49 protein-coding genes and 1 tRNA gene are annotated in these 51,498 nt (G+C 56.0%); 33 read left to right on the forward strand and 17 right to left on the reverse strand.

Going from position 1 to position 51,498, the window contains the following annotated elements:
• The 14 genes from gspD to prfA all read left to right on the forward strand — a co-directional run.
• Window positions 1-1,567: type II secretion system secretin GspD (gspD, locus tag ACEW72_RS02160; protein WP_373474738.1), on the forward strand; the 1,567-nt coding region annotated here is incomplete at its 5' end.
• A complete protein-coding gene (gene gspE, locus ACEW72_RS02165; protein ID WP_373474739.1) occupies window positions 1,564-3,120 on the forward strand; it encodes a type II secretion system ATPase GspE in 1,557 nt (518 codons plus the stop codon). The genes gspD and gspE, both read left to right, overlap by 4 nt.
• Window positions 3,113-4,330, forward strand: a complete 1,218-nt coding sequence (gene gspF, locus ACEW72_RS02170; RefSeq protein WP_373474740.1) for a type II secretion system inner membrane protein GspF — start codon at window positions 3,113-3,115, stop codon at window positions 4,328-4,330. The genes gspE and gspF overlap by 8 nt, the downstream gene beginning before the upstream one ends.
• A gap of 3 nt (window positions 4,331-4,333) precedes the next feature.
• Window positions 4,334-4,780: a type II secretion system major pseudopilin GspG gene (gene gspG / locus ACEW72_RS02175; RefSeq protein ID WP_373474741.1), complete on the forward strand. Its 447-nt coding sequence runs from the start codon at window positions 4,334-4,336 to the stop codon at window positions 4,778-4,780.
• The gene (locus ACEW72_RS02180) at window positions 4,752-5,246 is read left to right on the forward strand and encodes a GspH/FimT family pseudopilin (RefSeq protein WP_373474742.1); all 495 of its coding nucleotides are present in this window, start codon (window positions 4,752-4,754) and stop codon (window positions 5,244-5,246) included. Before gspG ends, ACEW72_RS02180 begins: the two co-directional genes overlap by 29 nt.
• The gene (gspI, locus tag ACEW72_RS02185) at window positions 5,233-5,619 is read left to right on the forward strand and encodes a type II secretion system minor pseudopilin GspI (protein WP_373474743.1); all 387 of its coding nucleotides are present in this window, start codon (window positions 5,233-5,235) and stop codon (window positions 5,617-5,619) included. Before ACEW72_RS02180 ends, gspI begins: the two co-directional genes overlap by 14 nt.
• Window positions 5,616-6,260: a type II secretion system minor pseudopilin GspJ gene (gspJ, locus tag ACEW72_RS02190; protein WP_373474744.1), complete on the forward strand. Its 645-nt coding sequence runs from the start codon at window positions 5,616-5,618 to the stop codon at window positions 6,258-6,260. The genes gspI and gspJ overlap by 4 nt, the downstream gene beginning before the upstream one ends.
• Window positions 6,257-7,243, forward strand: coding sequence for a type II secretion system minor pseudopilin GspK (gspK, locus tag ACEW72_RS02195; RefSeq protein WP_373474745.1), 987 nt, complete (start codon window positions 6,257-6,259; stop codon window positions 7,241-7,243). Before gspJ ends, gspK begins: the two co-directional genes overlap by 4 nt.
• The gene (locus tag ACEW72_RS02200) at window positions 7,240-8,322 is read left to right on the forward strand and encodes a GspL/Epsl periplasmic domain-containing protein (protein WP_373474746.1); all 1,083 of its coding nucleotides are present in this window, start codon (window positions 7,240-7,242) and stop codon (window positions 8,320-8,322) included. The genes gspK and ACEW72_RS02200 overlap by 4 nt, the downstream gene beginning before the upstream one ends.
• A complete protein-coding gene (gene gspM / locus ACEW72_RS02205) occupies window positions 8,319-8,798 on the forward strand; it encodes a type II secretion system protein GspM (protein ID WP_373474747.1) in 480 nt (159 codons plus the stop codon). Before ACEW72_RS02200 ends, gspM begins: the two co-directional genes overlap by 4 nt.
• The gene (locus tag ACEW72_RS02210; RefSeq protein WP_373474748.1) at window positions 8,795-9,493 is read left to right on the forward strand and encodes a type II secretion system protein N; all 699 of its coding nucleotides are present in this window, start codon (window positions 8,795-8,797) and stop codon (window positions 9,491-9,493) included. The genes gspM and ACEW72_RS02210 overlap by 4 nt, the downstream gene beginning before the upstream one ends.
• Window positions 9,494-9,522: 29 nt before the next feature.
• Window positions 9,523-10,266 carry an A24 family peptidase gene (locus ACEW72_RS02215; protein ID WP_373474749.1) on the forward strand — a complete coding sequence of 248 codons (744 nt, stop codon included), beginning with the start codon at window positions 9,523-9,525 and terminating at the stop codon, window positions 10,264-10,266.
• A 141-nt stretch (window positions 10,267-10,407) separates the two neighbouring features.
• Window positions 10,408-11,640 (forward strand): histidine--tRNA ligase, encoded by a 1,233-nt coding sequence (gene hisS / locus ACEW72_RS02220; protein WP_373474783.1) that lies wholly within the window; start codon window positions 10,408-10,410, stop codon window positions 11,638-11,640.
• A gap of 151 nt (window positions 11,641-11,791) precedes the next feature.
• On the forward strand, window positions 11,792-12,868 hold the full coding sequence (prfA, locus tag ACEW72_RS02225) for a peptide chain release factor 1 (RefSeq protein ID WP_373474750.1): 1,077 nt from the start codon (window positions 11,792-11,794) through the stop codon (window positions 12,866-12,868).
• A gap of 34 nt (window positions 12,869-12,902) precedes the next feature.
• On the opposite strand, the gene ACEW72_RS02230 is transcribed toward prfA, so the two are convergent.
• Genes ACEW72_RS02230 through ACEW72_RS02245 form a run of 4 tightly spaced genes read right to left on the reverse strand, consistent with a single transcriptional unit; the run spans window position 12,903 to window position 17,900 of the window.
• A complete protein-coding gene (locus ACEW72_RS02230) occupies window positions 12,903-13,967 on the reverse strand; it encodes an LLM class flavin-dependent oxidoreductase (protein ID WP_373474751.1) in 1,065 nt (354 codons plus the stop codon).
• Window positions 13,964-14,866 carry an aldo/keto reductase family oxidoreductase gene (locus tag ACEW72_RS02235; RefSeq protein WP_373474752.1) on the reverse strand — a complete coding sequence of 301 codons (903 nt, stop codon included), beginning with the start codon at window positions 14,864-14,866 and terminating at the stop codon, window positions 13,964-13,966. Before ACEW72_RS02235 ends, ACEW72_RS02230 begins: the two co-directional genes overlap by 4 nt.
• A complete protein-coding gene (locus ACEW72_RS02240) occupies window positions 14,863-15,891 on the reverse strand; it encodes a LacI family DNA-binding transcriptional regulator (protein WP_373474753.1) in 1,029 nt (342 codons plus the stop codon). The genes ACEW72_RS02235 and ACEW72_RS02240 overlap by 4 nt, the downstream gene beginning before the upstream one ends.
• Complete coding sequence (locus tag ACEW72_RS02245; RefSeq protein ID WP_373474754.1) at window positions 15,888-17,900, reverse strand: alpha-glucosidase; 2,013 nt, start codon at window positions 17,898-17,900, stop codon at window positions 15,888-15,890. Before ACEW72_RS02245 ends, ACEW72_RS02240 begins: the two co-directional genes overlap by 4 nt.
• Before the next feature lie 245 nt (window positions 17,901-18,145).
• Between ACEW72_RS02245 and ACEW72_RS02250 the strand changes: the two genes are divergently transcribed.
• The 8 genes from ACEW72_RS02250 (at window position 18,146) to ACEW72_RS02285 (ending at window position 27,555) form a co-directional block, all read left to right on the forward strand.
• Complete coding sequence (locus ACEW72_RS02250; RefSeq protein ID WP_373474755.1) at window positions 18,146-20,602, forward strand: TonB-dependent receptor; 2,457 nt, start codon at window positions 18,146-18,148, stop codon at window positions 20,600-20,602.
• A 327-nt stretch (window positions 20,603-20,929) separates the two neighbouring features.
• Entirely contained in the window at window positions 20,930-21,301 is a 372-nt protein-coding gene (locus ACEW72_RS02255; RefSeq protein ID WP_373474756.1) for a BlaI/MecI/CopY family transcriptional regulator, read from the forward strand.
• Entirely contained in the window at window positions 21,298-22,926 is a 1,629-nt protein-coding gene (locus ACEW72_RS02260) for a M56 family metallopeptidase (RefSeq protein WP_373474757.1), read from the forward strand. Before ACEW72_RS02255 ends, ACEW72_RS02260 begins: the two co-directional genes overlap by 4 nt.
• 122 nt (window positions 22,927-23,048) lie before the next feature.
• Window positions 23,049-23,972 (forward strand): MBL fold metallo-hydrolase, encoded by a 924-nt coding sequence (locus ACEW72_RS02265; RefSeq protein ID WP_373474784.1) that lies wholly within the window; start codon window positions 23,049-23,051, stop codon window positions 23,970-23,972.
• A gap of 59 nt (window positions 23,973-24,031) precedes the next feature.
• On the forward strand, window positions 24,032-24,805 hold the full coding sequence (locus ACEW72_RS02270) for a hypothetical protein (protein WP_373474758.1): 774 nt from the start codon (window positions 24,032-24,034) through the stop codon (window positions 24,803-24,805).
• A gap of 97 nt (window positions 24,806-24,902) precedes the next feature.
• A complete protein-coding gene (gene nadA / locus ACEW72_RS02275) occupies window positions 24,903-25,892 on the forward strand; it encodes a quinolinate synthase NadA (RefSeq protein ID WP_373474759.1) in 990 nt (329 codons plus the stop codon).
• An 84-nt stretch (window positions 25,893-25,976) separates the two neighbouring features.
• Window positions 25,977-26,825: a carboxylating nicotinate-nucleotide diphosphorylase gene (gene nadC, locus ACEW72_RS02280; RefSeq protein WP_373474760.1), complete on the forward strand. Its 849-nt coding sequence runs from the start codon at window positions 25,977-25,979 to the stop codon at window positions 26,823-26,825.
• A gap of 4 nt (window positions 26,826-26,829) precedes the next feature.
• Complete coding sequence (locus ACEW72_RS02285) at window positions 26,830-27,555, forward strand: ribonuclease T2 (protein WP_373474761.1); 726 nt, start codon at window positions 26,830-26,832, stop codon at window positions 27,553-27,555.
• Here the strand turns inward: ACEW72_RS02285 and ACEW72_RS02290 are convergent.
• From ACEW72_RS02290 to ACEW72_RS02310, 5 genes are all read right to left on the reverse strand, one after another.
• Window positions 27,552-27,974 carry a DUF4112 domain-containing protein gene (locus ACEW72_RS02290; protein ID WP_373474762.1) on the reverse strand — a complete coding sequence of 141 codons (423 nt, stop codon included), beginning with the start codon at window positions 27,972-27,974 and terminating at the stop codon, window positions 27,552-27,554. The two genes, ACEW72_RS02285 and ACEW72_RS02290, sit on opposite strands and share 4 nt — an antisense overlap.
• A 19-nt stretch (window positions 27,975-27,993) precedes the next feature.
• Complete coding sequence (locus ACEW72_RS02295) at window positions 27,994-29,481, reverse strand: ABC transporter substrate-binding protein (RefSeq protein ID WP_373474763.1); 1,488 nt, start codon at window positions 29,479-29,481, stop codon at window positions 27,994-27,996.
• A gap of 3 nt (window positions 29,482-29,484) precedes the next feature.
• Window positions 29,485-30,984: a S1C family serine protease gene (locus tag ACEW72_RS02300; protein WP_373474764.1), complete on the reverse strand. Its 1,500-nt coding sequence runs from the start codon at window positions 30,982-30,984 to the stop codon at window positions 29,485-29,487.
• An 80-nt stretch (window positions 30,985-31,064) separates the two neighbouring features.
• Window positions 31,065-33,158 carry a transglycosylase domain-containing protein gene (locus tag ACEW72_RS02305; protein ID WP_373474765.1) on the reverse strand — a complete coding sequence of 698 codons (2,094 nt, stop codon included), beginning with the start codon at window positions 33,156-33,158 and terminating at the stop codon, window positions 31,065-31,067.
• A 53-nt stretch (window positions 33,159-33,211) separates the two neighbouring features.
• Complete coding sequence (locus ACEW72_RS02310; RefSeq protein ID WP_373474766.1) at window positions 33,212-35,389, reverse strand: primosomal protein N'; 2,178 nt, start codon at window positions 35,387-35,389, stop codon at window positions 33,212-33,214.
• A gap of 158 nt (window positions 35,390-35,547) precedes the next feature.
• On the opposite strand from ACEW72_RS02310, the gene ACEW72_RS02315 reads away from it, so the two are divergent.
• From ACEW72_RS02315 to ACEW72_RS02330, 4 genes are all read left to right on the forward strand, one after another.
• Entirely contained in the window at window positions 35,548-36,222 is a 675-nt protein-coding gene (locus ACEW72_RS02315; RefSeq protein WP_373474767.1) for a DUF4197 domain-containing protein, read from the forward strand.
• 352 nt (window positions 36,223-36,574) lie between these two features.
• Window positions 36,575-37,228, forward strand: coding sequence for a fructose-6-phosphate aldolase (gene fsa, locus ACEW72_RS02320; RefSeq protein WP_373474768.1), 654 nt, complete (start codon window positions 36,575-36,577; stop codon window positions 37,226-37,228).
• Window positions 37,229-37,495: 267 nt separating this feature from the next.
• Complete coding sequence (gene folE / locus ACEW72_RS02325; protein WP_373474785.1) at window positions 37,496-38,116, forward strand: GTP cyclohydrolase I FolE; 621 nt, start codon at window positions 37,496-37,498, stop codon at window positions 38,114-38,116.
• 85 nt (window positions 38,117-38,201) lie between these two features.
• Complete coding sequence (locus ACEW72_RS02330; RefSeq protein ID WP_373474769.1) at window positions 38,202-40,157, forward strand: alkyl/aryl-sulfatase; 1,956 nt, start codon at window positions 38,202-38,204, stop codon at window positions 40,155-40,157.
• 61 nt (window positions 40,158-40,218) lie between these two features.
• Here the strand turns inward: ACEW72_RS02330 and mltG are convergent, their stop codons facing one another.
• The 7 genes from mltG to ACEW72_RS02365 all read right to left on the reverse strand — a co-directional run bounded on the left by mltG (window position 40,219) and on the right by ACEW72_RS02365 (window position 46,246).
• The gene (gene mltG, locus ACEW72_RS02335) at window positions 40,219-41,190 is read right to left on the reverse strand and encodes an endolytic transglycosylase MltG (RefSeq protein ID WP_373474770.1); all 972 of its coding nucleotides are present in this window, start codon (window positions 41,188-41,190) and stop codon (window positions 40,219-40,221) included.
• Window positions 41,191-41,193: 3 nt separating this feature from the next.
• Window positions 41,194-42,450, reverse strand: a complete 1,257-nt coding sequence (gene fabF, locus ACEW72_RS02340; RefSeq protein ID WP_373474771.1) for a beta-ketoacyl-ACP synthase II — start codon at window positions 42,448-42,450, stop codon at window positions 41,194-41,196.
• Window positions 42,451-42,583: 133 nt separating this feature from the next.
• The gene (locus tag ACEW72_RS02345; protein ID WP_373474772.1) at window positions 42,584-42,817 is read right to left on the reverse strand and encodes an acyl carrier protein; all 234 of its coding nucleotides are present in this window, start codon (window positions 42,815-42,817) and stop codon (window positions 42,584-42,586) included.
• 82 nt (window positions 42,818-42,899) lie between these two features.
• Window positions 42,900-43,637, reverse strand: coding sequence for a 3-oxoacyl-[acyl-carrier-protein] reductase (fabG, locus tag ACEW72_RS02350; RefSeq protein ID WP_373474773.1), 738 nt, complete (start codon window positions 43,635-43,637; stop codon window positions 42,900-42,902).
• Between the two features lies 1 nt (window position 43,638).
• A complete protein-coding gene (locus ACEW72_RS02355; RefSeq protein WP_373474774.1) occupies window positions 43,639-44,433 on the reverse strand; it encodes a crotonase/enoyl-CoA hydratase family protein in 795 nt (264 codons plus the stop codon).
• 4 nt (window positions 44,434-44,437) lie between these two features.
• Entirely contained in the window at window positions 44,438-45,376 is a 939-nt protein-coding gene (fabD, locus tag ACEW72_RS02360; protein WP_373474775.1) for an ACP S-malonyltransferase, read from the reverse strand.
• A gap of 33 nt (window positions 45,377-45,409) precedes the next feature.
• Window positions 45,410-46,246: an LD-carboxypeptidase gene (locus tag ACEW72_RS02365; protein WP_373474776.1), complete on the reverse strand. Its 837-nt coding sequence runs from the start codon at window positions 46,244-46,246 to the stop codon at window positions 45,410-45,412.
• Between the two features lie 89 nt (window positions 46,247-46,335).
• On the opposite strand from ACEW72_RS02365, the gene ACEW72_RS02370 reads away from it, so the two are divergent.
• The 7 genes from ACEW72_RS02370 to ACEW72_RS02400 all read left to right on the forward strand — a co-directional run bounded on the left by ACEW72_RS02370 (window position 46,336) and on the right by ACEW72_RS02400 (window position 51,166).
• A complete protein-coding gene (locus ACEW72_RS02370; RefSeq protein WP_373474777.1) occupies window positions 46,336-47,727 on the forward strand; it encodes a glutamate ligase domain-containing protein in 1,392 nt (463 codons plus the stop codon).
• Window positions 47,728-47,781: 54 nt separating this feature from the next.
• Complete coding sequence (locus ACEW72_RS02375) at window positions 47,782-48,909, forward strand: diguanylate cyclase domain-containing protein (RefSeq protein ID WP_373474778.1); 1,128 nt, start codon at window positions 47,782-47,784, stop codon at window positions 48,907-48,909.
• Window positions 48,910-49,049: 140 nt separating this feature from the next.
• Complete coding sequence (rpsF, locus tag ACEW72_RS02380) at window positions 49,050-49,511, forward strand: 30S ribosomal protein S6 (protein ID WP_373474779.1); 462 nt, start codon at window positions 49,050-49,052, stop codon at window positions 49,509-49,511.
• A 3-nt stretch (window positions 49,512-49,514) separates the two neighbouring features.
• A complete protein-coding gene (rpsR, locus tag ACEW72_RS02385) occupies window positions 49,515-49,739 on the forward strand; it encodes a 30S ribosomal protein S18 (protein ID WP_143774744.1) in 225 nt (74 codons plus the stop codon).
• 10 nt (window positions 49,740-49,749) lie between these two features.
• A complete protein-coding gene (gene rplI, locus ACEW72_RS02390) occupies window positions 49,750-50,427 on the forward strand; it encodes a 50S ribosomal protein L9 (RefSeq protein WP_373474780.1) in 678 nt (225 codons plus the stop codon).
• A gap of 78 nt (window positions 50,428-50,505) precedes the next feature.
• Window positions 50,506-51,012 carry a 2'-5' RNA ligase family protein gene (locus ACEW72_RS02395; protein WP_373474781.1) on the forward strand — a complete coding sequence of 169 codons (507 nt, stop codon included), beginning with the start codon at window positions 50,506-50,508 and terminating at the stop codon, window positions 51,010-51,012.
• A gap of 77 nt (window positions 51,013-51,089) precedes the next feature.
• Window positions 51,090-51,166, forward strand: a tRNA-Met gene (locus ACEW72_RS02400).
• A 148-nt stretch (window positions 51,167-51,314) separates the two neighbouring features.
• Here ACEW72_RS02400 and ACEW72_RS02405 read toward each other — a convergent pair.
• Window positions 51,315-51,498: DUF6118 family protein (locus ACEW72_RS02405; protein ID WP_373474782.1), on the reverse strand; the 184-nt coding region annotated here is incomplete at its 5' end.

Consider the following 51,498-nt stretch of genomic DNA (forward strand, 5'->3'; position numbering starts at 1 on the left):
CGAAGGCGGCCGGCCGCCTGTTTCCGTCGCCGCGATCGACAGCAGCAACGCCATTGCCTTGCGCGGTGATCCGACATCGGTCGCCCGGTTCGCTGCGATGGCAAAGCAACTGGATGCGCGCGCGCAATCGGGCGCTGAAATCCGTGTCTACCGGCTTGAACACGCGAATGCAGCGACGCTTTTGGAAACGATACAATCCTTGATTGGTGGGCAAAATAATGCCGCGCCCAATGGTGATTTGCCCCCCGTCGCGAACCCCGCAGTCAATATCGGTGCATCGCCCGCGGCTGTATCTTCTCCAGTGGTGGCGGTATCTTCTGCAACCGGCATGAACGGTATTGGTGGTCGGGGACCGGTCGTTGTGACCCGCTATGAAGGTGCCAATGCATTGATTATCGCGGCCAATCCTGAAATGCAGCGCACTTTGGGCGAACTGATCCGGCAATTGGATAGCCGCCCGGAACAAGTGCTTGTCGAGGCAATCATTGTCGAAATCGGCAATGAAGCTGCAAAACGGCTGGGCGTTCAATTTCTGGTGGGCGGTGAAAATATCCCGTTTGCGGCAACAAATTATTCCAACGCGACCCCCAGCATATTGACGATTGCAGGCGCAATTGGTGCTGAAGAATTATCGCGCTCCACAACGACCGTAAATGGCAACACGACCACCACCGAAACCAGCAGTGCCCTTGGCGATAGTTTGCAGGAAGCTGCGGCTGCTTCGATACTCGACGCAACGGGCGGCTTTGGTGGCTTTGCGCTTGATATTGGCAAGAACGCGATTTTCGGCACGATCATCAATGCAATCGCGGCGGATACGGAATCGAATTTGCTGGCGACACCGCATATCGTCACATTGAACAATCAAAAGGCGAAGTTTCTGGTCGGGCAAGAGGTTCCGGTCAGCACCGGTGAGCAGCTATCGGCCAATTTTGAAAATGCATTTCGCACCGTGCAGCGTCAGGAAGTGGGTATAAAGCTTGAGGTGACGCCCCAAGTCAACGCGCAAGGGGATGTGAAGCTCTTTCTGAAGCAGGAAGTGTCCAGCGTGGCCGGGCCCGTCTCTGCGCGGTCCAGTGATTTGATCCTGAACAAACGCGAATTTGAAACGACGCTTACTGTCGGCGACGGCCAATTGCTCGCAATCGGCGGGCTTTTGAATGACGATGAACGGCGGACCATCGAACGCATTCCATTGCTAAGCGATATTCCGTTGATTGGTGAATTGTTCAAATCGCGCAGCCGCAGTCGCAGCAAGACCAATTTGATGGTTTTCATTCGTCCCACCATATTGCGAAACCGGGCGGATGGCGATGCCCTCACGGCACGGCGATATGGATTTGTCCGCGATATGCAACTGGCGCGCGATCCGGATCGCGAGCCAAGCATAGATGAACTGTTGAGAGATTATATGGGTGCCGTCGCGCCTGTGGTGCCGCGAGTAGGACCCGATGATGTGGTCTTGGGCGCGACCGACACGTTGGAGCGGCCATCGTCGGGCGGGCCATTGCAACCGTCAGAGCCGCCGCCGAGTGATGTTTCCAATAACAACGGGGGCGGGCTATGATTATCCGGCGCGGCGAAACCGTTGTCACCGATTCAGCGTCGGCAGATGAAATCGAAGCCGTCACATCGACACCGAACCCGCCGCTGCTCGATCTGCCATATGCGTTTGCAAAAGCACATGGTCTTGTTTTGCGGCACGAACATGAAAATCGCATGATCGTCGCCATGCGTAAAGGCGCCGATCCGTTGATGTTGCTGGAGGTGCGCCGCTATCTTGCAATGCCATTCGATGTAGAAATGGCCGACAATACCACTTTTGACCGGTATCTTTCCGAACATTATGCAATGGACGGTTCGGCCGCCGCTATGGCCGGATCAATCGGGGCGGGCGATAGCGACTTGTTGTCGGATATGTTGCCCAGCGCTGAAGATTTGCTTGATAGCGCGGATGACGCGCCGGTCATACGGCTGATAAACGGCATCATTGCCGAAGCGGTTCGGCAATCTGTTTCGGATATCCATATCGAACCTTATGAAACCGGCCTGGTCGTGCGGATGCGAACCGATGGTGTGTTACAGGAACGGCTGCGCTTGCCCGCAAATGTTGCGCCTGTTGTGGTCAGCCGTATCAAGGTAATGGCCCGCCTCGATATTGCCGAGCGACGTATTCCGCAGGATGGCCGCATAGGTCTTACGCTGGGCGGCAGATTGGTCGATGTGCGCGTTTCGACATTGCCCAGCCGCGCCGGCGAACGCGTTGTGATGCGAATTCTCGATAAGGAAAATGCTGGTATTTCCCTTGAACTGCTTGGCATGTCGGACGAAACGCTGAAAATATTGAGCGATGCCCTTGCTGAACCCAATGGCATTATTCTGGTCACAGGACCAACCGGGTCGGGAAAGACAACGACGCTTTATGCCGGGCTGAAAAGCCTGAATGACGGTACCCGCAATATCCTGACGGTTGAAGATCCAGTCGAATATGCGGTCGACGGTATCGGCCAGACACAGGTCAATGCCAAGGTCGGCATGACATTTGCCGCGGGCCTGCGCGCCATTTTGCGGCAAGACCCTGACGTCGTTATGGTCGGCGAAATCCGTGATAGGGAAACAGCCGATATCGCCGTGCAAGCCGCACTTACCGGGCATTTGGTGCTGACCACTGTGCACACAAATGATGCGCTGGGCGCGATTACCAGAATGCGCGACATGAAAGTGGAACCGTTTTTGCTGGCGTCCACTTTGCGGGCGGTTATCGCACAACGGTTGGTCCGGCGCCTATGTCCACACTGCCGCGAAACCGAACAGGCCGCTGGCAATGCGGCATCATTACTGGGATTTGACAAAGGTACAGCGGTTTACAAAGCAGTCGGTTGCCCGGAATGCGGACAGACAGGCTTTCAAGGGCGCATCGGTGTGTTTGAAGCAGTTCGCGTCGACGATACGATCCGCCGCCTGATAAATGACGGCGGGGATGAAGCGATTCTGGCGCGACACGCGTTCGTCAATCAGCCCAATTTAAGTGCCGCCGCACGCAAGCTTGTGCGTTCAGGCCATACGACGCCTGAAGAGGCAATCCGCATTTCGCGGCGTGAAGATGTTCAGGATGCCTGATTTTGCATATCATGCTATCGATCCTGAAGGCCGCGAAAAACGCGGTCGGATTGCGGCTGCAAATGATGACATCGCCCGCGAACGGCTGAGCCAGAAGAAGCTCTATATTGTAAGTGTTGAACCTGCGGCACCGGGTCAAGCTGTATTGGCCAATCTGCCATTTCGCCGCCGTGCCCGTCTGAATTCCAAACAATTGACCCTTTTCACCCGGCAATTATCGTCGCTCGTCCAAGTCACGCCATTGGAAGAAGCGTTGCGGACCATCAGCCGTCAAAGTGAACAGGCGCATGTCCGCACTATTTTGACAGAAGTTCATTTGGGTGTCGTCGAGGGGCAACGGCTTTCCGATGCCATGCGCCGTGAAAGCACCAGCTTTCCCGCACTTTATCGCGCGATGATAGCAGCGGGGGAAGGCGCTGGGACCTTGCCGATGATTACCGAAAGGCTGGCGAATTTACTCGAACGGCAGGCGGAAATGCGGGGCAAGCTGATCGGTGCGCTTGCTTATCCCGCGGTACTTTGCCTTGTTGCGATATTGGTTGTCATGGGTTTGATGGTGTCCGTTGTGCCACGGGTCGTTGAACAATTTGACAATGTTGACCAACAACTGCCCCTGATTACCCGCATCGTGATCGGCATATCGGCCTTTCTTGCAAATTATTATTGGGCGATTTTTCTGGTGTTGCTCGTTGGCATCGCTGTTTTCTGGCAAGCGCTGAAGCAACCGGCATTCCGGCTATCGGTTGACCGGGCGATTTTGCGCGTTCCCGTGCTTGGAAAGCTGCTCCGCAATCTTCACGCGGCGCGGATGGCAAGGACTTTGGCAACGATGGTCGCCAGCCGTCTGCCGTTGCTCGAAGGTCTGCGTCTTACCGGGGGAACCATCCGGAACAAGGTGTTGTCAGGCGCGAATGAAGAGATTGTCGAAGCCGTCCGCAGCGGCGGCAGTCTTTCCGGCGCGATGCGCGCAAGTGGTGTATTCCCCCCACTGCTGGTTTACCTGACCGCCAGTGGCGAAAGTGCGGGGCAGCTTGATTTAATGCTGGAACGTGCGGCTGAATATCTGGAACGCGAATTCGACAATTTCACCAGCGCTGCCTTATCCTTGTTGGAACCATTGATTATCGTGGCGATGGGCGGGGTTGTGGCAATCATCATTTTGGCGATATTATTGCCGATCCTTCAACTGCAAAATCTTACGGGACTTTGACCAATGCCTTGTACACATAATCACCCACCTGCCGCGCAACCAACGGGGCCGAAGCGCGATGGTTTCACGCTTGTCGAAATGATGGTTACCCTTTTCATTTTGGCGTTGTTGACCACTGTGGTTGCGATCAACGTGCTTCCAAACCAGGACAAGGCGATGGTGCAAAAGGCCAAGGCGGACATTGCTGTTCTGGGTCAGGCGCTGGAAACATACCGGCTGGATAATTTGCGCTATCCCGATGCCGGCATTGGTTTGCAGGCGCTGGTTACGCCGCCATCAACGGGTGGCACCCGCACGCAAGGCTATATTAGAAAACTTCCCAACGACCCGTGGAACCGGCCTTATCAATATAGCAATCCGGGCCGTAACGGTGCATTTGATATATATTCGCTGGGGGCCGATGGCGCGCCCGGCGGCGAGAATGAAAATGCGGATATTTACAGCGAGTAAGCCGCACCTGTTACCGAAATTTCCGGAATCAGAGCGTGGTTTTACGTTGGTGGAACTGATGGTGGTTATCTTCATCATCGGTCTTGCCAGCGCGGCGGTGGTTATGACGGCGCGCACTTCCGACGGTGGTGCGCGGAACGAGGCCGAACAGCTCGCAGCGCGTATTGCGGCGCTGCGTGACAATGCGATCCTGCAATCGCGGACGATGGCGGTCTGGATCAGGCCGTCCGGCTATGGGTTTGAAACCCGCTCAGATGGAAAGTGGACGCCGCTGAATGCGGCTCCGTTCAATGCAGAAGACTGGCGGCGCGGGACGTCTGTGAAGTTTGATGGCAATAAACAGGTCCGGGTCGCATTTGACAGCACGGGCCTGCCGTCCACTGCGGTTGGCATCCATATCGCCCGCGGCGATGCTTTTGTAACCGTCAATCTGGCCGCGACAGGGGACGTGCGTGTTACCCGGTGAAACACCCCCGCTTCGCAACGGATTTACGTTGCTCGAAATCATGGTCGCGTTGGCGATTTTCAGCCTCGCGGCATTGGCGATGGTCCGGTTACAAGCCTATTCGGTGCGTTCCACCGCCAATCTGGGTGAAAGCAACATGGTTTGGCAGGTTGCGCGCAACGTTGCCGTGGAAATATTGTCCAATCCCGCACCGCCCAATTTGGGCGAAACTGGCGGCGAAGAAGTCAATGGTGGCCAGAACTGGCGATGGACAGCGTCGACCAGCAAAACCGACGATGCGCGTCTTGTCCGGGTTGAAATCAATGTGGTCGGCACCGGGATCGCATCATCCCGCAAGGCGCAGCTTACAATCGCGCGGCCGGTATCTCAATGATGTCGGCGCGCAAACGGGAGGCAGGCTTTACGCTGGTCGAGCTGCTGGTGGCGCTGGCAATTTTTGCGTTGATTTCGGTTGCCGGGGTAATGCTGCTGCGATCAGGCAGCGATACCCAGATTGCGGTGAAGGGACGGCTTGAGGAGCTATCGCGCAGCAACCGTCTTTATAACAGCATCGAGGCTGATTTGGCGCAAGCCATCGCCCGGCCTGTGCGCGATGCCTCCGGACTGCCGGTGCCTGCGTTCATTCAAGGCGGGGCGACTGTCCCTGATGCACTATTCGGCTTCGTTCGCACCGGCTGGTCCAATTTTGACGAAGCCCCTCGCGCCGGGCTGCAACGCGTCACTTACGTCTTGCAGGACGGAAAATTAAAACGGTTGAGCTGGCCAATGCTTGATGGTGCGTCGCCTGTTGATGCTGCGGTGATATTGGACGATGTGAAATCGGCGCAGATGCGATTTCGGGACGAGCGCGGCGAATGGCGCAGTGACTGGTCTGCAATCGACCCCGACGCATTGCCGCGTGCCGTTGAGTTACGCCTGACATTGACGGCCAAACCGGAACAGCGGATGCTTTTCCTGGTAGGATCACAGGGGCGACCCAAGCCGCGCGAAGACGATGAAGAGGCGGCTGGATGATGTCGTTGAAACCATCCGAACGCGGCGCGGCTTTGTTATCGGTGCTATTGATGGTCGCCGTGCTTGCGGTTATTGCCGCGACAACGCTTGACCGATTGGCGCTTTCCACGAAATTGGCGGGCAATGGCAATGCTTTATCGCAAGCCCGGATGTTCAGTTACGCCGCAGAGAGTATAGCCAGCGCCCGAATCGAAGATTTAATTGCGCGCGATGCGGCCCAAACGACATTGAAGGGCAATTGGCTGGGCAGGGAACAGGTCTTGCCAATCCCTGTAGGAACCGCAACCGCAACGGTAAAAGACGGCGGCAATTGCTTCAATCTCAACAGCCTTGTCACTGATGCCGAAAGCCGGTTCCTGCCCAGTGCGGCGGGACAGGATCAATTTGTGTCGTTAATGGTGGTTCTGGGCATCAATGAAAATTTGGCGCGCCCGATCGCCGCGGCGGCGGTGGACTGGGCAGACACCGACAGCGGCATTTCAGTCAATGGTGCAGAAGATGACGCATATAAGGGCAATGAAATACCGTATCTCGCGGCAAACCGCCCGTTCGCCCATCCCAGCGAATTGCGGGCGGTCAGGGGGGTAACGCCTGCTGTCTACGCCAAGCTGCGCGGCTGGATATGCGCGCTTCCCGACGCATCATTGTCACCGCTGAACGTGAATACATTGCTGCCTGAACAGGCGCCTTTGCTGGCTATGTTATTTCCACCGGGCAAGCTTAGTCCTGTTGCCGCAAGGACTTATCTCGCCAAGCGACCAGCGAATGGCTATGGCAGCCTCATTCGATTCTGGGATTCACCTGAATTGGCGGCGTTGAAGCCAACACTTCAAGTGCGAGGGCAAGTAAAACTGACGAGCAAATATTTCCTTTTGGACACAAGGGTGTCATCGGGCGAACTGGTACTGGAAGGTGAGGCGTTGATTGTCGGCAGCCCGGCACCGGCGCACGTCATCTGGCGCAGTTGGGGGGAAAAGGAATGAGCACGCTCATTACGCGTTTCCCTGTGTCCGGTTCAGATTTCCCGGAAATCTGGCGCTTAACCGACGGTAAATGGGCGGCCTGTGGTTCGCTTGACCAGTTCCAGCTCGATACCGATGTTGATCTGGTGATGGCGATTGTCGCGCCCGCCGAAGCAAATTGTTCCTGGGTGCCCCTGCCTGATCTGGAACCGCGACAGGCCGAAGGTGTCGCAAAGTTACGCATATCCGAACAGGCATTAGGGCCGGTCCATGTGGTGGCGCGACATGGCGAAGACGCAACCCTTTGCGCCGCCATTTCACCCGCCGCAATGCTATGCGGCATCGATCAATTGACGAAGTACGGGCTTGATCCCGATATTGTCATTCCATTCGGATTGGTGGTTGACGATTTCGCCGATTATGTTGTGCGGGCCGAATATGATGGCTTGGCGATATTGCGCGGATCGGGCTTTGCTGTTCCGGACGAAGCGATATTTCGCGATCTGATCGTCGGTGAAAAACCGGTGGTCGAGATCGAAACAGAACAGCTCCGTTCGATGTTGCTGCAGGCAAGCGAAGCACCGGTCCTGAACCTGCGTGCTGGGCCTTTTGCCAAAAAAGCACGCACAATCTGGGCAACGGAAGGGCAACGCACATGGATCATTCGGCTGGTCACCGCGCTGGTCATCGCCACCATCCTGCTGGCAATAGCAACACTGGCCAAATATTGGGCAGCAACATCGGCGGAAAATGAACGCGCAATTGCGTCAGTGCAAAAAATCGATCCTTCGATAATCGACATCAACCAAGCCGAAGCGCAACTTGATCGTGCGTTACAGCAGAAGGGGCAGGCCAAGGGCCGCTTCGGCGCGTTATCCGCCGGATTGTGGCGCGCCGTGCAAGCCACACCGAATGTCACAGCCCGTGAATTGCGTTATGGCAAAGACGGCATATTGATTGCGGTTCTGGCCGCACCTGACGCCAACAGCTTGAACAAGGTGCTGATTGCCATCCAACAGGACGGGATTCGGGTAACAGCGACGCCGCGTCAGGACAGCAGTGGCGCAACCCTTGTCGATCTGACCATGAGGATGCCATGATACAGGCCTTGTACAATTGGTTTGGCGACTTAAGCCTTCGCGAACGCTGGATGGTCGGCGTGGCAGCGGGTCTGACTTTGGTGATATTGCTGGTGTTCGCCATTATCATGCCCGCCATATCCGCCATTGACCGAGCAGAATTGGCGCATGACGAGGCCGTGCAGCGGCGTGGCCGGATTGAAGCGACAGTTGCGGCGGCGCTTACCCAACAGCCACCTGTAGCCCAGGGCAACAGCGCCGACATCGACTTGGTCGTGACCCAAGGCGCGGCGGAAAAAGGGTTCGACCTGATAAAGACCGCTAATGCTTCCCCCGGTCAAATGTCTTTCCGGATAGATCAGGCGCGCGCGCCGGCATTGTTGTCATGGCTGAATGAGCTCGAAATGCAGGGCATCATTGCTCAAAGTCTTACGTTGCGGGGCGACCCGAATGGAAGCGTTACTGTTGAGGCGGAATTGCTTCGGGTGTCCCAATGACCAACCGCAATATTGTCATCGGAGCCGCGTTGCTGTTCGTAACAGCGATGCTGGTTTTCATGCCGTTGCGAATGATCGTCGGCGGTGAAGGTATCTCTGCGCGAAAGGTGGAAGGCATTATTTGGGATGGTTCCATCCGCGATTTGCGTGTCGGCAAATTGCCGATTGGTGATGTCAACGCACGGTTGCATTTCCTGCCGCTGTTGCTCGGTCGCGCCGAAACTTCACTATCGCGCGGCGATGCGCCTTTTGCTCCGGGAATTAGCGGTTCATTTTCGCGGCGTCTCGGTGGATTTTCTATCGATGGCTTGAAGGCGCGTTTGCCGGTGAATGCAATTTTTGCGCCCCTGCCTGTTGAATCGCTTGAGCTACAGGATTTTTCGGTGCGATTTACCTCTGGTCGTTGCACCCACGCCAGCGGGACAGCACGACTGGCGTTGGCCAATATGATACCCGGTCTGGATCTGTCGAATGGTTTGTTAGGCACCCCACGTTGTGAGCGCGGACAATTGCTGCTTCCGCTCAACAGTCAATCTGCGATGGAACATTTCGATATACGACTGGCCGCAGACGGTGGCTATACGGCAACCATCTTTCTTGAAGGTGACAGGCAAGACCAGTCGGCGTCGTTGATTCTGGCCGGGTTTCGATCCGTCACAGGCGGGTACCGGATGGTCAGGAAGGGCCGTCTCTGACCGCGATGCTTGAAACCATAAGCGGCTTTTTGTCTATAGTTCCGCTCTGGATGCTCACGATATGGCTTGCAGTATTGGGCGCGGTTTGGGGCAGTTTTGTATCCGCCCTGTGCAGCCGATGGCCAAAAGGGGAGGGTATCGCCACTGGCCGATCGCGCTGCGACAGTTGTGACCGGCAAATTGCCGCCTATGATTTGATACCTGTCCTATCCTTTCTGTTGTTGAAAGGAAAATGCCGATATTGCGGCCAAGGGATTGGGCGATTGCCGCTTGCAACCGAACTGGCGTCGATTGTGATCGGGGTGTTCCCTTTGGCGCTGTTACCGCAGGATCAGGCCGTCGGCCTCGCCTTGTTTGCATGGCTGTTGTTACCGTTGGTTCTGCTTGATTGGTTCCATTTATGGTTGCCCGACCGTTTAGTGCTTTTGCTGGCGGTGTTTGGATTTATCTTCGGCCCTTTGCTTGACCCTGAAATTGGCCTGATTGACCGCATTATCGGGCTTTCGACCGGTTTTTTAAGCCTGCAAGCCATCCGCTATTTCTATAAAAAATACCGGAACATCGACGGTATGGGGGCGGGTGACCCCAAATTATTCGGTGCCCTAGGCGGTTGGCTGGGATGGCAGGCGCTACCCATGACGTTGTTGATGGCAAGCTGCATCGGGCTGATACTTATCCTGCTTACGCATCGATCGAAAAAGTCCGATGAAAGCGCGTTCCCGTTAGGCAGCTACCTGGGAATTGGTGCATATCTGGTCGCCTTGCTGATGTGATTTCCGGCAACCGGAAAACCGTCACAGCGCGCGAAAGCTTAAAGCAGAATGTTTCCGCCCCATTTGCTTGGCGCAATGTCGACGGGCAAGCTGGATATGTCCTATTCCACTCCGTTCAAATTGCCGCTAGGGCGCAACGCGATGGCAAAGATACAGACCCCGCAGCCCGTCCGTGGCACCCAGGACATGTTCGGTGAAACCGAAGAACGCTTCGCGCATGTTGTCGCGACGTTTGAACGGGTGCGGCGCTTATATGGCTTCAAGGGCCTGCAACTTCCGGTGATCGAACCGACCGCCGTATTTTCGCGCAGCCTTGGCGAGGCCACCGATGTCGTTTCGAAAGAAATGTACACTTTCGATGATCGCGGTGGTGATTCCATCACGATGCGGCCCGAATTTACGGCCGGGATCGCGCGTGCCTATTTGACCAATGGCTGGCAGCAATTTGCACCGATGAAGCTTTCGGTCCATGGTCCTCTTTTCCGCTATGAACGCCCGCAAAAGGGCCGTTATCGTCAGTTCCACCAGATCGATGCCGAAATCATCGGCGCGGCCGAGCCTGCCGCCGATGTCGAGCTGCTCGTCATGGCGGACCAGCTGCTCAAGGAACTGGGCATCGATGATGGCGTAACGTTGCAGCTCAATACGCTGGGAGACACGCCCAGCCGCGATGCCTGGCGCGCCGCTCTGGTGGGCTATTTCAATGATCATCGCGATGTCCTGTCCGAAGACAGCCTTGCCCGGCTGGAGAAAAATCCCTTACGCATTTTGGACAGCAAGGACCCCGATGATCGCGGTGTCGCCCATGCGGCCCCCAAAATCGACGATTATCTGTCCACCGAAGCCAGCGACTTTTTCGCGGCGGTCACCTCGGGACTGGATGCGGCGGGCGTGGCATGGACCCGCGACGCCGCCTTGGTCCGCGGCCTTGATTATTATCGCCATACGGCATTTGAATTTGTCACCGAACGGCTCGGCGCGCAGGGGACCGTACTTGGCGGCGGGCGTTACGACGGGCTGATCGAGAATCTGGGCGGGCCAGCAACGCCAGCGGTCGGCTGGGCCGCAGGTATCGAGCGTCTGGCGATGCTGGTGGATGCGCCATCGGCTGCAAAATTTGACGCGGTTATCGTCGTTGAAAATGATGACCGACTTGGAGATGCATTCCGACTTGCACGCAATTTACGTGAAGCTAATTTTGTCACTGAAGTTGTGGCGACCGGATCGCCGCGTAAACGGTTCGACAAGGCTACGAAAATTCCTGCGCACACGCTGATTTCATTTTCCGTGTCTAACGACGGTCCTTCCATGCGTATCCGCGGAGAGGGCAGTGACATTGCCAAACGCGTGGAAGATTTCGTGGTCGCTGCCTGATGTTTGACCGAACGTGCAACCAAACCCGTCACCCTGAACTTGTTTCCGGGTCCATTTCCCCCCTCTATCCTTCGGCCTGCTTGGCACGATGGATGCTGAAACAAGTTCAGCATGACGAATATAATAATGTACCTGCCCCAGGGGCATCTCTTTGAAAATCTCCCCCCAACGTATCGCGATGATTGAATCGCGCTTTGCCGAGCTTGAGGCGCGGATGGCTTCGGGGCAGATGGAGGGCGAGGCTTTTGTCGCGGCGTCCAAGGAATATTCGGAGCTGGAACCGGTCGCGCATGCGGCAAAAAACGTGCGGCGCCTGCGTAAAGAGATCGAGACGCTGCAGCATATGGTCAAGGATTCGGCCGATGCCGAACTGCACGACATGGCGGTTGAGGAACTTGACGATGTCACGCACCAGCTTTCCGATGCAGAAACTAACCTCGCCATCTCGCTCTTGCCGAAAGACGCAGCTGACGAGCGCCCTGCGATGCTGGAAATCCGCGCCGGAACCGGTGGCGATGAGGCGGCTTTGTTCGCAGGCGATCTGTATCGGATGTATGAACGTTATGCCGCGGGGCAGGGCTGGAAAATCGAGCCGATATCGGTGAGCGCCTCTGATGTCGGCGGGTTCAAGGAAGTCGTTGCCTCGATCAAGGGCAATGGCGTGTTCGCGAAGCTGAAATATGAAAGCGGCGTCCACCGCGTCCAGCGCGTTCCGGTCACTGAATCAGGGGGGCGCATCCACACCAGCGCAGCGACCGTCGCGGTGCTGCCTGAGCCAACCGAGGTCGATATCAACATCGAGGCACGCGATCTGAAAATCGACGTTTACCGTGCGTCAGGTGCGGGCGGGCAGCATGTGAACACGACTGACTCTGCCGTGCGGATCACCCACTTACCGACCGGTATCGTGGTGACCTGCCAGGACGGGCGCAGCCAGCACAAGAACAAGGAACAGGCGATGCAGGTCCTGCGCGCCCGCATGTACGAAAAGGAACGCGAGGAAGCGCAGGGTGCCGAAGCCGAAGCGCGCAAGGCGATGGTTGGTTCAGGTGATCGCTCCGAACGCATCCGCACCTATAATTTCCCGCAAGGCCGCGTGACCGACCACCGCATCAACCTGACACTGCACAAGCTGCCCGAAATACTGGAAGGCGGCGGACTGGGCGAGATGGTCGATGCACTGATCGCCGAGGATCAGGCCGAACGCATGGCAGGGTTGGGGGAGTAACGCCACCTACCCCCTGTCCCCGTGGGAGAGGAGGTTAAACCTCCAGCCGCCCGTGCTCCAGCCTTGGCAACACATAGCGCGCGAACATATCGCATTCGTTGATGTGCGGATAGCCTGACAGGATGAACGCTTCGATGCCGACCGCCTTATAGGCCTCGATCTTGGCCAGCACCTGATCAGGGTCACCGACGATCGCCGCACCGCAACCGGAGCGGGCACGGCCAATACCAGTCCATAAATTATCTTCCAGATATCCGTCATTCGCCGCGGCCTGTTCGCGAAGCTCGGCCTGATGCGCAACGCCGAAGGTTTGCGTGTCGAGGCTCTTGTTACGGATTGCCTCGCCTTGCTGCGCGTCGAGCTTCGAGAGCAGGCGGTCGGCATAGGCGCGCGCTTCGGCTTCGGTTTCACGAACGATGACATGGGCACGGAAACCATATTTCAGCGTGCGCCCGAACTTCGCCGCGCGTGCGGTCATGTCTTCGACCAGTTCCTTCGCGCCCTGCACCGTCTCAGGCCACATCAGGTAGACGTCGCAGCCTTCTGCAGCCGCTTCCTTCGCCGCTGGTGACAGGCCGCCGAAATAGAGAGGCGGGCATTTGCCGCTGACGGTCTTCATTCGCGGCGGGTCGAGGTCGATCTTGTAATGTTCGCCGTCGATCGAAAGATGCTCGCCGTTGAGCAGCGTCTTGAGGATGTGCATGGCCTCGACCGTTCGGCGGTATCGCGGCTCGCTGTCCATCTTGTCACCGGGCAGGTCGGACGAGATGATGTTCACGTTGAGACGGCCGCCGGAAATCTGGTCAAGCGTGGCGATCTGGCGCGCCAGTTGTGGCGGCCAGCTTTCACCGACGCGTACCGCCATTAACAGCTTGATCCGCGTCGTCAGCACGGCAATCGCGCTCGCAAAAGCGGTCGTATCGAGGCCAAGCGCATAACCCGACGGCAGCAGGATATTGTCGAACCCGCCCTTTTCCGCGTTCAAAACGATGTTGCGGCAATGCTCCCAACTGGATGCCAGCATCGGGTCGGGCTGGCCGAGAAATTCATAGTCATCATCGCATAGGGCTGAAAACCAGCTGACTTCGACAGGCTTCATGGAAGCGGTACTCCTCTTGCGGCGACCAACACGCTGTACCAGTCCGCGCGGGTCCATGTGATTTTGAAGGCATCGGCGGCCTCGGCAATCCGTCCCGGATTTTGCGAGCCCACAATGGGTATGGGACGCGCCGGATGCGCCATGATCCAGCTGTAAGCCGCCGCCGTGCGAGATACGCCGTGCGATGCGGCAACGCCCGACAGGGCGCCTGCAACATTCTGCTCCCGCGCATTGGACGGATCACCGATACGGCCCCCGCCCAGAGGCGACCATGCGAGGACGGCAAGGTCCATGGCAATCGCCTGATCCAGCTCGCCATTTTCGATCGTATCGATCCGCAAAGGCGACAGTTCGGGCTGGGTCGATACAATCGGCACCGTGCTGAACTGCGCCAGCGTGGCAATCTGCGCCTGCGTAAAGTTGGACACGCCAAAGGCGCGAATTTTTCCTGCCTTATGCGCCGCCTCGATCGCGCGCGCGATTTCCTGCGGGTGGGTCAGGATGTCAGGCCGGTGGATCTGCCACAGGTCGATGTGGTCCGTGCCCAGTCGCTGCAGGCTGTCGTCGATAGCTTGCGTCAGATATTCGGCGCTGCTGTTATAAGGTGTGGGCGGGGTGATGCCGCCTTTGGTGGCCAGCACCATCCGGTCGCGCAATTCGGGAGCATCGGCGAACACACGGCCCAGCAATTCTTCCGCCTTGCCAAAGCCCTGCTCACCGAAACCGTAGATGTCGGCAGTGTCGAACAAAGTGATGCCGGCTTCAAACGCGGCGTCAATGGCGGCACGCGCGGCGGCCAGTTCCAGTCCGGCAAAGCGCCACATGCCCCATGCAATAGAAGAAATTTCAATGCCACTTTTGCCCAGCGGGCGGGTAAGTGGCGGTTTGGGAAGTGTCATATTTTTTTGCTCTTTTGTGAAGGTGAAAAGGGAGGGGCAACGGATTCGCGGTTGATAAGCTCGTGCGGCAAACGGCGATGTTCGATTCCGCCTTCACCGAATAAAAGATCGGCGGCGGTCGAAGCCAGATCGCGCACGGGCTGGCGGATGGTGGTAAGCGGCGGCCATACGACGCGGGCCAAGGTGGTGTCGTCAAATCCGGCCACTGAAAGCTGTTCGGGCACCTGCATCCCCCGGCGATGCGCGACCGCCAGAACGCCCGAAGCCATATCGTCATTGGACGCAAAAATGGCCGTTGGTGGATTTTTGAGCGAGAGAAAAGTCTCCGTTGCGGCAACACCGCTTTCAAAATCAAATTGCCCTTCGGCGATCAAGGCGGGATCAACCGAGATGCCGACCCGGCCCAGCGCCCGCTCATAGCCAGCCTGCCGTTCGGCGCTCGCCATATGGTTGGGGTGACCCATGATGAAGGCGATTCTGCGGTGACCAATATTGATGAGATGCGTCGTCATATCATCGGCGGCTTGCGTGTCATCCATGAATACCGAAGAAGTCAGGGCGTGATTGGTACCGGGCGAAATGCGGACGAAGGGAATATTGAGCGCTTCGAGCGCGGATAGAACCGGGGCGCAGTCTGTAACAGGTGAAGATAAAATAGCCCCGTCAACGTGGGTTTGCCTTACCATGCCGCGCACTTGTTCGCCGACATCCGGGTCCGCTACATCGACCGGCTGCGCGATCAGGCGCATCCCTTCTTCATGGCACCGGTCCCAGCAGCCCTGCATGATCTGGTGCATATAATAAGGGGAATGATTGTCGTAAATCAGCGCGATCTGGCCAGATTTCGTGCCTGCCAAAATGCGTGCAGCGATACTGGGGGAAAATTTGAGTTCGGCCATCGCAGCGTCCACCTTGGCTTTGGTGGTGGCGCTGACATAGGGGTGGTTGTTGAGAACACGGCTTACGGTTTTGACCGCGACCCCTGCGAGCTTGGCAACGTCCCTGATGTTCGAACGGGTGTTCATAGTCTGAATTCCTGCGTGATGGAGGCGAACAATGCTTCATGCGCGCTGTCTTGACGATAGAAAACCGGCGGCTGGCCATGGGGAGCGGCTATCATGTGTTGTCCGCCCGCATAATTGTCGCCAGACCAAAGATGCCGCCATTGTCCATCTGGCAAAAGAACATTGCGTGCGTGCTCACCTGCCGCGACGACGGGCGCGACAAGCATATCCGCACCGTACAGATATTGATCCTGAATGTCGTGATAGACCGCATCGTCATAATGTAAAAACAGCGGGCGTTGCAGCGGCAGTCCGGTTGCCACCGCTTCGTCGGACAGCGCGCGCACATAGGGGGCTAACCTTGCGTGTACCATGCTCATCCTTGCAAAATGGGACAGAATTTCCGCGCTGCTATCGATTTGCAGATTATCGGCGGGGCGGTTGCCTTCATGGCTTCGCATGACTGGCGCAAAGGCCGCCATGTCAATCCAGCGGTGCATGAGGTCGGCGGTGCGGACAACGCCGTGCAGGCTTGTATAGCCGCCTAGATCGCTATGGTGATAGGCGTTGCCAAGCAAGCCCGAGGACAGTGCGCCGGTGATCACCGTGTTGATGCCGTCATGCCGCGAAAAATCGACGCATTGGTCACCGGCCCACAGCAGCGGGCAATAGGCCTGCACCCCGGAATAGCCCGCGCGCATGAAGAACGTCGCCTCACTTGTCTTGCCACGCGAGGCGATGGCATCGGCATTGACCTTGGCCCACAAGACGGGCCAGCGATTGTGCGCCTCCATCGGATCAGAGCGATCAAACAGCCGCACATCGGTGGGCAGATATTCGCCAAAATCGGCCATCCAGCCCGACAGGCCGAAATCAAGCATCTCCTGACCGATGATCCGTTCGGAAAACCATGCAGCTGCGTCAGGGTTGGTGAAATCAACAACGCCTGCGTCAAATTCGCCGAAATCGACGGCATAGGGATCGTCGCTGTCCTGCCGCAAGGCGAGGTAGCCAAGCGCGGCCGCTTCGGCAAAGAGCGGGCCGTCGACGGCGAGATAGGGATTCACATAACCCAGAAAGCGCACGCCCCGTTTCGCAAGTGCTTCAATCCGCGCGGGAAGGTCGGGGTACCGTTTCGCATTCCATTGCCAGTCCCAGAATAGTCGCTTGCCGAAACTGGTCTGGCGGATACCCACCCAATCTTCGCACCACAGCCCCGAAATAGCGGCACCCGATGCCGCAATTTTGTTAAAGCGGTCGAACGTCGCGTCGCCATCTTTCAGCCCGACAATCGCACCCGATATCGCCCATTCGGGCAAAGGCGGTTGGCGGCCAAAACGGTCGGACATTTTCGTGACAAGATTTGGCAGCGACCCAGCCGTGAAGAGCTCGATATCGATATCGGCAACCCAGCATTCGACGCTGGCGCGACCAGTCTGGGTCAAGTCGAGAACCGAATAGGCCGCCGTTTTAAGATGCACGGCATAACGTTCCGAGCTCAGCCAGGTTGGTTGCGGATAATTGGTGGTCCAATAATCGCCACCCGCCAATCCTGCGGCGTCCATGATTTGCGTCAGTTCAGTTGTTTTATCACGACCAACACCGGGCTCGGATGTCCAGAATGGAAAGCGCCGGCCGTTCAGGCGCAGATAGGACATTTGTTCGCCGCCGCCCCAGAACGATTCATGTGCCGAGCAATTCATCGTCAGCCAAAGCCGGTTCACGCTTGAATCAGTGCAACGAACCTTCAAAATCGTCCGGCTTGATTCCTGTTCGATTTTAATCGCCAGAATTGTTTCGGGCCTCGTGCTGCACCACAGCCGGATGGCCCCATTTTCCAAAACGCAGCGGTCGAGTACGCACCGGTCGTCGATTACATCATCGATCCTGAAATTGCCGCGAACCATTTCGAGGTCGGGCCGACCCCTGCCGATCGAAATGGCCGGATTACCTGCGCGATGCGACAACAGGCACAGGTCATTGTGCCGCAGATCGAAGCCGTCTTCGTGCAAGATTGTTGGAAATGACAATCTTCGTTCCCTCTCTCACGGTGCCCCAAGCTGGCGCCCGAAACCCGCCGGTTTTTTCGACTATGACATGATTGCCACAGTTGCTGCTTAAAATCTGTCGCTATATGACACCGCTAGACATATCAAGCAGGATTGGTTACATCAAGCCAGTTATCAACGACGACCACGCCGCCCGGCACATTTTTCTGGCTTCATCTACCAGAAAGAAAAAGCCCAAAGCAGGCGGTTTTTTAGGGAGGCACAAGATGCAAAATTCAAAATTCAATTCCACGATTCTTTTGCGGGCAGCATTGCTCGGCAGCAGTGCATTGGCACTCGGCATTTCCGCACCTGCAATGGCGCAGGATGCGACAAGCGACGACGATTCTTTTAATAATGAAATCATCGTTACTGCTCAAAAGCGGTCTCAGAATATTCAGGACGTTCCAGTTGCGGTTTCAGTTATTTCTGGTGCAGCGCTCGAGCAGCAGGGCGGCGTAAACATCGAAAACGCGCAATATCTTGTTCCAAGCTTGAACTTCCGCAAATCGGGCAGCGCGCTAAATCAGTCGCTGTATCTGCGTGGTGTCGGCACCACGACATTCTCCATCGGTGGCGAACCGTCGGTCGGCACAGTGCTAGACGGCGTCGTGCTTGCGCGTTCGGGCGAAGCGTTCAGCGACCTTGTTGATATCGAGCGCATCGAAGTTCTACGCGGACCGCAGGGCACCTTGTTCGGCAAGAACGCCAGCGCTGGTGTCATCAATATCGTCAGCCGCCGTCCAAGCGACACTTTTGGCGCGTCCGTTGAGGGCGGTTTCTTCTTTGGGAACGGTCAGGAATACCGGGTTCGTGGCGGCGTTGATGCGCCGCTGTCCGAAAAGGTCGGCGCCCGCATTACCGGCTTTTATTCGAAATGGGATGGCAACATCCGCAACGAGACACTCAATCGGCGGGTGAATGGCTATGAACGCTATGGCTTCCGGGGCATTGTTGAAGCCAAGCCGAAAGACAATGTGACGCTCACGTTGATCGGTGACTGGCGCAAATCTAACGATGATTGCTGCGCCGAGGTTATCGGTTCGCCGGCGCGTAATGCCGACAACACCACGCTTACCGCATTTACCGACCGCGCCGCTACCGCATTGCCGCCCTTGCTGGGTGACCGCACCCGCCGCGTCCGTCAGAATTTGCTAACCCAATCGCTCGAAAAGGCGTGGGGCGTATCTTTCCAGGCTGATATTGAATCAGACGATGGCCCAACGGTGACCTCGATCACCGCCTATCGGAAATATGACAGCAACGAGGTGCGCGACGGTGATTTTCTCGATCAGCCTTATGTCGGCATCGCACAGAGCCATGATTTTGGTCCGCAAACCGGTGATACTTTCACACAAGAGTTGCGGCTGACGTCGCCTGCGGGGCAGTTCCTCGAATATGTCGCGGGGCTCTATTATTACAACGCTTCGCAGGAGCGTAGGTTTACGCGTTCGAATATCGCGTGCTCGGCCTCGACGTTGCCGATACAAGGCGTGTTGACGCCGTGCTCGACCGCAGCAGGTGCCTCGACCATTACCTTCCCGCTTGGCACTTCCAATTTCGGCACGACATTTAAAAATATGGCCGCGTTTGGTCAGGCGACTTTCAATTTTAGTGATGATTTCCGTGCAATTGCCGGACTGCGTTATACGCATGATCAGCTAAACGGATTTCAAATCCGTACAACGCCGGTTCCGGGTGCATCGAACGCTGTTTTCGACCAAGGCGTTTACAATGAATTTATTCGCCAGCTTGCACTAGGTGTAGCGCCCGCGGCGGCTCAAACAGCAGCAGTCCTGGCAACGAACGGTATACCGTTCCGACAGAAGACGACGAACAATAACATTTCAGGTAAAGTCGGCCTGCAATATGACTTCTCCGAAGACGTCATGGCCTATGCGAGTTATTCGCGCGGATATAAGGGGCCGGGCCTCAATATCTTTTTCAACCTCAACTCGAACGGCACACCACCTCTCGCCGACGAAACCGGTGACAGCTATGAAGCGGGTCTTAAGACGAGCATGCTCGACGGGCAATTAACGCTGAATGTTGCGGGCTATTACGCCAAGTATAAGAACTTTCAGGCGAATAACCCTGACTTCGTGCTGGGTCAGCGCGTAACGCGGTTCACCAATGCAGGCACCGTGTCCACGCGTGGTTTCGAGGCGGATTTGCTCTATCGTCCGTCAGACGACTTCACTTTGTCCGGCGGCGTTGCCTATACCGATGCCAAGGTCGACCGTTTCCGCTTGCCACCTGGAGCGCCGCTTACCGACCAGATTCCGGATGGAACCGTCCTACCATTCTCGCCAAAATGGAAGACATCGCTTGGTGCCAACTATACTATCCGCACCGGCGGATTTGCTGATATCGAACTGGGTGCACAAGGATCGTACCAGACCAAGCAATTGTCGTTGCTCGTCGCAAGTCCACTGATCCGCGATAACGGCACAATCAAGGCTTATGGCCTGCTTGACCTGTCGATTGCGCTGGTTGATGCCGACGACAAGTTCCGCATTTCGTTCCTCGCAAAGAATGTGCTGGACACCAGCTTTGCCGCCTCGATCGTCGATGGCGGGCCCTTGTCGGCAGGCAACACCGGTAGTTCGAGCTATCGTTACATCATCCCGCGTGAAGCTGATCGGTATTTTGGTATAAATGCGAAGATCAATTTCGGCGGTTAAATAACTCGCAATCTAAGCGAAAAGGGCTGGAATCCATAAGGGTTCCGGCCCTTTTTTTGTCAATGTTTCGGGGAAGTTAAACCAGGACGGGTGGTGCGAGACCAGTAGCAAACCACCCGTCCTTGTTTGTGGGGTGTTGAACACTCTAACATATGCACCCGCCGTGCCAATTCTGTCGTCGTCATTAAAAACAATAGCTTAGATCGTTATCGCGGCGTTAACCCTGTTCGAGGCTGTAAAGAAGTTCGACAAAATACCGACAGGCGCGGACGAATAACGTTTACATCTGTAATCGAATCGATTACGTCTGTAGTCGGAGAATATGAAATGACATTTGAACGTATCAGCGATGCTGAACTGGCAATATTGGAAATCCTTTGGGAACAGGCGCCCCTGACCGCGACCGAGGTGGCGGAGCGTATTCCGGCGGATCGCGACTGGTCCTTGCCCACGGTCAAGACGCTGCTGTCCCGCTTGCTGGCAAAGGCCGCGGTCGAGCATAGCGCCGATGGCCGCCGCTTCCTCTATTCGCCGCTTGTCGAGCGCGAGGATTATGTATCCCATGAATCCAGGCGGCTGGTGGACCGGCTGTTCGGCGGCAAATTTATGCCCTTGGTCGCGCATCTCGCCGAACAGGAAAAGCTGAGCGATGCCGACATTAACGAGATCGAGGAATTACTGAGGGAGATGAAGTCATGACTTTTGATTTCACACAGGAATGGCTGATAGACAGCTTGTTGTTAATAACATTACTAATGGCCGTAATTTTATGTGTCCGCAAGCCGGTCGCCAGGCTGTTTGGACCGGGTGTGGCCTATGCGCTCTGGTGCATCCCCGCCGCCCGCCTGCTGATGCCGAGCCTCGAAGGGAAGGCGGTTCCGGCCTCCTTCTCCGACCCGGCGAGCGGTGCCATCACGCTGCCGCCAACCCTCGCCGAATTGCCCTCCCAAGCTTCAGCCGCGTTAACAGGATCGGCAAGCAGCGCGGTTCCTGCGGTGGACTTCGTCGCACTGGGCGTTACCTTCTGGCTCGGCGGGGCGGTGCTGTTCTTCATCATCCAGATGATCCGCTACGCCTCAATGCGGGATGACCTGATCGCTGAAGCCGAGGAAATAGCGCAGATTGACGGCGTCAAGGTTATCGCCTCCGATCTCGTCGCCGGACCACTCGCATTTGGCCTGTTCAAACGCTACATTGCCGTGCCGCAGAATTTTACCAAAAGCTATTCGCCCGCCGAACGCGAACTCGCACTGGCCCATGAAATGGCGCACCACAAATCGGGTGACCTGTTCGCCAATCTGGTCGCGTTCATCATCCTGTGCCTGCAATGGTTCAATCCTGTAGCCTGGATGAGCTGGAATGCATTCCGCTTCGATCAGGAAGCCGCCTGCGACGCCCGTGTGCTTGCCGGCAAGGACGCTGAAGTCCGCGCCATTTATGGACAGGCTTTGGCACGCACCGCATTTGACGGGGTGCCCACTTTTGCAACGGCGCTCAATTCGCCCAAGACCATCATAGAAAGATTAAGGAGGCTCACAATGAAAGATGCCAGCACTAAGCGCCGGTTATTCGGCAAATTGGGAATAGTGACCGCTGCGGCGATCATCCTTCCGCTAACCGCCACCATTGTTCCTGCGGTTGTCGCACAAAATGAGACGATTATTCAGGAAGGCAAACCGGAAAAAGTAAAACGCGATGTCCATGTCATCAAAATAAAGGGTGATGGCGAAAATGTCGATATTGTCGGGCCTGATGGCGAAGTGACCAAAGTCGAGCGTGACGGCAAAACCTTTATTTTTCACACCGACAAGAAGCTCTCGGATTCCGAGGTGGAACGGTTGATCGAGCAAGCGGAACAATCCCGCATGGATGCCGACGTCGCATTGGCAGAAGCGGATGGAGCGCGTGCTGAGGCAGTTGCTGCCCAAGGCGCGGCAGCCAGTGCAGTGGCCGGATCGGCCCACGCCCAAGCTGCCGCCGAACTTGGCCGGCTGGAGGCAATCAAGGTAATGAAAAACATTAATATCGCGTCTTATGTCCCCGAAATCGACATCAGGGAAATCACCAAAGATTGCCGCGACGGTGAACCGGTTACGACCAATATCAGCGGTTTTGACGGAAAAAATAGATCGCGAGTAATGCTGGTGATGTGTGGCAAGGGCCATGCGAAAACGGCTCAGCTTGAGGCCATCAAAGGCCTACGTGAAGCGCGGGGCGAAATTGGCAAGGACAAGGAAATTCCGGACAACATACGCAAAGAAGTAGTCGAAAAAATCGAACAACAGATCCGTAATCTGGAAATCCAAGCGGACAAGGCGGATTAGGGTCAGGACCCTAACAGGGCGAACTGGGCCGGACGCTAGCTCCCCTTTTCAAAAAGTCCGGTCAGGGCGGTTTTTGCGAACCGCCCCTTTTTCTTTTGGCGACAATGCGCCATAACTTGGTGATGAATTGGCCCGACACCATCCAGGCAGGCGAAACTGAGCAGCACGAATTGCTGGTCCGTCGGGTCCTGGCCCCGAACCCTTCTCCTTACACTTATACAGGCACGCAAACCTGGCTGGTGGGCGCGGGCAAAGATGTTGCGATTATTGACCCCGGTCCCACCGGTAGCGGGCACAGCGTAGGTGACCCTGCGGACATTCATGGCGAAGGCCATGTCGAGGCGATTTTGCGCGCTGTCGGCGGCAAGACGGTTACGGCGATATTGTGCACGCACACCCATCGCGATCATTCACCGGCCGCCGCGCCTTTGAAAGCCGCAACCGGTGCGCCGATTGTCGGATGTGCGCCGCTGGTTTTGAAGGATGACGGCCCACGGGCAGATAGCGCCTTTGACCCCGATTATGCGCCTGACCGGATTTTGGCCGACGGCGAACGGATTTCGGGGGACGGCTGGACAATCGAAGCGGTTTCAACGCCAGGGCATACGTCCAACCATTTGTGCTATGCGCTGATTGAAAGTGGCGCCCTATTTACAGGGGACCATGTGATGAAATGGTCGACCAGCGTTGTCAGCCCGCCCGACGGTGACATGAGCGCCTATATGGCTAGCCTGCAAAAATTATTTGACCGGGACGACCGCGTCTATTATCCGGCGCACGGCCCTGCAGTCGAAAATCCCCGTCAGCTGGTCCGCGGTATGATCGGTCACAGGCGGCAACGCGAACGGCAGATCGTAAAGCTTCTGGCAACAGGCGAAGGGCACATTCCCGATATGGTAGCGGCCATGTACAAAGGCCTTGATCCGCGGCTTACAGGTGCGGCCGGCCGATCGGTTTTGGCACATCTGGTGGATCTGCAAAATCGTGGCGAGGCTATGATGCGCAGTGATCTTTGGCATCTTTCAGGTAATGCACCTATCCATTGAGCTATCCGCCAATGGGTGTTAGGTCACGAAAGGGTCAGCGTGTATATCGGGAGGGATATATGGCGACAATTACATCTGCGGCCCCGGCTGCGACCAGCGATGACCGTTTTTTCATGCGTATGGCGATTGTAATCGCGTTCACAATCGTCGCGGGGTTCGCTTTGAATTTTGCGATGGGACGGTCCACGATCGCCGCGCGACCATTGGTTCATGTTCATGGATTGGTTTTTATGGGATGGGTGATCCTGTTCCTGACCCAAGTGCGGTTGGCGACTGGCGGATCGCTGGCCCAGCACCGGCGTCTCGGAAGGATTGCGGCAGGTTGGGTCTGTGTTCTGGTTGTCATGGGATTGGCGATAACAGTCGATGTTACCATGCGCGGCGGCACGCCCTTTTTCTTTCTGCCGCAACATTTCCTGATTGCGAACCCGATGACGATGCTATGCTTTGTCGCGCTTACCACTGCGGCGATCCGCATGCGTCGCCGCAGTGACTGGCACAAAAGGTTGAATCTTTGCGCGACAATTTCAATCATCGGACCGGGTGTCGGGCGATTGCTGCCCCTGCCTTTGATGGTGCCTTATTCCTTTGACATCGTCATATTTGTGTCATTGCTATTCCCCGCTGCGGGCATGATCCACGATTGGCGTCAAAGCGGGCAGGTTCATCGCGCTTGGGTGTGGGGCGCATTGGCGATCTTCCTGATCGTACCAACTTCGCAGATTATCGCGCGGTCGCCGGTGGGGGACATGATCTACGCTGCGGTGACACAGGGCCACCCCGGTGAAAAAGTGCCAGGTCTTGAATTCCCGCCTTCGCCAATGCCTGAATAATATTGGGCTTTCTTAGGTCCTGACGCTAATTGTACGGTGGACGCGCACATCACTGGCGCTTATTGCATGGGCGACCTTGATTAACTGGATTCCGATTATGAACGCTCCCATCCGTGAAAATCTGCAAGCTGTCGACTTGCTTGGCGAAATCAAGAGGCTGAAGACTGAACGAAATGCCGTCATATTGGCGCATTATTATCAAAAAGCCGAAATACAGGATTTGGCCGATTTTGTCGGCGACAGCCTTGAACTCAGCAAACGGGCCGCCGAAACCGATGCCGATGTGATTGCCTTTTGCGGGGTAAAGTTCATGGCCGAAACCGCCAAAATTCTTAGCCCGCAAAAGACTGTGATTTTACCGGATATGGCGGCCGGTTGTTCGTTGGAAGATGCTTGCCCACCTGGTAAATTCAAGGCGTTCCGTGAGGCGCATCCTGACCATATCGCGCTGACTTACATAAACTGCTCCGCCGAGGTGAAGGCATTGTCCGACATCATTGTGACGAGCAGCAGTGCCGAAACCATTCTGGCACAAATCCCGCCTGAACAAAAAATCATCTTCGGACCGGACCGGCATCTGGGCGGCTATTTATCGCGCAAGTTTAACCGTGAAATGCTGCTTTGGCCCGGTGTCTGCATCGTGCACGAAGCATTTAGCGAGACCGAGTTGCTCAAATTAAAGACGCAATATCCCGGGGTACCCGTCGCAGCACATCCCGAATGTCCGCCGCATATCATCGATCATGCGGATTATGTTGGCTCCACCAGTGGCATATTGCAATTCGCCAAGACGATGGACGGCGACACGCTGATTGTTGCGACTGAACCGCATATCATCCATCAGATGGAAAAGGCGGAACCAACAAAAAGGTTCATCGGTGCACCTGGCGCGGACGGAAATTGCGCGTGCAACATCTGCCCTTATATGGCGCTCAATACCATGGAGAAGCTCTATCTGGCGCTGCGCGACCTTCAACCACAGATCGAGATGGATGAAAATATCAGGATCGCGGCCAAAAAGAGTCTCGACCGGATGCTTGAAATGGCAAGCGGGACCGTCGGGAAAGGCGATTTGGGGCGGGCTTGACTTCGGGCTCAACGGCCCCATTCTTCCAATTTGAAAAATAGATGACGATAAATAAAAAATGCATAACCATCGCCAGGCCTTATCATGAAATTCACGCTTAAAGATTTTCACACGCGCGCATTTGTTGCGGCTATTCTGTCGGAAGATTTGGGTCCCACGGGCCGCGATATCACGTCGGAAAGTGTCATTCCGTCCGATATGCACTTTGCTGGCGTGATGGGCAGTCGCGACCCTATTGTTGTTGTCGGATTGCCGATTGCAGAAGCGTTTTTCAAATTTCTCGATTCCGGAATGAAGGTTGAAATACTGGCAGACGAAGGGCAGCACGTGACATCGGGAACCGATCTGATGTGGTTAAAAGGGCGCGCGCGCGCGATGCTGACGGCAGAGCGTTCTGCGCTGAACACGGTGCAGCATTTGTCGGGAATTGCGACCATGACGCGCAAATATGTCGATGCCATTGCCGGAACCGGCTGTACCTTGCTTGACACCCGGAAGACCATTCCGGGCCTTCGCGTCCTTGAAAAATATGCAACGCGTATGGGTGGAGCGACCAATCACCGAATGGGGCTTTGGGATGGTGCCATGATAAAGGACAATCATGTTGCGGTGGCGGGTGGTGTCGAAGAGGCGGTACGCCGTGCTAAAGATGCGGGGATTACAAATATCATTCTGGAAGTAGATCGCATTTCCCAAATCGAACCCGGGATGGCCGCGGGGGCAACCCATTTGCTGCTTGATAATATGGGCATTGACGAATTGACCGAGGCGGTCGCGTTGGTCGCCGGACGCGTGCCGACAGAGGCATCGGGCGGCGTGACTTTGGAAACGATCCGCGCAAAAGCTGAGACAGGAGTCACCTATATTTCGGTAGGCCGGTTAACGCAAAGTGCGCCGGCGGCCGATATCGGCCTGGATTTTGCCCAGGCTTGAACCGGTGAAGTTACATTATGCTTTGATCGCGGCTGTCGCAATGTTCAACACGGCCCCCGCTTTTGCCCAGGCATGGCAATGTCGTGCGCCAAAATATCTACCGCGTCCAGCATTGGAAATGCCTGAGCCCGGGCAGATACGCCGGACGCCCATTGGCGGCTATACCCTCGCGCTAAGTTGGAGCCGCGAATATTGTCGCGGACATGAACGTGACCCGGCAATGCGCTTTCAATGCTCGGGCGAGATTGGCGATTTCGGATTTGTACTGCATGGGCTTTGGCCTGAAACAACTGGCCCGAACTATCCGCAATATTGCCGCAAGGTCGGTGTTTTGCGGCGCGAAATCATTAGTCAAAACATCTGCATGACCCCAACACCGCAGCTTTTGCAGCATGAATGGGCAAAGCACGGAGCCTGTATGGCAAAAACACCCGAAGCTTATTTCAGGGCGGCCAGAGTCCTTTACGGCGCGGTGCAATTCCCTGACATGGACCGGCTTTCGCGGCAAGTCGAACGGGGTACCCCCCTGACAGCCGCCGGATTGGCACAGGCTTTTGCAGACCTGAATGACGGCCTTCCGGCCCATGCGGTGAAAGTCATTACGAATGGCAAAGGGTGGCTGCGTGAAGTGCGGATATGTTTGGGCAAAGACTTGAAGCCGCACCGGTGCCCGCGTTATGCCAAAGGTGCAGCGGATGCTTCGGCGATCAAAGTGTGGCGGGGTCGTTAGCCCTCGATAATACGCGTTCCGGGGTGATGCTTGTCGAGATGCTTTTTAATAATTCGCAGGTTCTTGCTGTTTGATCGCCAGACAAGGTCGAACACATCCCCCACAAGTGGAACAGCGCCGATGGCGGTGTCGACACCAACATTTGCCGCCATGCGGATCAACTGCCATTTTGACATCCCGAGGTTGCGCGCTTCCCACACGATATAAGCCCCCATCGCCGCTGTAACCACATCGCCCAGCACCGGGACCAAACCGACCACGGTATCCAAACCAAAGGGAATTTTTGTACCGGGGATATGAAAAGCCCGTTCAAGTATTTTTTCCATCGCCTCCACGCGGGCACGCACCGCATGCGGGTCGCTACTCATGCCCGGTAAATCCTTGGCGATTTGACTAAACTGTTCTTGCGAAAGTGGCATTGGGTGCACTCCTTTCTACTTATGTTGTATCACGCCCCAGATATTGCAACAGGTGCCAACCCCTGCCGTTTGCCGCGTGGCCAAGTAATCCGGGTCGTGCCACCGACCAGCGCAGGGGATTTGCGATAGGAATAAAATTCCGCATTTCCTGTAATTCCGCCTCTGCCTGCGCCAAAAGCTGCGCCCGTTGTTCGATGGTTCCCGCCATGCGTGCGTCGAACACAAGCCGGTCGGCATCGCGGCTGCAAATGGCACTAACGGTGCAGGAAAGCTGATCCAAATACCAAGCCGGACTCGACTGATCGGCGGTGCGGTCTATCAGGCGCAGATCGTGCGGCCGGTCGATTGTGACCCGTTCAACATCCAGTCCGATAGATGCCATGTCAGCGCGTAGCCGGGCAAAGAATATGCGTCCGCCATAGCCACGCGGCACGGCAACACGAAGGACTCGCACCTGACCATTGCTGCTTTTCCATTGTCTGATGATTGTCCCGGCTCTGGCCTTGCGATTATCAATCTGTTGCGAAGCCCACTCGGGTCGTGGCGCTGCCAACCGGTTGGGCAGGCTTTCGGGAACCAGCGTCAGTGTTTCGCGCCAAGCGACAATGTCAAACGCGGTGAGCAGCTTTGGCCTGTCAATGGCCATGGCGATAGCATCGCGATTGTCGCGGGACGATAAAAAAGGACCGCTGCCAACAAACAACAATCCGAACAGACCCGGTACTGGATCAAAGTGAATCTCATTGCCATTGATTTGCGCGGCGTCGAGTAATGGAAAATCTTCGAAACGGCCACCTTCGACAAGATCGCTTTGCCCTTCAATATAGCGCGCCAACGCGACGGCGGCGGTGCTGTTTCTGACGGTAACTGTTTCCGGTTCCAGGATATTGTCGCCTTTTTCATCAGTGCCCCGCATACGCAACTGCATCGCGTCGCCAAGCCGCTTGGCCTGCATTGGTCCCGAACCAAATCCGCGCCGGGCAAGGCCGAATTCGGGCTGTGCCATCATTTCAAGCAAATACGGCATGGGCGCTTTTAACCTGATTTCGATCACCTTGCCGGTCATTGGAACGACGCGGTCAATCACCGCCAGTTCGGAGTTGAACCGGCCCTTACGCAATTCGCGAATCCGTGACGCCAGCAGGTCAGCAACTTCATTGGAAGTCACTTCACGCCCATCGTTCCAGCGCGTTTTGTTCAGGCGGAAAATATAGCTTAAACCGTCGTCTGTAACGATCCACCTGTTGGCAAGCGCAGGGGCAACACGCCCCTTATTGTCAAAGGTCACCAGCCCCTGGGCCGTTGCACCGCGAAGATAAGCGGATGCCGGCGGTAACGGTATCGCCGAAATGTTGAAGGCGCGGGGCTTTCCTTCGATAACATCGACGCGCACCCGTTCATTATCGACCCCTTTGGAACATCCAGCAAGGAGCAAGATTGCAAGCGTCAGGGTGAATAACCGCATCATATATTCACCATAGACAGAACGGCCTGTGGCACAATCCATCAGTCATTCGACCGAACAGGCAAATACCAGAATTTCATTAGGCGCAGGCGGCAAAACTTCGCGCACTGCCTTGTTCATATTGTCGATCTTGCCCAACGATTCCGGATCGCTGCTGCAACTGGTCACATCGTACCTTTTGCGTGACGCGCGCGCGGCACCCATTGCGTCAATGCCAAGCAAATAACGTTCAATGCGATATGTCTGGCTTTCGGGGGCATAACTGACAACCGAGACTTGCGCGTCGTTGTTGGGAACAAATGTGCGCGTCCAATTACCACCATTGTCCACATATTGGGTGCGTCCGTTTATGCATCCATCCTGCGTCCAATCAAATCTTACATCGGCTGTGTCAGATATAGTGACGCGACTACGGTCCGGCTGGATCACACACCGGCGTTTTCCAGTCCCGGCTATATCATCGCTTTCGGGTTGGCTTTTGGTTTGTGGAAGGCTCTCTGTCATCGCGGCGCGGACACGTTCGTCGACCTCTTCAAAAGATGGCCTTGCGAAAAATACTATCAACGCCGAGATCAGGGCGACCCCGCCAAATCCGGCTGCAACCTTGAACCTTTCGCGCTGTTCGCGTTCGGTAAACTGCCACGCCGCACCACCTGCCACCGTGGCTAGAATAAGAAGCAGCCCTGCAAGCGCGATGTGATTTTCGCGCTCGGCGATAACTTCATGCTCGGCATCCCGCCGCACCTTTCCTTCGCGACTGTTTCTAAGCTCGGTGGCAACTCTCGCCTCGGCCTCGGTTTTTGCGCGGGTAGCGGCTTCGCGATCAGCTTCGGCGCGACTAAGCTCTGCGACAGAACGGCATTCGTTGATAACGGTGTTCAGTTCAACTTTCAGATTCTGCAAGAAAGTGGCGACCTCGCGAACTGAAATGGCAAAATAGAATTCTGCGCCACCGCCATCGGCGGTCGAACCAAAGCTGTTGATACCAATCACCCGTCCACAGGCGTCGACCAATGGTCCGCCGCTACTTCCCGGCGCTATCGGTGCGGTGTGCAAAAGGGATTCAACCGATTTGGAACTGCGCCCTGACGAGATGCTGCCCCGTGTTTTGACGGGTGCGGTCGGGTTTAATACATCCTCTTCACTCTGTTCCAATGCAATGTCGACATTCGCAGGATAGCCAATTGAAAAGACATCCGCGCCATCGCCGACGATGCCGGAAAAAAAGCTGGCGGGGATCAGGCGTCCGGTCTGGGTTAGTTGCAAAAGCGCCAAATCCTTGCCGGGTGACGCGGCAACCAGCCGGGCTTTGTAGGTCGCATTGCCTTCGGTGGGAATAACGGTGAATGTTACGCTTTCGTCGATACGCGCTGAGTCTACAACATGGGCGTTCGTAATGACTTTATCCGCCGAGACCGCAACGCCTGACCCATGACCGATCAATGTGCGTTGCCCATCTATCGAACTGAAGACAACAATTCGGACGACGCTGCGTGTGGCCGCTGCAATGTCGGTTGCTTCGCCGCGCGTCTGCGACGTTGTCAAAGGGGACAGAATAAGCAGAAGGGCCAATAAATATCGCATATAACTGTCGACCATAAAAGCGCGCACCAATCAACAGGCCATCAGCGCCTTTGTTCATTTTCCTGTTGCCCCGGCTGTATGGCAATACCGTCACGGCCTAAATTGATATCGAGCGGTACGCCGCCGACTTCGGTGTTGACGGTTACACCCTCTTTTTCATCGAAGCGGATATCGCTCTTTTCAAGATTGACGGGCAGTTCGGGCAAGTCCAGCGGCGCAATGGGTCCCTCCGGATCGGGCTTTACGCTGGGCTTTGGCTTAGATTTCGGGGCAGCGCCGCTAATCGCCTGGCTCATAAAATCGCGCCAGATCCGCGCCGGCAAACCGCCGCCATTGACACCGCGTAGCGGGCTGTTGTCGTCATTGCCAATCCACACACCGACCACCAGATCACCGGCAAAGCCGACAAACAGGGCGTCGCGATTGTCCTGACTGGTTCCGGTCTTGCCAAATGCGGGAATGGGCAGCCGTGCGGCGCGTCCTGTACCATCGGTTACCGTAGCACCCAGCAAATCCAGCAACATCTGGTGCGATCGTGAACTAAAACTGCGCGGACCGGAAAACAGCCACTCGATCCAGCCTTGCTCTTCCTGCTTGAAAGCGTGCGGTTCAACAGGCCAGGCATTTCCCGCAACACCGGCATAGGCCGAGGTCAATTCCAGCAGCGTGATGCCCGAACTGCCAAGCGCAAGGCTTGGGTCCAGGTTAAGCTTGCTCGTGACGCCCAAATCTTCCGCCGCTTTGGCGACGGCTTCGCCGCCGACCTGCTGGTACAGGCGAACGGATGCGACATTGCTTGACCGGGCGAAGGCTTCCTTCAGGTTGATATCGCCGCGATAACTGTCGCCAGAATTTTTCGGCCGGTACAATCCTTCATTGATCGGCGTATCCGCGATCAATGAATTCGGGGTCATCCCGGCGCGCAATGCGGCGAGGTATACGAACAGCTTGAAGGTCGATCCGGGTGGGCGTTTGGCTTGCGTTACCCGGTTAAATGGCGAATCCTTGTAACTTCGCCCCCCGACCATCGCGACTACTTCGCCATTAGGGCGCATCGCAACCAGGGCGACCTGCGCTTTACCAAGTCCCGTATTCCCGGTCACGCGGCGCGCGATATTTTGCAATCGGGCATCCAATGTCGTCGTAATCCTGACGTCGGCATAACCGCTTTCGGTCAAAAGTCGCGCTTGCGGAACGGCCCAATCGGCAAAATAAGTGCCGGTGGGAAGGCTGTCGCGAACGCGGACATCAAGCCGCGCAACGGGCGTATTATCGGCCTTTGCCTGCGTAATTGCGTCATTGGCGACCATAGCACGAAGCACCAGTTTAGCGCGCTTTGCCGCCCGCTCCGGATTTTTTGTCGGGGCAAGCCGCGACGGTGCCTGCACTAACCCCGCCAACATTGACGCTTGTGATAGAGTCAGCCGTTCGGGCTGGCGGTAAAAATAATGCAGGGATGCAGCGCGCAATCCGTAAACATTGTCTCCAAAATAAACATTTGAAAGATAACGCTCGAGAATTTCGTCTTTGGTCAGCCGTCCTTCGAGCCAGAACGCAATCAGCATTTCACGGGCTTTGCGGGTCAAGCTGCGTTCGGGGGTAAGAAATGTAAATTTGGCGAGCTGCTGCGTAATCGTGCTGCCGCCTTGGGTAATACCGCTGCCAAATGCGTTGGACCATGCGGCGCGAGCCAGCCCTCTGGGGTCGATACCCCAATGCGAATAAAATCGCCGGTCTTCAATCGACAAAAACGCATGCACGACATGCGGTGGCAACGTGCTGACATCAACTGGCCTGTCAACAATCGCACCATTGCGGGCAATAGGCGTCCCGTCCGACGCCAATAAGGTAATGCGCGGCGGAGCGATGGGCTGGAGCGACTTTGACAAGGGTGCCGTGATTGCCAGCCACAGAATAAGCAATATAAACAACGCTAAAGACGCCCCCACAAAGCGCGAAAACCACCACCAGCGGGATTTACCCAAAAATGGCTTTTTGGGCTTTGGGGGCGCGACCGCGCCATCCCAGGGTTTCGGATCGTCGGGATACAGTCCTGCATAAGATTGATCGAAGGCCGCAAGGCGACTGTCGATATCTGGCGCCGCAGCGGTTGGATTGTCTCGTTTGAAAAACATCGATAGGCTGTATTATCTATATAAGACGCTAAATGCGAGAACAAAAAATGGCATCACAGAAAGCTGTATGGGTCTACATCGACGCCAACGCGGACGCCACGGGGAAATTGCAATTCGCCAAGCCATTGGCGGATAATCGCCTGCATTTCCACTGTCCGTTGGGCGTGGACCAATAATCTTTGCCGGTATCGACCGCGCAGCATGGCAAGCGGCGCTGGCGCAGGGCCATAGACAAACATACCCTCGGCCTGCGGGGCTGCTCCGCCAACGGCACGCGCCGCCTCAATTGCCTCGCGTTCGTCCTCGGACGAAATGATGATTGCTGCAAACCGGCCGAAAGGCGGTGCCCCTGCAGATTTGCGTTGTTCGGTTTCGGCATCGTAAAACGCATCCCGGTCGCCCGCTACCAATGCCGCGATCACAGGATGGTTCGGGTTGCGTGTCTGGATAAAGACCTCGCCCGGTTTTTCGCCTCTTCCGGCTCGCCCTGCGGCTTGGGCTATCTGTTGAAAAGTACGTTCGGCAGCCCGCAGATCGCCGCCTTCCAGTCCCAGATCGGCATCAATCACGCCGACCAGCGTAAGTTCCGGGAAATGATAGCCTTTGGTTACCAATTGGGTGCCGATGATGATATCGACAGCCTTGTTTTCAACACGCGCGACAAATTCTGCCGCTTTTTCGGGGGACCAGAGGGTGTCCGATGTTGCAACGATGGTCCGCGCATCGGGCAAAAGGCGGTTCACCTCGTCCGAAATCCGTTCGACACCGGGACCGCAGGCGACCAAAGTGTCAGCTTCGCCGCATTCGGGACATTCTTCCGGCGGGGGCATGACATGGCCGCAATGGTGACATGCTAGACGGCGCACCAGCCGATGCTCAACCATCCAGCTTGTGCAATTGGGGCATTGGAAACGGTGTCCGCATGTCCGGCATAATGTGAGCGGTGCAAAGCCACGCCGGTTGAGAAAAAGCAGGCTCTGTTCGCCGCGTTCGAGCCGTTCTTCGAGCGCCTTTAACAGGGTCGGCGCGATCCAGTGCTGGCGTTCCGGGGCGTCGAGTGTCAGGTCTATGGCCTTGATCTCGGGCATTTTTGCTGCGCCGAACCGCGATGGAATTTCAAGGCCCTTATACCGCCCGATGGTAACCATATGACGGGTTTCCAGCGCAGGCGTTGCCGACGCCAGAACAACAGGAAATTTCTCAAACCGCCCCCGCATGACAGCGACGTCGCGGGCGTGGTATCGCACGCCGTCTTCTTGCTTGAAGCTGGTTTCATGCGCTTCATCAACGATGATGAGGCCGGGATTGGCAAATGGCAGGAACAAGGCAGAGCGCGCGCCAACAACAACTTTTGCTGACCCGTCGGCAATCGCACGCCATACCCGGCGGCGTTGGGTCGAACGCATATTGGAATGCCAAGTGGCAGGTTCGACGCCAAAACGTTCTTCGAACCGTTTTAGAAAAGGTTGCGTGAGCGCGATTTCGGGTAACAGAACCAAGACCTGTTTGTTCAGCCGCAACGCTTCTGCCACTGCTTCAAAATAGGTTTCTGTTTTTCCTGAACCAGTGACCCCATCAAGGACGAATGTGTCAAACCCGCCAGCACGCACTGCTGACGTCATAACGTCGGCCGCCGCCTGCTGTGCTTCGTTCAATACGGGGCTCGCAACGTCGGGCTGCGGTTCGGGGAAGGGGGTATCGACGCTGATTGTTACAGGTTCAAAAGCTCCCGATTTTATCAGGCCGCGAATAACGGCATCGCTGACCCCTGCCTCGGCAGCCAGTTCGCGCACCAATCCTTGTGCATCCTCTAACGCGTCCAGCGCCGCAGCGCGCTGCGGGGTAAGTCGGGCCGGTTCGAATCCCGTTCGACGATATTCCGTGATCGTCCCCGAAGAGGTAAATGCCGCAGAAGATGCCAGTACCATCCGCAACACAGCCGCGTGGGTCGTCAGATAATAATCCGCCACCCAATTGACCAGTCTGCGCAAACCCGGACCGATGGGCGGACATTCGACGAGCTCCAGCACGGCGCGCAGTTTTTTTGCCTCGATCGGCTCGTCATCGAAAACATCTTCATCCCAGACCACACCCGGCAGCTTTCGGGGCCCGAGCGGGACGATGACGACGCATCCCGGCTTTGCTTCCATGCCATCGGGCAGCCGATAATCCAGCGGACCAATCGCTTGCGTCAGCAGGACGACGCGGACCCGAGATGGAGTGGGATTCATGGGAGGCATATAGGCAGACAAGAGGGCAACGTCACCACTTCATCCTCTGCTGTCTTCTTCCCCAAATGTAAAACTGACGGAATCGAACAACCTGGCGCAATGCATTGATGGAAAACGTGGAATTTTCATGATACGAAAGCGTATAAGAGGAGAGCCAGATGACCACCAACCGCCGCCAAATCCTGCTATCGGGCGCTGCCTTGTTTGCCCTTACACTCCCCGGCTGCCAGAGCATGCCCACTTTCAGCCTGACCGAAGCGATCCGGCGTTTGCTGACACTGGCATCGCAGAATGCTTTTGCCCTGCTGCTGCAACCGGGCGGATTCTACGACAGCTCAGTGGCGCGCATTTCCTTGCCTGACCGCTTCGGCGGTGACCGGGGTGCAGGGATTTTGTCCGTCGTCCTGCAAAGCCGACAGTTTCGCGACCGGCTGCAACGCCAGCTCAACCGCGCGGCGGAAAGAGGCGCCGAACGCGCAGCTCCTCTGGTCGCGGATGCCGTGCGGAATATCAGCATCGAAGACGCCGACGCCCTCGTGCGGGGCGGGCCGCAGGCTGCCACCGCGTTCCTGCGTGGCAAGATGGGGGCGGCACTTCTCGAATCCATGCTGCCCGGGATTTCGGATGGTCTCCGGCTGTTCGATGATCAGATTATCAGCCAAGCGGTGCGGTCGGTCACCGGATTCGACATTGCAGCATTGGCGCAGGACATCACTCGCAAGGCAGACGATAGCATCTGGGCCGCAATCGGCCTGGAGGAGTCGGTCATCCGGGCGGACCCGCAAAGGACCAACGATCCTTTGCTGATGGGCGTGTTTGGCCTGCTGAAATAATTGGCGAGGCTGGCACTATATTGTGAAGAGCCGGATGAACCCAATGTCGCAACAAGATATTGAAATGTAGGGTTTTACCTGTCATTTTGGGGGCTAACTGCGTTAACTTCCCATGGATTAGTAGGTAAGAAGATTGGTCATAGTGAATTACACGTCTGAAGCTTCAGCCACGTCAACAGAATGATGCTTTTGGCGGGACATCTCTCCAACAGGAAGTTTGCAATTCACTGTAAACTTGCCTTCGTTTCTGCGGGTTTCTGGTGGACAGGCAGCCAGTCTTTTAAGCTGTCAATTCGGACATGCATTTGCCAATAGCCTTCAGACCGAATCCTCAGTTCAGGAAATCTAGAAAATGAAATTCTTTGCCGACACCGCTGAAATTGCCGACATCAAGGAACTGGCCGCGACGGGCTTGCTTGACGGGGTGACAACCAACCCGTCTTTGATCGCAAAGTCAGGCCGTGATTTTATTGAGGTGACGCGCGAGATTTGCGGGCTTACCGATGGACCCGTGTCGGCCGAGGTGGTTGCGCTCGATCATGAAACCATGATGAAGGAGGCCGAAATCCTGCGCAAGATTGCCGACAACGTCTGCATCAAGGTGCCGCTGACCATCGACGGCTTGAAGACCTGCAAGGCGCTGACGGGCGAAGGCACGATGGTCAATGTGACTTTGTGCTTTTCCGCCAATCAGGCTTTGCTGGCGGCAAAGGCCGGCGCGACGTTCGTTTCACCCTTTGTTGGCCGCCATGACGACAATGGCTTTGATGGCATGGCGCTGATCGCTGACATCAAGCAGATCTACGATAACTATGATTTTAGCACTGAAATACTCGTCGCCAGCGTTCGGCACGGCATTCACGTTCATCAGGCAGCTTTAATCGGCGCGCATGTCATGACTGCTCCGCCATCGGTGATCAAAGGTTTGTTCAAGCATATCCTGACCGACAAAGGCATCGAAGGCTTTCTTGCGGATTGGGCGAAGACAGGTCAGGCGATAGGGTAATAAATTGTCGAGGGAGAACGGAACGGGTCGCAAATATTCCGTTCCCCCCCAACGCCCCCGTAAAACGAGGAACTGTATTACGAATCAATAGATATCAGGTCTTGCGCCGCACCGCTTGTACGTTTCCGACATTAATCGAGAAACTGAAGCTATTGCATGCAAATACCTATGGGCTATTGTCTGTATAGGATTGAAAGGCGGGTCGATTTATAAAGGGGATAGTGCAAACACGTGGTTTGCGGGAGCCCGGATATGAACAAGCCCGAAATGGTATTTCCCATCGCACATATACATTATGACGACGAAATTGACGGTAATGGCAAGGTCATTGTGCCTGAAGAGGTGCAGGACGCGATCCGCACACTGATTCGTTGGTCCGGGGATGATCCGTCACGTGAAGGTCTGCTTGATACCCCAGCGCGCGTCGGACGCGCCTGGCGCGAATATTGTGGCGGCTATGCCGAAAACCCGGCGGCGCATTTATCGCGTACATTTCAGGAAGTGGGCGGTTATCATGAGCTGGTGTTGCTGAAGAATATCCCGTTCCAGTCGCATTGCGAGCATCATATGGCACCGATCCTTGGCAAGGCGTCCATCGCCTATATGCCTACTGACCGTGTTGTCGGCATTTCGAAGCTCGCCCGGGTCCTTCACGGTTTCGCGCAAAGGTTGCAAGTGCAAGAGCGGTTAACCGCAGAAGTTGCGAACTGCATCTGGGATAATCTGAAGCCGCACGGCGTGGCCGTTGTCGTCGAGGCCCAGCATGGGTGCATGACCGGGCGTGGTGTAAAGGTGCATGGCGTGGAAATGGTAACGTCGAAGCTGATCGGCTGCTTTCTTGATGACCAGTCGAGCCGCAAGGAAGTCATGAGCCTGATGGGATATTGACGCCAAAGCCAGCCGGTTTCCAATTGTCCAATCGACTTTACATTTGAAGACTATCGGCGCACTCTTTCGAACGAAGGAGAGCGTTATGATAAAACAAGCTATGATTTTCATCGGCTGTTTTGGCGGCTTTACGGGAGCAATTGCGGCCGATGGAAAGCTTGATCCAAAAGCGGCATCACCTTCGACATCGGCGGCGCACCAGCGGATCGCCAGTTCTTTACCTGCCGAAGATGGCAGGGACGCCGAATTTTCTGATCGGGGCTTTATCGCGACTCTTGCTGACCCAGTAATAAAGTCCAAAGACGGCAAGCCGGTTTGGAACCTTGATGCTTATGCCTGGGTAGAGGGAAAGTCGCCAGATACGATCAACCCTAGCCTTTGGCGGCATATGGGTTTATTGCGTAAACATGGCCTGTTCGCCTTGTCTGAAGGCATGTGGCAAATACGCGGTTTCGACGTATCGAATATGACAATCATTAAAGGCCAGACGGGCTGGATTTTGATCGATCCACTGACCACCCGCGACACGGCGGCGGCGGCGCTACGGCTTGTAAACGAAACGCTAGGTCCACGGCCGGTAAGCGCAGTCATCTATAGTCACAGCCACGGCGACCATTTCGGCGGCGTGCGCGGTGTTGTCGATGAAAATGATGTGAAGGCGGGCAAGGTACAGATTATCGCGCCTGAACATTTTATGGCCGAAACGGCATCCGAAAATGTCATGGCGGGGTCCGCTATGGGGCGGCGTGCGATATACCAGTTCGGCAGCAACCTGACGCCTGGCCCGCAAGGCCAGATGGGCAGCGGTATTGGCAAGGGCATCGCCGGCGGTGACATAACCTTGATCGCACCAAATATGGATATACGAAAAACAGGGGAAGTGAAGGTTATCGACGGGGTGTCGCTGGAATTCCAGATGGTTCCGGAAACCGAAGCTCCAGCGGAGATGAACGTCTATGTCCCTTCGGCGAGGACTTTTCTGGCATCTGAAATTGCGACCTGTTCATTGCATAATATACTTACACCCCGCGGGGCAAAGGTACGCGATGCCCATGCCTGGGCCGGGTTTTTGAACGAGGCCGCCAATCTATATGGGGAACGCAGCGATATAATTGCGTCGAGCCATTGCTGGCCACGATTTGGGCAGACCGAAGTGAAGGGATGGCTAACCGGTCAGCGCGACAATTACCGATATCTGCACGACCAGACCGTCCGGATGATGAACAAGGGCATGACACAGGCTGAAATCGCCGAAGCGCTAAAGGCTCCTCCAGCGATCGGGAATAAATGGTTTAATAAGGGATATTACGGGACTTATAGCCATAACAGCAAAGCGATTTATCAATTTTATCTGGGTTGGTATGACGCAGTCCCGGCTAATCTGAACCCGCATCCACCCGAAATTCGCGCAACAAAACTGGTTGCCGCAATGGGTGGGGCCAAGAAAGTTTTGGCAGTCGCAAAAAAGGCGATGGCGGACGGCGACTATCGCTGGTCATCAGACCTTCTGAACAATCTGGTCTTTGCCGAACCGAAAAATGCCGAAGGGCGCGCGCTGTTATCCGACAGCTATGAACAGCAAGGGTATCAGGCGGAATCTGCAATCTGGCGCAATATGTTCCTGTCAGCGGCGCGCGATCTCCGCCATGGCGTGAAGGCCAGTATAACGTCCCAGAGCATCGACATGATATCGGCGGTACCGACCGGCTTGTTGCTCGATTCGGTGGCGACACGGCTTGATCCTATGGCGATTGGCGATCGATCACTTGCGTTGAATTTCAATTTTACTGACCGCAAGGAACAGGCAAAAGTCGGTGTTGGCAATGCCGTGATGTTTAGCGAAATGGGTATCGGTCATGCAATCCCCGCAGTCACCATCAGCGGACCGCGCCAGCTTTTCCTCGCCTTATTATTCCTGAAAATGCCGCTGGCGCAGCTTGAAATGGCGGGACTGAAGATAGAAGGCGACCGCACCCAGATTGAGGCATTGCAAGCGGCGCTTGATCCGATGCCCGGCCCATTCAATATTGCCGAACCTTAGGATCAAAAGCCGCCCACTCGCGCGACGATGAAAGCATCGTCCGTTATACGGATAGCGTTCGTTACATCTCTCCGCGTTGACGGCGGATTGCGTACCATTTTTCGACATTGGCATTATGTTCTTGCAGCGTATTGGCAAATACATGCCCGCCCTTGCCATCGGCAACGAAGAATAGAGCCGTTGTTTCTTCGGGGTTTAATACAGCCTCAATCGCGGCGCGCGACGGGTTGGCGATTGGTCCCTTTGGTAATCCGACCATGGCATAAGTGTTATAGTTATTCACATCGGCAATTTCCGACTGGCGGATACGGCGGCCAAGCGGTTTTCCTTTGGTAATCGGATAGATTATCGTCGGGTCGGCCTGCAACATCATGCCTTTCCGGATGCGGTTTGAATACACGCCTGCGACAATGCCAAGTTCGGATTTTAACGAGGTTTCTTTTTCAACGATCGATGCGAGGGTCAAAGCTTCTTCAGGCGTTTTTGCCACGGTGTCGGTGCTGCGTTTCGGCCACAATTCGTCAATTGTTTTGGTCATCGCATCCTGCATCCGTTTCAGGACATCGGCGCGACTTTCATTTTTTTCAAAGGCATAGCTGTCGGGCAAGACGGAGCCTTCCACAGGTATCTCAATCGAACCTTGCAGCCGGTCATTTGCCATCAAGCGTTCGTAGACCATGATGGACGGCCAGCCTTCTGGAATTGTGACCATGCGCTGGACTGTTTTACCGCCGGTCAGAATATCCAGCACATCCGAATTGGATGAACCTGCTGGTATCACAAATTCGCCAGCCTTGATCGTGCTGGTCGCGCCGAAAATCTTGGCCCGGTTTACGAATGTGTCGGCTGATTTAATGACGCCGTCATCCTCAAGCTGCTGGGCGGCGGACGTGATGCTGGAACCAGTCTTGATAACAACCGATATCTCGCGGGTAAGCGGGCCCGGCGCGGTCCACCCGTAAACGAAATTACCCGCAATCAGCGCGAGCAGCATGACTGCTGCTATTGTGGCCCATTTGGCGGCGCGTTGCATCAGTTATACTGCCTTCATTATCAGGCTTGCATTGGTTCCGCCAAATCCGAAACTGTTGTTCAATACCGCCTTAACCGAACGCTTTTTTGCGACCAATGGAACCAGGTCGACTCCCTCTGTTCCTTCGTCAGGGTTATCGAGGTTCAACGTGGGTGGAACAATCTGGTCGCGCAGGGCAAGAATGCAAAAAATGCTCTCGACCGCCCCGGCTCCGCCCAGCAAATGTCCGATTGCGGACTTTGTCGAGCTCATCGATACGGTCGCTATCGCGTCGCCAAACAAGCGTTTTACCGCGCCCAGTTCAATCGTGTCGGCCATTGTCGATGTGCCGTGGGCGTTGATATAATCGATATCGGACGGGGTCATTCCGGCCTTTTTCAATGCCATTTGCATTGACCGGAACGCACCATCACCTTCAGGGTGCGGTGCGGTGACGTGATAGGCGTCGCCGGACAAGCCATAGCCGACCACCTCGGCATAAATTTTCGCGCCACGCGCTTTGGCATGTTCATATTCTTCGAGAACAACAACGCCGGCGCCTTCGCCCATCACAAAACCGTCGCGACCTTTGTCATAAGGACGGCTGGCTTGTTCGGGACGGTCATTATAAGTCATGTTGAGCGCACGCGCTTGGGCAAAGCCTGCGATACCCAACGGGTTGATCGTGCCTTCTGCGCCGCCTGCCAGCATGATGTCGGCATCATCGTCACGGATCATGCGGGCGGCGTCACCAATGGAATGTGCGCCCGTCGAACACGCTGTGACCACTGCATGGTTCGGGCCTTTCAGGCCATATTTGATGCTGACTTGTCCTGAAATCAGGTTAATCAGGCGCCCGTGAACGAAATGCGGGCTAACCCGGCCGGGGCCTTTTTCGGCCAATAACAATGCTTCGCTCTCGATACCGGGCAAGCCGCCGATGCCTGATCCGATCGAGCACCCTGCACGCAGTTTTTGCTCTTCAGTCAGATCGGTAAGGCCGGCATCTTCCAAAGCCTGACCCGCAGCGTCTATGCCGTAAATGATAAACGGATCCACCTGACGTTGCACTTTGTGATCTACACGCTTGTCAGGATCGAAACCCCAAGGGTGGTCCTTTGGTTTTACTTCGCAGGCAATGTGGCATTTCTGGTCACTGGTGTCAAAACGGGTGATGCGGCCCGCGCCGGATTTCCCCGCGATCAGATTGGCCCAAGCGGTTTCAACATCTGCACCCAAAGGCGTAACCAGCCCTAGTCCGGTAACCACAACACGACGCATGTTCTATCTCCTGGTGGGCAATTTCGCTGCCCAATAAAAACAAGTGGAGCCAAAATGCAAACGGCTTTCCGGTGAAGACCGGAAAGCCGCGCTATTCCTTGAATTTGCAACGCAATCGCGTTGCAACATCCGGTTAACCGTTGGAGTTGATAAAGTCGATGGCATCCTTGACGGTTGCGATCTTTTCAGCCGCGTCGTCAGGAATTTCGACGTTAAATTCTTCTTCAAAAGCCATAACAAGCTCAACAATGTCAAGGCTGTCAGCGCCCAGATCATCGATGAAGCTTGCTGCTTCATTCACCTTGTCGGCTTCGACGCCCAGATGTTCGACTACGATCTTTTTGACCCGTTCCGCGGTATCACTCATTTTTTTGCCCCTTAAAGTTATGGGAGGATTGATATCAGGACTCGCCCTAATGTCCAGAATGGCCGCTGGCAAGGGGCAAGCGTTAAAGCATCGCCATCCCGCCATTCACGTGAAGCGTCTGTCCCGTTATGTAACCGGCTTCTTTCGAAGCGAGATAGGTAACGGCTGCACCGATATCGGCACCGTCACCCATGCGGCCCATCGGGATTCGGGCGTTTAACACTTCCTTCTGTGCTTCGGGCAGAACATCGGTCATCGGGGTCGCGATAAAACCGGGGGCTACGCAATTTACGGTGATGCCGCGGCTCGCCAATTCCTGCGCCAATGACTTCGACATCCCGACAAGCCCCGCCTTGGATGCGGCATAATTGGCCTGACCGGGGTTTCCTGTGGCGCCAACGACACTCGTAACCGAAATCATCCGGCCAAAACGCGCCTTCATCATCGGTCGGCTGGCTGCCCGCATCAGGCGGAATGCGCTTTCAAGGTTGATCTGGATCACCTCGGTCCATTCGTCATCTTTCATCCGCATCGTCAGGTTGTCGCGCGTGACACCTGCATTATTCACCAGAATGTCGATTTGGCCGAGTTTCTCAAGCGTTGCCGGAATTAGCGCCTCGACACTCTCGGCATCACCCAGATTACATGGAACAGCGATATGATCGCCGCCCAGTGACGCTCGAAACGCCTCCAGTTTCTCTACATTGGACCCTGAAACCGCCAACCGCGCCCCTTGCGCGGCGAGGGCGTGGCAGATCGCACTCCCGATTCCGCCCGAAGCGCCTGTCACAAGGGCGGTCATGCCGGTAAGATCAAACATTCTATTCTCCCGTAAATTTTGGCGCACGTTTTTCCATGAACGCATTGATGGCTTCGTCATTGTCGGCGGTTGCGTGGGCTAGCGCTTGCATAGCCGCGGACAGTTCAAGGATGTTCTTCAGTTCCGCCGTTTGCCCTTCGCGCAAGAGCCGCTTGGTCATGCGGACTGCGTGGGGAGGGTTGGCGGCGATTTTGTCCGCGATCCGGCGCGCGGCGCGCATCAAATCTTCGGGCGAGACAACTTCTGACACCAGACCGATACGCAGCGCCTCCGCTGCATCAATCATTTCGCCGGTTAGCGCAAGTTCGGTCGCTTTGGAAAAGCCGACAATGCGCGGCAACAACCAAGCTCCGCCATCGCCCGGTATGATCCCCAATTTCACGAAGCTTTCGGCGAATTTGGCATGGGTCGACGCAACGCGGATATCGCACATACAGGCAAGATCGCAGCCTGCACCAATTGCATGGCCGTTTACGGCCGCTATCACGGGGACTTCTAGCGCTTGAAAAAGCAGGGGCAGGCGTTGGATGCCATATTTATAATTGCGCCGGGTCTGGACGGGTTTTGCCGACCGCAGGCTGCCGACATCAGGGGCCATCTGCTTCAGGTCGCCGCCAGACGAAAAAGCGCTTCCCGCGCCGGTCAGGATCACACAGCCTATGCCGATGTCCTTGTCCGCCGTTTCCATCGCGTCGCACAACGCATCGACGACATCATTGTCGGAAATCGGGTTGCGCTTTTCAGGCAGGTTCAAAGTAACCGTCAGGATAGCGCCGTCACGTTCTTGCAAGAGCATGGGTTCAAAGTTCCTTCAAAAGAGCTTCGATGTCGTCCATCGAAATGACGCTGGCGGTCGACACTTCGTCCCCCGCGCTGCGTTTCACCATAGGACTGAGCACCTTACCGCCAAATTCGACAAAATGGGTCACTCCGGCACCCGCCATTGCTATAGCGGATTCCCGCCACCGCACCCGCCCGGTGACCTGCTCCACTAATTGCGCGCGAATAATGTCAGGATCAACCACCGCATCGGCGGTGACATTGGCATAAAGCGGCACAATTGGTGTTTGCAGGTCGGTTTTGCTTAAGGCTTCGGCCATGGCGTCGGCCGCTGGCTGCATCAATGGGCAATGAAAGGGCGCCGACACCGGCAACAATATGCCGCGTTTGATTCCATAATCTTTTACCAATTCCACCGCGCGATCAATCGCGCTTTTATGGCCCGATATTACGACTTGAGAGGGATCGTTGTCATTCGCCACCATGCAGGTTTCGCCCTCGGCAGCGGCTTTTGCCACGGCTTCGGCTTTTTCGATATCCGCCCCCAGCAACGCTGCCATCGCGCCAATTCCGACGGGAACAGCCGCCTGCAAGGCGAGCCCGCGCAGTTTTACAAGCCGTGCCGTGGTCGCAAGGTCAAAACTACCAGCCGCACATAATGCCGAATATTCGCCCAGCGAATGACCCGCGACGAAACTGCATTTGCTCCCAAGAGAAACGCCGCCTTCACCCTCCAAAACGCGCAGGGTGGCGATAGAATTGGCCATAATCGCTGGCTGGGCATTCTCGGTCAGCGTCAAATCACTTTCCGGTCCTTCGCACATCAGTCTGAACAGATTTTGGCCCAGCGCATCATCGACCTCCTGAAACACCGCCTTGGCTGTTGGACTGGCTGCGGCGAGCGCTTGGCCCATGCCGACGGCCTGACTGCCTTGTCCCGGAAATATGAATGCGCGCATGAATGTTCCTTTTGAATTGATATTCGCAGCCGCCTATAAACTGGCGCTGGATGTTGCAAGCCCGAACGGAACAATCTTGTTGTCGGCATCATGCCCGATATCCGCAAAACCAAGAAAGGCGATGCCACTATTGCGGCACCATCGCTTGGCAATTTCGGTTGCGTCTTCACCAAAGGGGCGGTCATTGTTAGGCACATCGCTAACCCGACCGAGCCGCAAACCCGCAAGCCCGGCATCCTTCAAATGGCTGCTCACATGAAAAAAAGCGCGGTCAAAGGCGTAGAGATATTCGCTGACTTCCTCGATCATCAAAACATGGCCTTTAAGGTCTGGCATCAGCGGCGTTCCGGCCATCATGGCGAGCGTCATCAGATTAAACGCCGCATGGCGTTCGCCCGCCTGAACGTGCGGCTCCAGCGATTGCGGGTTGCGATATGCAATCCAGTCGAGCGCGCGACGGATTGCTTCATCACCACCCGTGCGCCGGATATCTGCGGGCATGGGGCCGTGTGCGAGGTTCGGAAAACCGTTGCGATAAAGGCAACCCAACAAATTTCCCTGATCACTGTAGCCCATGTATAGTTTGCGGCGCGCCACATCCTTCAAGCTTGCGACAGCGCTTTCGGCAATGCGACAGGCACCGTATCCGCCACGCACAAACCATATGGCGTCAACGCCGGGGTCGTTCGCAAGACCGACAAATGCTGTCAAACGCTCCAAGTCCGTACCTGCGAAATGGCCGGTTTCTGTGTAGCATTGCGGGTCGAAGAGCAATTCGACATCGGGGTGGCTGGCGGTGGCCAATGCCGTCACGCGATCGGCATCTTCGCGCGTAAAAGGGGTCGAGGGCGCGCAAATCCCTATCTTCATATCGGCTATTCCTCCCGCCCGTCAATGTTCAACCACACTTTAACATTGTGCATGTTGCCAAAGCCCGCCGCACACAATAGCGGGGATAGATGAGCAATACCAAATCCTATTTCTTCTGCGGCATCGGTGGTTCCGGGATGCTGCCGCTCGCCACCATATTGGCAGAGCAAGGCGCAGAAGTCGCCGGGTCCGATCGCGCGCTGGATCAAGGGCGTCTGGGAACGAAATTTGAATATCTTCAGGCGCGCGGCATGAACCTGTTCGCGCAAGATGGCAGCGGTTTGACAAACAGGAACCAGATTCTGGTCGCCTCGGCGGCAATCGAAGACAGCGTGCCTGATGTTGCCAAGGCAAATAGTCTAGGCTGTGCGCGCATGACACGGGCCGAACTGTTGGCCGAGCTATTTAACGCATCGCCGCGTTCGGTCGCCGTGGGCGGTACCAGCGGGAAGTCGACGGTAACCGGCATGATTGGCTGGATCGCAAATGAGTTATTGCTTGATCCGACGATCATGAACGGCGCGGTTATGCGTAACTTTGCCAATGATGATGCCCCGTTTGCCAGCAGCCGGGTAGGAAAGGGTGGGCTGTTCATCAGCGAAGTGGATGAAAGCGACGGTTCTATTGCACTGTTTCATCCTGAAATCGCGGTGCTCAATAACATCACGCTGGATCATAAAAGCCTTGACGAATTGCGGCAGTTGTTCGGCGATTTTGCTGCGCGGGCAAAGTGTACGGTATGGAACGCCGATGATCCGGAAAGTGTCGCGCTTATGGCTGGAAAATCAGCAGCATTTTCCTTTGGATTTGCTGCAGCGGCGAATTATCGCGCGGTTGATGTCGTGGAGGCACCCCTGTCGGCGGAGTTTCGTCTCCTCGCCAAGGGCGCAGAATATGAAGTGAAACTGGCCGTGCCGGGTCGGCATAACGTCTCTAACGCACTCGCCGCGCTTGCTGCTTGCGCTGCGCAGGGACTTGATTTGAAAAAGGCCGTAATGGCAATCGGCCGCTATAAAGGTTTGGCCCGTCGCTTTGAAATTATCGGATCCGCCCGTGATATCACGGTCATTGACGATTTCGGGCACAATCCGGATAAAATAACGGCGACGCTCGATACTTTGAAGGTTTTTCCGGGGCGCGTAATCGCGTTTTTCCAGCCGCACGGGTTTGGGCCGCTGAGGGTCATGGGAAAAGAACTGGCCGACGTTTTCGCCGCGAAGCTGGACAGCGGGGACAGCCTGTATCTGTGCGATCCGGTCTATTTCGGCGGCACCGTGGACAGGAGCATAGGCGCAGACAGCGTCGTGGCGCGGATTAACGCCGCAGGAACGGTGCGTGCCGAGCATATCGCGGCCCGGGACGATTGTGGGCAGGCAATCCTTGCGGTCGCACAGCCGGGGGATCGCATCGTCATCATGGGCGCGCGTGATGACACACTAAGCGCATTTGCATTGGAAATATTGCATAAATTGTCGGCCTGAACGCGCACAAAAAAATATGGTAAAGAAAATGCACTGGTGTCCGTTTCTTGGTGCATGACTAACTTATCTCTCGATATGGGTGGCCGCCACGATACTGCCGGTGGCCTCTTAAAATGGCTTTGGGGACGTAAACCCGAGGTCCGCAATCCGAATGTCCGCGAAGAATTGTCGCGTGATGACCGGTTTATGATGCGCCACGGGGCCATGGTTGAAGATATTTGCGAATTTCTGGCGCGCGCCGGACTGGACCCGATCCCCGACCATTATGAGTTAGCTTGGCTCTATTTGGCCGGGGCTTCGAGTACACAGCGGCATATGATCGAGGCCCATATGCTGGAACATGGCGGGATTGCGCCCGTTCACGCAACTAGCCTGCTTGATGTCATGCGGAATGCCATTAGCGAGCGCGAATTGGCCCAAATGGTTGAAAAGGCCAAAATTGATATCAATGAAGCGCAGCTTACGGCAGATCGGTCGGGCCAGGAAGTCGCCAATTTCGGGGCGGCATTGGGCTTGTCTGCCGACTCGCTGTCCGACCCCGACGCGGCCCGTGAAGCCGTCATAAAGTTGCAAAACCTGACCAGAAACATGATGGAACGTGCCGCCAAAGCAGAAGCGGAATTAAAAGATCGTTCCAAGGCCATGTCGCAGTTGAAAAGCCGGCTGGTGCAAAGCCAGAAGCAGGCGTTAAGCGATGCTTTGACCGGCCTTCCCAATCGACGTTCATTCGATCTGCAGCTTGATGAAGCCATTGAAAACGCACACGAAACGAAACAACCCTTATCGGTCGCATTTTGTGACATCGACCATTTCAAAAAGGTCAATGATACCCACGGCCACGCCATCGGCGACCGGGTTATTAAACATGTCGCAGACATCCTGAAAAGCTGTGCCGGGGCAAAGGCCCATGTCGCACGGCACGGCGGCGAAGAATATGCCATGTTGTTCGAAAATATGAATGCGTCGCTTGCTTGTGAGCTGCTGAACAACGGCCGCGCCCGGCTTGATGCCAAAAGGCTGATTGCCAAGGACACCAATATGACTATTGGCGAAGTGACGATTTCGTGCGGCGTTGCCACCTTGCAAATCGGTGAAACCGGCGCATCCATGTTGACCCGCGCCGATCAGGCTTTGTACGAAGCCAAAAACACCGGACGCAACCGCATCTGCATCGCACCTTAGGCTTGCGCCTTAGGGTTGCGCTTATTCCTGATTCCCCCTAGGGCGCACGCTCTGCCGAATATGATTCGGTAGAACGAAGAAGGCCGGAGGGGCGTTCGCATGGTGCGGCGTCAGCGATCGGTAGGAACAAGGAAACGCCCATGCCGATGTACGAGCATGTATTTTTGGCGCGTCAGGACCTGTCACAGGCCCAAGTCGACGCGCTGGCTGAAAATGCCACCAAGATTGTGGAAGACAATGAAGGCAAGGTCATCAAGACCGAAACCTGGGGTCTTCGCACATTGACCTATAAAATTCAGAAAAACCGCAAGGCACATTTTGTCATGCTGGACATTGAAGCTTCGGGCGCAGCAATTGCCGAGCTTGAACGCCAGACCCGCATGAACGAAGACGTGATCCGCTACATGACCGTCCGCGTTGACGAACATGAAAAGGGACCGTCGGTCATGATGCGCAAGAGCGACCGTCCAGAGCGCAGCGAACGCGGCGGCTTTGGTGGTGATCGTGATCGCGGCGACCGTGACCGTGGCGCCCCGCGTCCAGATCGTGGTGATCGTGGTGACCGTCCCGACCGCGCACCCCGTGCAGAGCAGGAGGCATAAATCATGGCACGTCCGTTTTTCCGTCGTCGCAAGTCCTGCCCGTTTCAGGGTAAAGATGCGCCAAAGATCGATTATAAAGATGTACGCCTGCTTCAAGGTTACATTTCCGAGCGTGGCAAGATTGTCCCGTCGCGCATCACTGCCGTTTCGGCAAAGAAGCAGCGTGAGCTGGGCCAGGCTATCAAGCGCGCCCGTCACATCGGCCTTCTGCCGTACATCGTGAAGTAGGAGCCGAAACATGGATATCATACTTCTCGAACGCGTAGAAAAGCTGGGTGCGATTGGTGATGTTGTCACCGTGAAGGACGGCTATGCCCGTAACTTCCTGTTGCCAAACAAGAAAGCCCTTCGCGCTAATGACGCAAACCGCAAGGTTTTTGAAGCCAACCGCGCCAGAATCGAAAGCGACAACGCAACCCGTCGCGGTGAAGCGCAAGCAGCATCGGGCAATGTCGAAGGCAAGCAGATCGTTCTGATCCGCGCTGCATCGCAAACCGGCCAGCTATATGGTTCGGTTTCGGTCAAGGACATCGTTGATGGCCTGAACGCTCAGGATGCAAAGGTCGCCAAGTCAATGATCGTGCTTGAACGCCCGATCAAAACACTCGGCCTGTTCGACGTGCGCGTCGTTCTGCACCCCGAAGTTTCGGTTATGGTCAAGGTCAACGTCGCCCGTTCGGACGACGAAGCCGAGCTGCAAAAAGACGGTGTCAATGTTCTCGACCAGATGTTCGAAGCCGAGCAGGCCGAGATTGCTGCCGAAGCCATTGAAGCACAGGTTGAAGCCGAAGTTGCAGCCGATGCTGCTGATGAAGCTGAAGCTGCTGCAAATGCCAAGCGCCGTGAAGAACAAGCCGCGGCCAAGGCTGCTGCTGAAGCTGACGGCGGTTTGTCGGCGGATGCCGACGACGCGTAAGTTTTTCGTCACGAAGCAAATGAGCCGCACGATCCTCGGGTCGGGCGGCTTTTTTGTGGCCATCGCCAGTCGAACGCCATGACCGCGCCGATCATCATAACTGCCGAAATGGGCAAAATGGACCAAGCTTGGGCGAACGGTTTGCGCCGGGCGCACTTCCCGGTGGAGCGCAACTTTCTGGACGCGCACATAACCCTGTTTCACCATTTGCCGCCAAGTCATTTGGCGGAAATTAAATCTCGACTGTCGGCTCTGGCGAAAGAATGCCCTGCGCCAGTCGCGACATTGTCCGAAGTGATGATGTTGGGGCGCGGCGTCGCCTATCGGGTGGAAAGCCCCGAATTGCTTGCGCTTCGTGATGAGTTGGCAGCGGAGTTCCAAGGGCTTCTTATCCCGCAGGATCAGGCCCGGCCCCGCTTGCATATCACCGTCCAGAACAAGGTCGAACCCGCCGTTGCCAAGGCCCTTCATGCGGCGCTGTTGCAAGATTTCAGGCCGCGTCCGCTTGCGATTACCGGACTTGGCGCGCATTATTACAGGGGCGGTCCGTGGGACCTTATCGGTCGTTGGTCATTTCGCGGATGACAGCCCTTGACCCGCCGGAACCCCCCGCTTATAGCGCCGCTTGCTTCCCCGCCGATGCAGGGATTCACGCTTGGTATGGCGAAGTAGCTCAGCTGGTTAGAGCGGTGGAATCATAATCCATAGGTCGGGGGTTCAAGTCCCTCCTTCGCTACCATTCAAGTCATTTATCGCTCTGTTTTAAAATGATAAAATGACTTTTCCGGGAAATTGAAACCACATTTGTTCCCACATTTTGTGTGGGTTTGCCTGGGCTGCTTTGACCCGCTCTGGGATCGTTGATCCCCCACTTCCGATGTTGTCACTCAGTTTCGTTCTTCGCCGTCTTGACGGATCTTGACCGTGCATAGCACCGGCTGCCGCGATGTTGCGGCATTCTTCCGGCAGGCGTCAATCACATCGCGGTTGTCGCGCTGCATGTCAGCGGCCTGCGCAAGTGCATTCCACGCTTCAGGGCTGTCGCTCTGCATCAGCCGCGCGCCTGCATCC

The sequence above is a fragment of the Sphingorhabdus sp. genome, assembly GCF_041737645.1.
Classification (GTDB): domain Bacteria; phylum Pseudomonadota; class Alphaproteobacteria; order Sphingomonadales; family Sphingomonadaceae; genus Sphingorhabdus_B.

Coding starts and splice junctions, on each gene's coding strand:
- gspE (WP_373474739.1), top strand. CDS start 1,564: ATGATTATCCGGCGCGGCGAAACCGTTGTCACCGATTCAGCGTCGGCA.
- gspF (WP_373474740.1), top strand. CDS start 3,113: ATGCCTGATTTTGCATATCATGCTATCGATCCTGAAGGCCGCGAAAAA.
- gspG (WP_373474741.1), top strand. CDS start 4,334: ATGCCTTGTACACATAATCACCCACCTGCCGCGCAACCAACGGGGCCG.
- ACEW72_RS02180 (WP_373474742.1), top strand. CDS start 4,752: ATGAAAATGCGGATATTTACAGCGAGTAAGCCGCACCTGTTACCGAAA.
- gspJ (WP_373474744.1), top strand. CDS start 5,616: ATGATGTCGGCGCGCAAACGGGAGGCAGGCTTTACGCTGGTCGAGCTG.
- gspK (WP_373474745.1), top strand. CDS start 6,257: ATGATGTCGTTGAAACCATCCGAACGCGGCGCGGCTTTGTTATCGGTG.
- ACEW72_RS02200 (WP_373474746.1), top strand. CDS start 7,240: ATGAGCACGCTCATTACGCGTTTCCCTGTGTCCGGTTCAGATTTCCCG.
- gspM (WP_373474747.1), top strand. CDS start 8,319: ATGATACAGGCCTTGTACAATTGGTTTGGCGACTTAAGCCTTCGCGAA.
- ACEW72_RS02210 (WP_373474748.1), top strand. CDS start 8,795: ATGACCAACCGCAATATTGTCATCGGAGCCGCGTTGCTGTTCGTAACA.
- hisS (WP_373474783.1), top strand. CDS start 10,408: ATGGCAAAGATACAGACCCCGCAGCCCGTCCGTGGCACCCAGGACATG.
- ACEW72_RS02230 (WP_373474751.1), bottom strand. CDS start 13,967: ATGAAGCCTGTCGAAGTCAGCTGGTTTTCAGCCCTATGCGATGATGAC.
- ACEW72_RS02235 (WP_373474752.1), bottom strand. CDS start 14,866: ATGACACTTCCCAAACCGCCACTTACCCGCCCGCTGGGCAAAAGTGGC.
- ACEW72_RS02240 (WP_373474753.1), bottom strand. CDS start 15,891: ATGAACACCCGTTCGAACATCAGGGACGTTGCCAAGCTCGCAGGGGTC.
- ACEW72_RS02250 (WP_373474755.1), top strand. CDS start 18,146: ATGCAAAATTCAAAATTCAATTCCACGATTCTTTTGCGGGCAGCATTG.
- ACEW72_RS02255 (WP_373474756.1), top strand. CDS start 20,930: ATGACATTTGAACGTATCAGCGATGCTGAACTGGCAATATTGGAAATC.
- ACEW72_RS02260 (WP_373474757.1), top strand. CDS start 21,298: ATGACTTTTGATTTCACACAGGAATGGCTGATAGACAGCTTGTTGTTA.
- ACEW72_RS02265 (WP_373474784.1), top strand. CDS start 23,049: ATGAATTGGCCCGACACCATCCAGGCAGGCGAAACTGAGCAGCACGAA.
- ACEW72_RS02270 (WP_373474758.1), top strand. CDS start 24,032: ATGGCGACAATTACATCTGCGGCCCCGGCTGCGACCAGCGATGACCGT.
- nadA (WP_373474759.1), top strand. CDS start 24,903: ATGAACGCTCCCATCCGTGAAAATCTGCAAGCTGTCGACTTGCTTGGC.
- nadC (WP_373474760.1), top strand. CDS start 25,977: ATGAAATTCACGCTTAAAGATTTTCACACGCGCGCATTTGTTGCGGCT.
- ACEW72_RS02290 (WP_373474762.1), bottom strand. CDS start 27,974: ATGCCACTTTCGCAAGAACAGTTTAGTCAAATCGCCAAGGATTTACCG.
- ACEW72_RS02295 (WP_373474763.1), bottom strand. CDS start 29,481: ATGGATTGTGCCACAGGCCGTTCTGTCTATGGTGAATATATGATGCGG.
- ACEW72_RS02305 (WP_373474765.1), bottom strand. CDS start 33,158: ATGTTTTTCAAACGAGACAATCCAACCGCTGCGGCGCCAGATATCGAC.
- ACEW72_RS02310 (WP_373474766.1), bottom strand. CDS start 35,389: ATGAATCCCACTCCATCTCGGGTCCGCGTCGTCCTGCTGACGCAAGCG.
- ACEW72_RS02315 (WP_373474767.1), top strand. CDS start 35,548: ATGACCACCAACCGCCGCCAAATCCTGCTATCGGGCGCTGCCTTGTTT.
- fsa (WP_373474768.1), top strand. CDS start 36,575: ATGAAATTCTTTGCCGACACCGCTGAAATTGCCGACATCAAGGAACTG.
- folE (WP_373474785.1), top strand. CDS start 37,496: ATGGTATTTCCCATCGCACATATACATTATGACGACGAAATTGACGGT.
- ACEW72_RS02330 (WP_373474769.1), top strand. CDS start 38,202: ATGATAAAACAAGCTATGATTTTCATCGGCTGTTTTGGCGGCTTTACG.
- mltG (WP_373474770.1), bottom strand. CDS start 41,190: ATGCAACGCGCCGCCAAATGGGCCACAATAGCAGCAGTCATGCTGCTC.
- fabF (WP_373474771.1), bottom strand. CDS start 42,450: ATGCGTCGTGTTGTGGTTACCGGACTAGGGCTGGTTACGCCTTTGGGT.
- ACEW72_RS02345 (WP_373474772.1), bottom strand. CDS start 42,817: ATGAGTGATACCGCGGAACGGGTCAAAAAGATCGTAGTCGAACATCTG.
- fabG (WP_373474773.1), bottom strand. CDS start 43,637: ATGTTTGATCTTACCGGCATGACCGCCCTTGTGACAGGCGCTTCGGGC.
- ACEW72_RS02355 (WP_373474774.1), bottom strand. CDS start 44,433: ATGCTCTTGCAAGAACGTGACGGCGCTATCCTGACGGTTACTTTGAAC.
- fabD (WP_373474775.1), bottom strand. CDS start 45,376: ATGCGCGCATTCATATTTCCGGGACAAGGCAGTCAGGCCGTCGGCATG.
- ACEW72_RS02365 (WP_373474776.1), bottom strand. CDS start 46,246: ATGAAGATAGGGATTTGCGCGCCCTCGACCCCTTTTACGCGCGAAGAT.
- ACEW72_RS02370 (WP_373474777.1), top strand. CDS start 46,336: ATGAGCAATACCAAATCCTATTTCTTCTGCGGCATCGGTGGTTCCGGG.
- ACEW72_RS02375 (WP_373474778.1), top strand. CDS start 47,782: ATGACTAACTTATCTCTCGATATGGGTGGCCGCCACGATACTGCCGGT.
- rpsF (WP_373474779.1), top strand. CDS start 49,050: ATGCCGATGTACGAGCATGTATTTTTGGCGCGTCAGGACCTGTCACAG.
- rpsR (WP_143774744.1), top strand. CDS start 49,515: ATGGCACGTCCGTTTTTCCGTCGTCGCAAGTCCTGCCCGTTTCAGGGT.
- rplI (WP_373474780.1), top strand. CDS start 49,750: ATGGATATCATACTTCTCGAACGCGTAGAAAAGCTGGGTGCGATTGGT.
- ACEW72_RS02395 (WP_373474781.1), top strand. CDS start 50,506: ATGACCGCGCCGATCATCATAACTGCCGAAATGGGCAAAATGGACCAA.